This window comes from Streptococcus ovuberis, assembly GCF_012396585.1.
In the GTDB taxonomy this organism is placed as follows: Bacteria; Bacillota; Bacilli; order Lactobacillales; family Streptococcaceae; genus Streptococcus; species Streptococcus ovuberis.
In genome coordinates this window covers 57,672-115,342 of the sequence record NZ_JAAXPR010000005.1, presented here as the reverse complement: position 1 = coordinate 115,342, position 57,671 = coordinate 57,672, and the positions used below count along the sequence as shown (strand labels likewise).

Annotated in this window: 56 protein-coding genes and 1 pseudogene (2 of these 57 cut by a window edge); 10 read left to right on the top strand and 47 right to left on the bottom strand. The window is 45.5% G+C overall.

All coding sequences use genetic code 11. The features are described from left to right. The 5 genes from HF992_RS04465 to HF992_RS04445 form a co-directional block, all read right to left on the bottom strand. Positions 1-351 carry the 5' portion of an LURP-one-related/scramblase family protein gene (locus HF992_RS04465; protein ID WP_168548860.1) on the bottom strand. Its footprint begins 150 nt before the window's first position, so 351 of the gene's 501 nt are visible here — the first part of the coding sequence; the start codon lies at positions 349-351; its stop codon lies beyond the left edge, outside the window. 204 nt (positions 352-555) lie between these two features. Next, on the bottom strand, positions 556-1,512 hold the full coding sequence (locus HF992_RS04460) for a peptidylprolyl isomerase (protein ID WP_168548859.1): 957 nt from the start codon (positions 1,510-1,512) through the stop codon (positions 556-558). Positions 1,513-1,579: 67 nt separating this feature from the next. After that, positions 1,580-2,293 carry an O-methyltransferase gene (locus tag HF992_RS04455; protein ID WP_168548858.1) on the bottom strand — a complete coding sequence of 238 codons (714 nt, stop codon included), beginning with the start codon at positions 2,291-2,293 and terminating at the stop codon, positions 1,580-1,582. 21 nt (positions 2,294-2,314) lie between these two features. Continuing rightward, complete coding sequence (locus HF992_RS04450) at positions 2,315-2,938, bottom strand: HAD-IA family hydrolase (protein WP_168548857.1); 624 nt, start codon at positions 2,936-2,938, stop codon at positions 2,315-2,317. A gap of 1 nt (position 2,939) precedes the next feature. Then, a complete protein-coding gene (locus HF992_RS04445) occupies positions 2,940-3,266 on the bottom strand; it encodes a winged helix-turn-helix transcriptional regulator (protein ID WP_210729400.1) in 327 nt (108 codons plus the stop codon). Between the two features lie 144 nt (positions 3,267-3,410). Here HF992_RS04445 and HF992_RS04440 point away from each other — a divergent pair, with 144 nt between their 5' ends. After that, positions 3,411-4,043, top strand: coding sequence for an NAD(P)-dependent oxidoreductase (locus tag HF992_RS04440; protein WP_168548855.1), 633 nt, complete (start codon positions 3,411-3,413; stop codon positions 4,041-4,043). Positions 4,044-4,085: 42 nt separating this feature from the next. Here the strand turns inward: HF992_RS04440 and HF992_RS04435 are convergent, their stop codons facing one another. The 9 genes and pseudogenes from HF992_RS04435 to tgt form a co-directional block, all read right to left on the bottom strand. Further along, on the bottom strand, positions 4,086-4,595 hold the full coding sequence (locus tag HF992_RS04435; RefSeq protein WP_168548854.1) for a GNAT family N-acetyltransferase: 510 nt from the start codon (positions 4,593-4,595) through the stop codon (positions 4,086-4,088). Between the two features lie 554 nt (positions 4,596-5,149). Beyond that, a complete protein-coding gene (gene pepF / locus HF992_RS04430; protein ID WP_168548853.1) occupies positions 5,150-6,952 on the bottom strand; it encodes an oligoendopeptidase F in 1,803 nt (600 codons plus the stop codon). Next, complete coding sequence (locus tag HF992_RS04425) at positions 6,927-7,919, bottom strand: competence protein CoiA (protein WP_168548852.1); 993 nt, start codon at positions 7,917-7,919, stop codon at positions 6,927-6,929. Before HF992_RS04425 ends, pepF begins: the two co-directional genes overlap by 26 nt. A gap of 260 nt (positions 7,920-8,179) precedes the next feature. Further along, on the bottom strand, positions 8,180-8,557 hold the full coding sequence (locus HF992_RS04420; protein ID WP_343032952.1) for a pneumococcal-type histidine triad protein: 378 nt from the start codon (positions 8,555-8,557) through the stop codon (positions 8,180-8,182). Then, positions 8,552-9,457: pseudogene (locus HF992_RS04415) on the bottom strand (metal ABC transporter solute-binding protein, Zn/Mn family); the annotation flags it as partial. The pseudogene HF992_RS04415 and the gene HF992_RS04420, both read right to left, overlap by 6 nt. A 141-nt stretch (positions 9,458-9,598) precedes the next feature. Continuing rightward, positions 9,599-10,555, bottom strand: a complete 957-nt coding sequence (locus tag HF992_RS04410; RefSeq protein WP_168548851.1) for an ROK family glucokinase — start codon at positions 10,553-10,555, stop codon at positions 9,599-9,601. 124 nt (positions 10,556-10,679) lie between these two features. Next, a complete protein-coding gene (locus tag HF992_RS04405) occupies positions 10,680-11,333 on the bottom strand; it encodes a uridine kinase family protein (RefSeq protein ID WP_168548900.1) in 654 nt (217 codons plus the stop codon). Between the two features lie 19 nt (positions 11,334-11,352). Further along, a complete protein-coding gene (locus tag HF992_RS04400; protein WP_168548850.1) occupies positions 11,353-11,859 on the bottom strand; it encodes a GNAT family N-acetyltransferase in 507 nt (168 codons plus the stop codon). A 103-nt stretch (positions 11,860-11,962) separates the two neighbouring features. After that, entirely contained in the window at positions 11,963-13,105 is a 1,143-nt protein-coding gene (tgt, locus tag HF992_RS04395; RefSeq protein WP_168548849.1) for a tRNA guanosine(34) transglycosylase Tgt, read from the bottom strand. 127 nt (positions 13,106-13,232) lie between these two features. Here tgt and HF992_RS04390 point away from each other — a divergent pair, with 127 nt between their 5' ends. Next, complete coding sequence (locus HF992_RS04390; RefSeq protein WP_168548848.1) at positions 13,233-14,060, top strand: DUF975 family protein; 828 nt, start codon at positions 13,233-13,235, stop codon at positions 14,058-14,060. A 390-nt stretch (positions 14,061-14,450) separates the two neighbouring features. On the opposite strand, the gene asnS is transcribed toward HF992_RS04390, so the two are convergent. The 3 genes from asnS to HF992_RS04375 form a co-directional block, all read right to left on the bottom strand. Next, positions 14,451-15,797, bottom strand: a complete 1,347-nt coding sequence (gene asnS, locus HF992_RS04385; protein ID WP_168548847.1) for an asparagine--tRNA ligase — start codon at positions 15,795-15,797, stop codon at positions 14,451-14,453. A 68-nt stretch (positions 15,798-15,865) separates the two neighbouring features. Continuing rightward, complete coding sequence (locus HF992_RS04380) at positions 15,866-17,047, bottom strand: pyridoxal phosphate-dependent aminotransferase (RefSeq protein WP_343032951.1); 1,182 nt, start codon at positions 17,045-17,047, stop codon at positions 15,866-15,868. Further along, positions 17,041-17,514 (bottom strand): cell wall elongation regulator TseB-like domain-containing protein, encoded by a 474-nt coding sequence (locus HF992_RS04375; protein ID WP_168548845.1) that lies wholly within the window; start codon positions 17,512-17,514, stop codon positions 17,041-17,043. The genes HF992_RS04380 and HF992_RS04375 overlap by 7 nt, the downstream gene beginning before the upstream one ends. Before the next feature lie 164 nt (positions 17,515-17,678). On the opposite strand from HF992_RS04375, the gene HF992_RS04370 reads away from it, so the two are divergent. Next, positions 17,679-18,131, top strand: a complete 453-nt coding sequence (locus tag HF992_RS04370) for a MarR family winged helix-turn-helix transcriptional regulator (RefSeq protein ID WP_168548844.1) — start codon at positions 17,679-17,681, stop codon at positions 18,129-18,131. A gap of 79 nt (positions 18,132-18,210) precedes the next feature. After that, entirely contained in the window at positions 18,211-18,756 is a 546-nt protein-coding gene (locus HF992_RS04365; protein WP_168548843.1) for an NAD(P)H-dependent oxidoreductase, read from the top strand. A 266-nt stretch (positions 18,757-19,022) separates the two neighbouring features. Here the strand turns inward: HF992_RS04365 and HF992_RS04360 are convergent, their stop codons facing one another. Both HF992_RS04360 and HF992_RS04355 read right to left on the bottom strand, forming a co-directional pair. Then, the gene (locus HF992_RS04360) at positions 19,023-19,259 is read right to left on the bottom strand and encodes a hypothetical protein (protein ID WP_168548842.1); all 237 of its coding nucleotides are present in this window, start codon (positions 19,257-19,259) and stop codon (positions 19,023-19,025) included. After that, positions 19,237-19,575 (bottom strand): hypothetical protein, encoded by a 339-nt coding sequence (locus HF992_RS04355; protein ID WP_168548841.1) that lies wholly within the window; start codon positions 19,573-19,575, stop codon positions 19,237-19,239. The genes HF992_RS04360 and HF992_RS04355 overlap by 23 nt, the downstream gene beginning before the upstream one ends. Before the next feature lie 349 nt (positions 19,576-19,924). Between HF992_RS04355 and HF992_RS04350 the strand changes: the two genes are divergently transcribed. Further along, positions 19,925-21,070, top strand: coding sequence for an IS110 family RNA-guided transposase (locus HF992_RS04350; protein WP_168548840.1), 1,146 nt, complete (start codon positions 19,925-19,927; stop codon positions 21,068-21,070). Between the two features lie 291 nt (positions 21,071-21,361). Further along, positions 21,362-22,585 carry a peptidase T gene (gene pepT / locus HF992_RS04345; protein ID WP_168548839.1) on the top strand — a complete coding sequence of 408 codons (1,224 nt, stop codon included), beginning with the start codon at positions 21,362-21,364 and terminating at the stop codon, positions 22,583-22,585. Between the two features lie 520 nt (positions 22,586-23,105). Here pepT and HF992_RS04340 read toward each other — a convergent pair. From HF992_RS04340 to HF992_RS04210, 27 genes are all read right to left on the bottom strand, one after another. Continuing rightward, positions 23,106-24,425: a uracil-xanthine permease family protein gene (locus HF992_RS04340; protein ID WP_168548838.1), complete on the bottom strand. Its 1,320-nt coding sequence runs from the start codon at positions 24,423-24,425 to the stop codon at positions 23,106-23,108. Positions 24,426-25,086: 661 nt separating this feature from the next. After that, complete coding sequence (gene rfbD / locus HF992_RS04335) at positions 25,087-25,938, bottom strand: dTDP-4-dehydrorhamnose reductase (RefSeq protein ID WP_168548837.1); 852 nt, start codon at positions 25,936-25,938, stop codon at positions 25,087-25,089. 67 nt (positions 25,939-26,005) lie between these two features. After that, a complete protein-coding gene (gene rfbB / locus HF992_RS04330) occupies positions 26,006-27,052 on the bottom strand; it encodes a dTDP-glucose 4,6-dehydratase (protein ID WP_168548836.1) in 1,047 nt (348 codons plus the stop codon). 182 nt (positions 27,053-27,234) lie between these two features. Beyond that, positions 27,235-27,723, bottom strand: coding sequence for a nucleotidyltransferase family protein (locus tag HF992_RS04325; RefSeq protein ID WP_168548835.1), 489 nt, complete (start codon positions 27,721-27,723; stop codon positions 27,235-27,237). A 1-nt stretch (position 27,724) separates the two neighbouring features. After that, complete coding sequence (locus HF992_RS04320; protein ID WP_168548834.1) at positions 27,725-28,318, bottom strand: dTDP-4-dehydrorhamnose 3,5-epimerase family protein; 594 nt, start codon at positions 28,316-28,318, stop codon at positions 27,725-27,727. Further along, positions 28,318-29,187 carry a glucose-1-phosphate thymidylyltransferase RfbA gene (rfbA, locus tag HF992_RS04315; RefSeq protein WP_168548833.1) on the bottom strand — a complete coding sequence of 290 codons (870 nt, stop codon included), beginning with the start codon at positions 29,185-29,187 and terminating at the stop codon, positions 28,318-28,320. The genes HF992_RS04320 and rfbA overlap by 1 nt, the downstream gene beginning before the upstream one ends. Before the next feature lie 55 nt (positions 29,188-29,242). Continuing rightward, entirely contained in the window at positions 29,243-30,346 is a 1,104-nt protein-coding gene (locus tag HF992_RS04310) for an NAD(P)/FAD-dependent oxidoreductase (protein WP_168548832.1), read from the bottom strand. A gap of 307 nt (positions 30,347-30,653) precedes the next feature. Beyond that, positions 30,654-31,154, bottom strand: a complete 501-nt coding sequence (locus HF992_RS04305) for a GNAT family N-acetyltransferase (RefSeq protein WP_168548831.1) — start codon at positions 31,152-31,154, stop codon at positions 30,654-30,656. Between the two features lie 3 nt (positions 31,155-31,157). Continuing rightward, positions 31,158-33,026, bottom strand: a complete 1,869-nt coding sequence (locus tag HF992_RS04300; RefSeq protein ID WP_168548830.1) for an ABC-F family ATP-binding cassette domain-containing protein — start codon at positions 33,024-33,026, stop codon at positions 31,158-31,160. 13 nt (positions 33,027-33,039) lie between these two features. Further along, complete coding sequence (locus HF992_RS04295; protein ID WP_168548829.1) at positions 33,040-33,456, bottom strand: Imm70 family immunity protein; 417 nt, start codon at positions 33,454-33,456, stop codon at positions 33,040-33,042. Beyond that, the gene (locus HF992_RS04290; RefSeq protein WP_168548828.1) at positions 33,453-34,658 is read right to left on the bottom strand and encodes a CCA tRNA nucleotidyltransferase; all 1,206 of its coding nucleotides are present in this window, start codon (positions 34,656-34,658) and stop codon (positions 33,453-33,455) included. Before HF992_RS04290 ends, HF992_RS04295 begins: the two co-directional genes overlap by 4 nt. Beyond that, entirely contained in the window at positions 34,655-35,419 is a 765-nt protein-coding gene (dapB, locus tag HF992_RS04285; protein ID WP_168548827.1) for a 4-hydroxy-tetrahydrodipicolinate reductase, read from the bottom strand. The genes HF992_RS04290 and dapB overlap by 4 nt, the downstream gene beginning before the upstream one ends. Before the next feature lie 9 nt (positions 35,420-35,428). Beyond that, a complete protein-coding gene (locus HF992_RS04280; RefSeq protein WP_168548826.1) occupies positions 35,429-36,271 on the bottom strand; it encodes a DegV family protein in 843 nt (280 codons plus the stop codon). Between the two features lie 11 nt (positions 36,272-36,282). Next, positions 36,283-36,657: a DUF1149 family protein gene (locus HF992_RS04275; RefSeq protein ID WP_168548825.1), complete on the bottom strand. Its 375-nt coding sequence runs from the start codon at positions 36,655-36,657 to the stop codon at positions 36,283-36,285. Between the two features lie 417 nt (positions 36,658-37,074). Further along, entirely contained in the window at positions 37,075-39,015 is a 1,941-nt protein-coding gene (locus HF992_RS04270) for a PTS fructose transporter subunit IIABC (RefSeq protein ID WP_168548824.1), read from the bottom strand. Continuing rightward, the gene (gene pfkB, locus HF992_RS04265) at positions 39,012-39,923 is read right to left on the bottom strand and encodes a 1-phosphofructokinase (protein WP_168548823.1); all 912 of its coding nucleotides are present in this window, start codon (positions 39,921-39,923) and stop codon (positions 39,012-39,014) included. The genes HF992_RS04270 and pfkB overlap by 4 nt, the downstream gene beginning before the upstream one ends. Next, positions 39,920-40,681, bottom strand: a complete 762-nt coding sequence (locus tag HF992_RS04260; RefSeq protein WP_168548822.1) for a DeoR family transcriptional regulator — start codon at positions 40,679-40,681, stop codon at positions 39,920-39,922. The genes pfkB and HF992_RS04260 overlap by 4 nt, the downstream gene beginning before the upstream one ends. A gap of 738 nt (positions 40,682-41,419) precedes the next feature. After that, entirely contained in the window at positions 41,420-42,184 is a 765-nt protein-coding gene (locus tag HF992_RS04255; protein WP_168548821.1) for a class I SAM-dependent methyltransferase, read from the bottom strand. 81 nt (positions 42,185-42,265) lie between these two features. Next, positions 42,266-42,787 (bottom strand): bifunctional pyr operon transcriptional regulator/uracil phosphoribosyltransferase PyrR, encoded by a 522-nt coding sequence (pyrR, locus tag HF992_RS04250; protein ID WP_168548820.1) that lies wholly within the window; start codon positions 42,785-42,787, stop codon positions 42,266-42,268. 381 nt (positions 42,788-43,168) lie between these two features. Beyond that, positions 43,169-43,786, bottom strand: coding sequence for a Pr6Pr family membrane protein (locus HF992_RS04245; RefSeq protein WP_168548819.1), 618 nt, complete (start codon positions 43,784-43,786; stop codon positions 43,169-43,171). A gap of 2 nt (positions 43,787-43,788) precedes the next feature. Next, the gene (locus HF992_RS04240) at positions 43,789-44,124 is read right to left on the bottom strand and encodes a zinc ribbon domain-containing protein YjdM (protein ID WP_168548818.1); all 336 of its coding nucleotides are present in this window, start codon (positions 44,122-44,124) and stop codon (positions 43,789-43,791) included. A gap of 750 nt (positions 44,125-44,874) precedes the next feature. Further along, positions 44,875-46,221 carry a branched-chain amino acid transport system II carrier protein gene (brnQ, locus tag HF992_RS04235; RefSeq protein WP_168548817.1) on the bottom strand — a complete coding sequence of 449 codons (1,347 nt, stop codon included), beginning with the start codon at positions 46,219-46,221 and terminating at the stop codon, positions 44,875-44,877. 358 nt (positions 46,222-46,579) lie between these two features. Beyond that, positions 46,580-47,152 (bottom strand): hypothetical protein, encoded by a 573-nt coding sequence (locus tag HF992_RS04230; RefSeq protein WP_168548816.1) that lies wholly within the window; start codon positions 47,150-47,152, stop codon positions 46,580-46,582. Positions 47,153-47,514: 362 nt separating this feature from the next. Continuing rightward, positions 47,515-48,201, bottom strand: a complete 687-nt coding sequence (locus HF992_RS04225) for a gamma-glutamyl-gamma-aminobutyrate hydrolase family protein (protein WP_168548815.1) — start codon at positions 48,199-48,201, stop codon at positions 47,515-47,517. A 91-nt stretch (positions 48,202-48,292) separates the two neighbouring features. Beyond that, positions 48,293-48,874: a uracil-DNA glycosylase family protein gene (locus HF992_RS04220; protein WP_425505589.1), complete on the bottom strand. Its 582-nt coding sequence runs from the start codon at positions 48,872-48,874 to the stop codon at positions 48,293-48,295. Positions 48,875-49,122: 248 nt separating this feature from the next. Next, positions 49,123-50,526 carry a dipeptidase PepV gene (gene pepV, locus HF992_RS04215; protein WP_168548813.1) on the bottom strand — a complete coding sequence of 468 codons (1,404 nt, stop codon included), beginning with the start codon at positions 50,524-50,526 and terminating at the stop codon, positions 49,123-49,125. 130 nt (positions 50,527-50,656) lie between these two features. Next, positions 50,657-51,259, bottom strand: a complete 603-nt coding sequence (locus tag HF992_RS04210; RefSeq protein WP_168548812.1) for a nitroreductase family protein — start codon at positions 51,257-51,259, stop codon at positions 50,657-50,659. 149 nt (positions 51,260-51,408) lie between these two features. Between HF992_RS04210 and HF992_RS04205 the strand changes: the two genes are divergently transcribed. The 4 genes from HF992_RS04205 (at position 51,409) to HF992_RS04190 (ending at position 56,620) form a co-directional block, all read left to right on the top strand. Continuing rightward, entirely contained in the window at positions 51,409-52,296 is an 888-nt protein-coding gene (locus HF992_RS04205) for a MurR/RpiR family transcriptional regulator (RefSeq protein ID WP_168548811.1), read from the top strand. 84 nt (positions 52,297-52,380) lie between these two features. After that, complete coding sequence (locus HF992_RS04200) at positions 52,381-54,276, top strand: beta-glucoside-specific PTS transporter subunit IIABC (RefSeq protein ID WP_168548810.1); 1,896 nt, start codon at positions 52,381-52,383, stop codon at positions 54,274-54,276. Between the two features lie 77 nt (positions 54,277-54,353). After that, positions 54,354-55,814: a glycoside hydrolase family 1 protein gene (locus HF992_RS04195; RefSeq protein WP_168548809.1), complete on the top strand. Its 1,461-nt coding sequence runs from the start codon at positions 54,354-54,356 to the stop codon at positions 55,812-55,814. 26 nt (positions 55,815-55,840) lie between these two features. Continuing rightward, positions 55,841-56,620, top strand: coding sequence for a sulfite exporter TauE/SafE family protein (locus tag HF992_RS04190; protein WP_168548808.1), 780 nt, complete (start codon positions 55,841-55,843; stop codon positions 56,618-56,620). 120 nt (positions 56,621-56,740) lie between these two features. Here HF992_RS04190 and nspC read toward each other — a convergent pair whose 3' ends face one another. Next, positions 56,741-57,671 carry the 3' portion of a carboxynorspermidine decarboxylase gene (gene nspC, locus HF992_RS04185; RefSeq protein ID WP_168548807.1) on the bottom strand. Its footprint extends 221 nt past the window's final position, so only the last 931 of its 1,152 coding nucleotides appear in the window; the start codon falls outside the window, past its right edge; the stop codon is at positions 56,741-56,743.

Here is a 57,671-nt window from a genome sequence, read left to right as displayed (position 1 = left end):
GTCTGCAATCTTGCGACCGTCTTTTTTAAGGGTGAAGTCCATGTCCCAGAAATCACCCTGAACAACCATATCTAATCCCTCAATCCGATAGCGCGGGCGAAACCAGCTAAACTCCTTTTGCAGGGCAAACTGCTCCCCACTGGCTAAGGTAATGGTAAACCGCGGCAAAAACCATGCCCACTGCCGCTTAATTCGGGCCACTTCTTGACCAGCCATATCCATGATGGTAAATTCTTTGAGCCACTTGAGCAAGGAACCAACCACCTCATAGTGTGGCTGATCATGCTGGTCTTTGACCTGAAACTTCCCCGCCAAGGACCAAAATTTTTGCTTAATATAGAACTTCTTCATCTTGCACCATTCCTCAAAAAATGACAAAGCCCCACCAAACGAGGGGCGAAAAACCGCGGTACCACCCTCATTTAATGACCTTTGTCATTCTCATTATCGTTTTTAAACTGTATCTCCAAACAAGTAGCAACATCTTTCTCGCAAAGGTGGCTTGCACTAACCGCCACTTCCCTGAATTTGCGCCTCGAAAAGATGATTCTTGTTTTATTTGCTGGATGAGCTAGTTGTCTTATCCGATGAAATATACTGTGAAAGGATAGACTGGAAGGCCTCATCCTTAACTTTCACATTGGCCTCTTGCAAGTATTTAGAAACAACGCTAGTGATAAAGGTGGCGTCCGATTTCTTTTGGCTAAGGATAACTTCTTTCAACTTATCCTTATAGTCTTCAAACTTATCAGATTTGGCTGTCTTAGTATTCAGCTTAACCACATAGTAACTCGTTGCATAAGTCGTAGGATTAACAACTGTAACGACAGAATCTGCTACTTTTCCTTCTTCCAAGCCAAAAATAGCCTCTTGCAACTGGGTTGGAATCTCTTTGGAAGTAGAGTCAAATTTTACTGTACCGCCATCACCCTTAGTCGCTTCGTCCGTTGAATTATCTTTAGCTAACTGACCGAAGTCTGCTCCGTCTGCTTTCGCCTTTTCTAGGACCTCTTTGGCTTTTGCCTCATCATCCAGTTTAATGATCTGAGCAGTTACTTCAGGAGTGTAAGCTTTATAAGCTGCTTGATAGGCCTCATCTGTGAGCTCTTTTTCAGCAGCTTGAGCCACCGCATATTCCACGAGCTTATTGGTGCGGATTTGAGAGCGATAGGTTTTCTCCGTCAAACCTGCGGATGCCAAAGCCTGAGCGAAATTCTCACCATACTGAGTAGCTGACTTGTCATAGGCTTCTTGCACTTCTTTATCAGATACCTTGTCCCCAAATTTGTTTTCAAAAACAGTGGAAATCACTTGCTCCAAAAGAACTTGCTGAGCAGCGGTGTTGGTTTTAACAGCATCGTAGAACTCGGAGACAGTGAGAGTATCACCCTTCATTGTGATGATATCAGTGTCTGTGTTAGCTTTTGAAGCCACTGACAAGGTCGTCACAGAAGCCAGCGCTGCAGTCGCAATCAAGGCAATCCCTGTTCCAACAATCGATTTTTTGTTCATAATATATTTAGGTACTCCTTCTGTTAGAATTAACTCACCTATTATATCACAAAACCTTTAAGATGACTTAAATAGATGGTGAAAATTCTATGTTTTGTCTATTTTTTCTAAGGACTAATAAGCCGTCTCCCAAAGGAATCAAGCTGGTCGTCAAATCAGAGTGATTCAGGGTCGCTTCAAAGAGCTTGTGAAGCCCCTTGTAGATAGCCCGTTGTCCACGGTGGATTTGGTCAAATGGCAGAGCTACATCACCGCCTTGGAAGACGTCGTCAATGACGACGATACCGCCGACCCTTAATCGCTTGAGGATTTCAGGTAGAAAGACGATGTACTTGGATTTAGCCGAATCCATAAAGGCGAGGTCATAAGTTTCCGTCAATCCACCCAAAAGATCCACCGCATCCCCCTCCAAGAGGGTAATTTGCTGGCGATGATCATACTTGGAAAAATTAGCCTTAGCCAGCTCAATCATCTCAGGATTGCGGTCGATGGTCGTGATTTGGGCAGACGGGGCATTATCAGCCATGAGTAGAGCTGAAAAGCCGATAGCCGTTCCGACTTCTAAAATCTGCTTGGGTTGCAAGGTCTGCAAGAGAAAGCGAAAATAAGCCACTGTCTCATGGGGAATCACAGGAACATTGTGCGCCTTTGCAAAGGCTTCAAGTTCCGCCAGATGACCAGTAACTGGCGCCTGCTGGTTTCGCATAAAATCAACAATTTCAGGCTTGACCACGGGGCGTCTCATGTTGTGATTGGAGTGTTCATTATATGTTTTTACCATAAGACGATTGTACCATATTTGCTAGAAAATCGGTAGTGCTAAAATATCCAATAAATGTTCAATGTTGGTATTGGTTGGACTGTCTGGCTGGGTCAGGTTAATGGAGTGAATCCCTGCCCGCTCGGCAGCTTCCCTGTCCAGAGAGCGGTCTCCGATGTAGTAGGTCTTGGTTTTGTCCAGTCCATACTTGTCCAAGAGATAGAAAAGAGCATCCGGCTCTGGTTTTCTGGCAAAGCCGTGGGTACTGTTAATCACCTCAGTGAAATAATCAGCAATGCCCAGGCGTTTGAGGACTGCGTCAGTTGTTGCTCCCTTGTGGGTATAGATAAAGTGACGAACGCCAGCCGAGGCTGTCTGAGCTAGAACGTCTAGAGCACCTGGCATCAGGATAATCTGGTCATCTAACCTTTCCTGCTCTGCGATAAAACTAGCCATCAGTTTGAGGCCATCACCTTCGAGGTTAGCCTTCTTTGTTTGAGTCTCCAACAAGTGTTTAACGGAAGTCCGAAGGATAAACTCCCCAACTTCCGTCTCATCAAAAGCCCAGCCATGCTGCGCGTAGAGTTGTTTTAGCACGGTCACAATGGCTGGATAGGAATCTGCTAGAGTACCATCAAAATCCCAAATAAACGCGGTATTTGTCATTCTAATTTCCCTCTTTGAGTGTTCTAATATACTTACCACCCCAGACCTCGATTTGCTCTAAGACAGCGTGAAATTCCTGCCCAATCGCTGTTAAACGGTACTCAACCCGAGGCGGGACTTCTGGGTAAACCGTTCGTGTAATCAAGCCCTCGTCTTCCAGATAGCGCAATTGCTTGGTCAGGGTGGATTGGGTAATTTCTCCCAGATTTCGTTGGAGTTCCCCAAACCGCTTGGTCTGTCCATCCAAATGATGCAAAATCAAAATTGCCCATTTCCCTGAAATGAGTTTTTGCGTGGTTACAAACGGGCACTTGCCAAATAATTCCATCTCTTTCTCCTCGATATCATCCATTTCTACCCCAAAAGATACCAACTATCCATAAAAAACCTACTTGCTATTTTCTACTAACTTGTTAAAATAGTGGTGTAATCGATTATAACACAATTTTGTCAAAAAAGGTAGGTAGACTCTATGAAAATTGCCATTATCGGTGCCAACGGCAAAGCTGGCAAACGCATTGCTCAAGAAGCTCTAAAGCGCGGTCATGAGGTCACAGCCATCGTCCGCGATGCTCAAAAAACGGATCTCCTCTCTGTGATTGAAAAATCTATTCACCAGTTGACAATAGATGATTTAGCTCCATTTGACGCTGTCGTTTCCGCCGTTGGTTATTGGACCCCAGAAACGTTTCCACTTTTTTCGGAAGATATTCGTCATCTAGGACAACTCTTATCCACTAGCACTACACGCCTGATTATCGTCGGTGGTGCAGGTAGCCTCTATGTAGATGATAAACACACTCTTCAACTGCTCGACACCCCCGATTTCCCAGCGGAATTCTACCCCTTAGCTAAGGCTATGACTGACGCTCTCGCTGTCTTACGAACATTCTCTGGCCTTGCTTGGACCTTCTTTAGCCCAGCAGGAGATTTTGATGACAATGGCAGAGCAACTGGTCAATATCAGCTAGGTGGCGAAGAACTCATTCTCAACGCTGCTGGCGAGAGCTACATCAGCTATGCCGACTACGCCTTGGCCATGGTTGATGAGCTGGAAAACGCCCGTTTCATCCGCCAACGTTTTACAGCTGTCTCTGAGCGCTAAAATCAACCCCACTCTCGATAGATAGTTAAGAGTGGGGTTTTCTTATCTGGTCACCCAATAGCGGGCTAAGGTTTTTCCATCCTTAAGAGTGATAATATCCTGCAACACACCGCCGACACTCTCAATCGTCTTGCGACTGGGCTGATTATCCGCCAAAGCAGTGATAAAGACACGGCTAATTCCTCTTTCCTCGTAGCGGTCAAGGGCATAGCGGAGCAGGGTCCGCATAACACCTTGCTGACGAAACTTGGGTGAAGTAACATAACCGATATGACCACCCACAGTCGCTAAATCCCCCTTATCCAATTCCCAACGACAACCGATTCGTCCAGCTATCTCACCACCGATAAAGGCGTAGTAATTAGTTGACGTTGACCAGTCAGGATGATTTGTCTGGGTTTCAAAGCGCTTAGACTTTTCATAAAAAGCCTTAAAATCTTCCACTCGTTTAGTTTCAACAAAGGCATTACCCGCCTCTTTTTCTGCAACCAACAAACAATTAAACTCTTTGAAGGCCACTTCATCAGTTAAAGACAAGGGTCTTATTTCCATCGTGCTCCCCCCTACTTTCTAAAAGACTTATAAAACCTATGGAGAAGCTTCGCCAACTAAACAATCCTTAAACCATTTAGCATCCTTCTCAAGTAGACTGACCTCATAAGCCAACTCTTCTGAATTCCCCTTTGATTGTAGCTCCAATGGTAGCCGATAACAGATAAACGGGGCTTGCTTTCACATTGCTCTTCCAAGCAGTTGTCTAGGACAGCTCTTTCACTGAAACTGCCACTGCTACGCCAGCAATAGCTCTGTCTGAAAGAGTAGCTGTCCATTCAGGTGGTTCTAGACTAATTGTTAACGGTTTAGCTGAAACGTTTGATTGGGAAAGTTCTCCAGCAAAAACTCTTACCGCTTTAGTGTTTGAAAAACATGAGGGTCTGTTGACCTTTGAGGTGAAGCGTCAGCTGTTTTGCTTAACGCAAAAAGAGAGCATTGCTCCTCCTCTCAAGCGTAAACACCTCTTTAAGAAAAGATCGAAAGATTGTCACAGAAAGATATTTCAAATAGTGACAACGTTTCGATCTAAACTTACTCTTACCAAGCCTAGCTTATTTATGCGCGCCTTTTTTAATGAGGGCTTCCAATTCATCCAATCGGCGTTCAAAGACCTTGAAGGCGTCGTTAAGGTAATCTTCTTGGCTCATGTCAACACCAGCTTTTTTCATAATTTCTAACGGATAATCAGAGCGTCCTGCACTCAAGTAAGCGATGTAGTTTTCCTTATCTTCTGAGCTACCGTTGATGATTTTATCTGCCAAGGCAGTCGCTGCCGCAAAACCAGTTGAGTACTGGAAAACATAATAATCATAGTAGAAATGCGGAATCCGTGCCCACTCGTACTGGATTTCGGGATTGTCTTCTTTAGAAAGACCGTAATATTTCTCATTCATTTCTGCATAAAGGGTATTGAGAAATTCGCTAGTCAAGACCTCTCCCTTCTGGTCTGCCTGATGAATGGCCTGTTCGAACTCGGCAAACTGAGTTTGACGGAAAATGGTTGCTCGGAAACCATCCAAGTAGTGGTTCAAGATGGCAAAGCGCGTCGCATCATCCTCTACTTCGTTGAGCAAATGCTCGGTCAGGAGATTCTCATTAGTGGTTGACGCTATCTCAGCCAAGAAGATAGAATAATCTCCATAAACGTAAGGCTGGTTCTCACGTGTATAACTAGAGTGCATCGAATGACCTGTTTCATGCACCAAGGTGAAAAGGTTATTCAAATTATCCTGCCAGTTGAGCAACATAAAGGCATTAGAATCATAGCAACCACCAGAATAGGCTCCTGAACGTTTGCCAGCATTTTCATGAACATCAATCCAACGCTCAGCAAAGGCTTTTTTCACACGGCTAAGATAATCGTCTCCCAAAATAGCCAAGGCTTCTTCAGACTTAACTAAAGCTTCTTCATAAGTATAAGAAAGCTCTGTCTCGGCCAAAGACGCATACATGTCATACATTTTAAGCTCATCAAGTCCCAAGACCTCTTGGCGCAATTTCACATACCGATGCAACAGTGGCAAGTGCTTATTAACCGCTGATACCAAACTATCGTAAACTGATTCTGGGACAAAATTACGTGACAAAGCTGCTTCACGCGCTGATTGGAAATGACGCAAATTAGCAGTTAAGTTATGGGTTTTAACAGTTGTCTGCAAGGTCTTAGCGAAAACGTGCTGGAACTGCTTGTAGGTAGCATACATAGCCTCATAGGCACCTTTTCTGACTTCCCGATCTTTAGATTCGACCAGTGTAATGTAGTTCCCATGTGTCAGTTGGACCTCTTGCCCCTTATCGTCCTTAACCATCGGGAACTCTAAATCAGCATTGTTCAAGATAGAGAAGGTCTCTGAACCTGATGATAAAATCTCACTGGTCGCTGCGATGATCGTTTCTTCTTCCTTAGATAGGATATGCGGCTTATTTTGGAATAGTTTCTCAAAGTAATGCGCATAGAGAGCTAAACCGGGCTCCTCTGCCACAAACTGCTCATAGGTCTCTGCCGATAAAGTTAAGAGCTCTGGCTCGTAGAAGGCAAAAACTTGGCTGAATTTCGCATAAACACTCAGCGCCTTTGCATTGAATTCTTGGTACTTGGCTTCTCGTGTATCTTGGTCATTTCTCATGTGCGCATAACTGTAGAGTTTCTCCAAACGACGAGACAAGGCTAGCTGGGTCTCTGTCACCGCAAGCAAGTCAGCCGCTGACTGTGTCAAACGTCCTTCCAAAGTTTGGGCTTCTTCGATCGCTATCTCCAAAGACTTCAACTCTTGCTCCCAATCGCTATCCGTCTTAAAAACTGTGGTCAAATCCCATTGGTACTTTTCGTCAATTTCGTTTCTTTGTTTTACCATTGTGTAAATCCTCCATGGCTCCTATTTTACCATAAAATGCAGGAGAATACAGGAACTGAACTGACTTGTCCTCCTGTTTTTCATAATAGGCACGAAACTGTTGATAATAAGGGAGGAGATTGTCACCAATCTGCGCAAAATCTGTAAAAGGAATGAGGCCAATCTGAGGGTAAAAGTCATCCCTGGTCTGTGTCAATAAATTTCGGCCTTCTTGATAGGCCAGAGCCTGTTTAGCCATCCATTTAGGAGTGCAAAAATGCAACTGCTTGGCCACATAGGAGACGATCTCCTCGTCCATAATCCCTTTAAACGAGGCTACTGTCTGCTGAACAAAAGGCTGGCGTAAAACATCTAGCAACGCCTTGTCTCCAAACGCAAATAGCTCTTCCTGACACTGGACTTGACCGTGAAGATCTTCATGGATAAGATATTTAAGGCGGATAAGCTGGTTCTTGAGGTCCAACTCCCACAGATGAAAGCCTCGATTCTGACTGAAATAAAGAAAATCCTTTTGCAGAGACCTAACGGTATCCTTCAACCATAATTTCTCTCCCAAGAGCCACAGCACATGGTAACCCGCCTCTCGATAAGCCCTTGTCCGTTCCCTCAAGCGGCTAGCAGATAGTGGACTACACTGGATTTCCAGAGCAATATTGCCCTCTAATAAAATATCTGCCACCTGACCGATGGTCGGCAGGTGCTTTTCTAACCAGACTTCCCTATCCCCTGCCCGACTAGCCCAGCGATAAAGATCTCCTTTAAGGCTTAGGTGTTCAAGAGATTCAGCCTCTGCCAGAAAGTCACAAGCCTCTAGGCTGACATGGGCAAAATGAGGACGCATCACTCGTCCTTTTTTCAATCGCAATTGAGACCCACAGCCTGGGCAAGTAAACGGTCCTTGTCTTTTTGAAATGGTTGCTGTTACTGTATTCACCAGATTCTGATCTTGATCAAACGCTACTAACATAATAAATCCTCCAATTCTTTATTCGTAATCAGTTTCTTTTTTTCCACGTTCCATCAATGAGGGATTCTGTAACGACGTTTGACTGAAACCCATTAAGGTCTCTAATATCCATTGCAATGTCGAAAGATCAATTTTGAAGCGAAACCATTCTCATCTCCTAACTCTAACAGGTTGATTCAGATTGTTGTCTTGATCCAAATGAAAAACTAGGAGTCCAGCCCCTAGTCCGCTTATATTCTAACTTTTCCTATGAAAATTTCTTATTGACGAATACGCACTTTCTGACTTCCTTCTCTGAGGTAAAGGTAATAGGCATCTTGGCGTTTGATAATGTAGCCGTCTTCGACTTCATTGACAATATCCGCCTTGTCCAGTTGATAAGTTGCATCCGTCCAGATCAACTCCTGGCTAATGAGGGCGTCAAAAGGCACCTTGCCATTGTAAAAATGATAATGGTCCCCATGAGAAGTCACATACCCATCTTCTGTGATGTTAACCACAATCTGTTCCGCTGAGATCCCCTCTTCCTGATCAATTTCAGCCATGGTCTTCGATTCTTTTTCCGTGTGTTGAGAAGGTTGATCCGATAGTGTTCCAGAAGAGTTTTTTGGTGTTTTTTGGAACGAAGCAAGTAGAATTTTGAGGTTCTCTTCAAGATTTTCAAGATAAGTTTGGCCATCTTGGGGATCAATTTCGAGCGGACTTAAAGTCCCCAATTCGGCTCCTGTAGCTTGAGCGACGGTTTCAGCTAGTTTGGGAGAGACCCCTTGTTCCACAAAAATGATCCCAACCTGATGTTCCTTGACAAACCTCTCAATCTCAGCCAACTGGCGCGAGGTTGGTTCCTGCTCTATTGAAATCCCTGCAATGCCTAATTGTTCTAGGTTAAAACGTTTGGCGAGATATGAAAATGCTGTGTGAGAGGTTACAAAATGCCTAGAAGTTACCTTAGCAAATGCTTTTTCATATTGCTCAACCAAGGCCTGGGCTTGTTCTGTGAATGTTTGTGCCCGCTCCTGATAGCTTTTTGTGTGTTTCGGATCCATTTCTGATAACCGATCCGCAATCACTTGGGCTTCTTCTGCCGCTTTGATGGGATCTGTCCAAGTATGAGGATCATAGAGACTGGCTTCGTCTTGATCTGGCTTTGGATCAAGATTCTCTAATCCCTTGACTCGATCCAAGGACATGCTTGCGGCCGCTTCGATCACTGTCACATCAGAGCCTTTCAAATTAGGCTCTAATGCACCAGCCCAATTTTCCAAGGTATGGGAGTGGTAGACAAAGACATCGGCTTCATAAATTTTGGCAACATCTGTCGCCGATGGCTCAAAACCATGAATGCCTGCCTGTGATTGCAACATCTGCACCTCATTGAAGTCCCCTGCGACATATTGAGTCAGGGCATAGACGGGGTAAAAACTAGTCACAATCGTCAATCCCTCTTTTTTAGCTGACGTCTTTTGGTTCTGACAAGCTCCAAATAATAAACTCGTAAAGCATAAACTTAAAAATAAAAAAAACTTAGTTCGTTTCATCGTTACCTGCCTCTTTCCTACTTAATATTTTACCAGTTAATCAATTCTTGTCAAGACATTTCGTTTACGATGATGCTAAAGCTAAAGCAAAACTCCCTTATCACTAAAGGAGAGGGAGTTCTATCTTTCTTCTATTTTTTCTTAGAGTACCAGAGAAGCTGCTCCGATGACTCCTGCGTCATTGCCGAGAGTTGCCAAGGAGAGCTTAGTGGAGGTACGAATTTGTGGGAAGCTATTTTCCTCAAAGACCTTGCGCACACCGTCAAGTAGAAATTCTCCTGCAGCAGACACACCTCCACCGATAACGATGTAAGCTGGATTAAGAACGCTGGCAATATTGGCACAGGATGTCCCCAGATAGTGGGCAAACTGTCGATACACCATCAAGGCAAGCGCATCGCCTTCTTTGGCTAAATCAAAGACATCCTTGGCCGTCACATCCTGCCCATCGTCCACAAGTACCTTGAGTTTGGAATCACCTGCATAGGTGTCCGCAAACCGCCGAGCTAAGTTGACAATACCTGTCGCAGAAGCCACTGTCTCTAAGCACCCTTTCTTACCACAGGTACAATCAAAAGGTGCTTCAAAATCAACCGTGATGTGTCCCAACTCACCACCAGCACCTGCCACACCATGAATCAGGTTTCCACCAGCGATGACGCCACCACCAACACCTGTTCCCAAAGTCATGAAAACAACATCGGGATTGTTTTCACCTGCACCGACCCAACGCTCACCCAAGGCAGCAACGTTGGCGTCATTGTCGATGAAAAACGGAATACCCAATGCACCTTCGATCTGCTCCTTAATGGGTTGGAGGGTTTTCCAGTTGAGATTGTAAGCTCCGATGACGGTACCAGCCTTGCTGTCTACAACACCAGGAGACCCCATACCAATCCCCAAGAAATCATCTTTGGTCAAACCGTGACTAGCCAGTTTATTCTGAATAGATTCAATAATGTCTGGAACAATATGACTCCCCTCGTCTAAGATATTAGTCGCAATAGACCACTTCTCCTGGATTTCTCCTTCTTGAGTCAAGATAGCCAGCTTAACAGATGTGCCACCAAGATCAATACCGATAATTTTTTTAGACATGGTTTTCTCCTTATTTCCTGAAAATTCAACCTTATTATACCTTATTTTTCTCAAAATGAAAAGGATTTCAAAATCATTTTAGGGATTTTCGAGATTGAATGTCCCCCTTCCAACTATCCGCTGTCTATTGCCTGAGTGGATGAAGAATCCGTATATTCCCCGTTTCCACAGTAAACTGATTGTTCGATTGATTGACGACAACATCTGCTGCCTTAATCAGCGGTTCCAAATAGGTCTCGTACTGCTGACGACGCGCCTGATGCGTTTGCAAAACAAATTCAGGAACTCGGCCACGATGAGCCACATCCCGCGCCAAACGCCTAGTCAACTCGGTCTCGGGATCGGTATAGCAGGCGATAGACAGGTCAAAAAGTGATTTGTCCAAAAAGGCCGAGGACATGCCCTCCACGATCAGAATCGGTTTGCTCCCCGTCAAGACCTGCTGCGGCGCCCAAGGCGAGCAGTCGATGGTCAGGATATCCATGCCCTTTTGTAGGGCTTGAATATCTCGCGTCAGGCTCGCTAGTTCGTGAGAGACAGGCATAGAAGCGGTCACTTTCTGATGCGGTGCATTCGCAGGCCGAACCAGCTGTCGGAGCTGACCGTCAATGATATAGGCATCGGTTTCGATGAGGTTGACCTGCTCTGGGTTGAGGTAGGTCAATAGCCCAGCTGCTAAGGTTGATTTGCCAGAAGCCCCGTGACCATAGATACGCACCGTGTGCCGCTTGCCATCGCTGAGCTGCTCTGCGATGTTCTTAAAAAAATCTGATGACATCATAAGATCCTCTCTGTTTTTAATCGATGGCGTGCCGCACAAAAGGTGTCGCCGAGGTGTAGAGTTCCTCAAGTCCTAGCAAGTCACCGCTCTGTTTTTCCACCAGATGACGGCAAGGCCAGTTGTCCTCATGGGTCACAATCAGAATCGAAGAGACTTGGCGTTGTTGGTAGCGCTCAAGAGCAACGGCCAGCAGCTGACTGGCTATTCCTTGACGGCGATAAGCAGGTGCCACCATATAGCCCACATGCCCAAGTTTAAGACAGTCTGGGTGGTCCAGTTCCCAGAAACAGATGACAAAACCGACAACCTCCTCCCCTACAAAGGCAAAGTAACGGGTATAAGGCGACCAAGCCTGACCCTCCTGCTTGGTTTCTGACTGGCCACTCATGCTCACAAATCGTACAAAATCTTCTACTTGCCACCACTCAACGAAAGGGTTCTTTTTCTTATCCTCAAGCATGGCAGCTTCAAAACTTCTGTAGACTGCTTGGTCGGCTAGAGTGAGTTTACGGTAGTCTATCATGGCAAGCTCCTCCTATTTGTCTTCGTGCTTGTCAGGCTCTTCTTTTAGCCTATTTGGCTGGACTGTCAGTTGGCGCCACGCTCTGCCATTTTTCTAAAAAAACCTAGAAATTCCGTCCATTTGTGCCGTAGCCATAGCGCTCCATAAAGTCCTGACGGAATTCGAGCAGGTTGTCGTCCATGATGGCCTGACGAACCTTTTTCATCAAGTTGACCAAGAAATAAAGATTGTGGTAGCTGGTCAGGCGAATGCCAAAGGTCTCGTCTGCCTTGAGCAGGTGGCGGATATAGGCACGAGTGTAATGCTGACACGTGTAGCAATCACAGTCGTGGTCAAGCGGTGTAAAGTCCTCAGCAAACTGGGCGTTTTTGACCACCAGACGACCTTGTGAAGTCATACAGGTTCCGTTTCGGGCAATCCGTGTCGGCAAAACACAGTCAAACATATCCACCCCACGAATGACCCCATCAATCAGGCTGTCAGGCGCACCGACCCCCATGAGGTAACGCGGCTTGTTATCAGGCAGGAGCGGTACAGTAAAGTCCAGCACCGCATTCATCTCCTCATGGGTTTCGCCGACTGCTAGACCTCCGATGGAGTAGCCTGGGAAGTCCATGCTGACAAGGTCTGCGGCTGATTGACGACGCAGGTCCTCGAAGCCCGCTCCTTGGACAATGCCAAAGAGCCCTTGGTCATGGGGACGACGGTGGGCTTTAAGTCCGCGCTCCGCCCAGCGACTGGTACGTTCGATGGATTTTTTGACATAATCATAGGGCTGGTAGAACTGCGGACACTCGTCAAAGCTCATCATGATGTCAGACCCGAGATTGTTCTGAATGGAGATGGCCTTTTCAGGCGACAGGAACATTTTTGAGCCGTTGAGATGGTTTTTGAAGGTCACACCCTCTTCGGTGATGTTACGACTGTCTGCAAGGGAATAGACTTGAAAGCCCCCACTATCGGTCAAAATCGCCTGATCCCAGTTCATGAACTTGTGAAGTCCCCCAGCCCGTGCAATCAGCTCATCGCCCGGACGGAGCCAGAGATGGTAGGTGTTTGAGAGGATAATGCCTGAGCCCATTTCCTTGAGCTCTTCAGGCGACTGGGTTTTAACCGTGGCTTGGGTGCCAACTGGCATAAACATAGGGGTCGGAAAGGTACCATGTGGGGTGATAATCTCCCCAAGGCGGGCACCAGTGTGTTTTTCCGTCTTGATTAGACGGTATTTGATTGGATGATTAGTCATCTTTTCCTCCTCCTAGGAAAAACAGTCCTAGTTGATTTAATACAGATTTGATTATACCATATTTCTGATTAATAAGGTTTTCGCGATGGCAGATTTTTGCTATAATGAGTACTGAAAGTGAGGTTTTATGGAAAATTATGATATTAGAGCTGAAGCTCGTCGCCTACTAGCCCATTTAAAGGGAAAATACACCCTCTTTAGTTTACCAATTCTCATCTTCATCTTTCAGTTCATCACACGATTAGCACAAGAAATCCGAAATCTTAACGAAACTGGATTGACGGCTCAAGAGGCAACTCGTTTACTAGGTGGCAGTATCTTTTTGTTGACACTTGCTATTCTGGGAAGTTTTATCCAGGTCAGTGTCAGTTGGACGATATTAAACAGTTATCGTAATCAGTCAACTAAAGTCAGTTTTAAGGATTCCTTGCTTGCCTTTAAAGAAACGCTCTTTAGCAAAGCCTTTGCCGTTTTATTTATAAAGGGGCTCTTCCTCTTCTTGTGGACGATTCCCTCTTACCTTATGTTTGTAGTCATGATCGAAATCTTAACTCAACTGATGATTGTAAACGGGGTAACCAGTCTTCTTCCATTCCTGATTGTGACAATGCTGCTAGGAATTCTCTGCTTTCTGCCTGTTATCACTAAAAGCTTTAGCTATGCTATGGCGCATTTTACGCTTTGGGATCAGCTTGCGTCAAATACTTATAGTGGTGCGACTAATGCTATCACAGAGAGTCGAAACCTAATGAAAGGCTACAAAAAGAAACTGTTCTGGCTAGAATTTAGTTTTATCGGTTGGTGGATTTTAGTTGGAGTGACTTTCGGCCTAGCAGCCATCTATGTTATTCCCTACATCACAACCGCTCGAGCGATTTTTTACCAAAAACTCAAAGAAAATAGCACTCAAAATGTTACTGAAACAGATGGTGTGCCGTTTTCCAACCCATTTTAGAAGCTAACCAGCTCCCATTTCGGGGCTGGTTTTTATCAGGCCTTGACATTATCTACTATTTCTAGTCAAATCGATTGTGGCGCGTATCCAAAAATCCCCAGAAGAACTCAAATCTCACTGAGGAAGTATTCTTGAGACGAGAAATACAGATACCTCTTTGACTTTAAAAGGTTCTGAAATTTTTTGAAGAGCTATCAGATAGCTGACTAGTTCAGTAGTATCCCATTCCTAGACTAAACTGTCTAAGCTCGAACCAAACAAAAAAGAGTGAGAAGAAATCGAACTCTTTCGGTTGCAATCTCTTTTCACTCTCTCAAAGGCTGACTACCCATTTTCAAGAAAGACTTTGTTTCCTGAGAATAGCGCCGCACCCATGCTTCGCCGATTTTCCTACGGCTTAATCCGGTGTAACATCCGTGGGAATGGAATGGCTTCGCGGATGTGCTTGGTTCCTGCGACAAAGGTAACCATTCGCTCGATACCAATCCCGAAACCACCATGTGGCACTGAGCCGTACTTGCGAAGGTCAAGGTAGAACTCGTACTCTGACTTGTCCATGCCGAGAGCATCCATCTTAGCAACCAGTGCCTCGTAGTCATCCTCACGCATAGAGCCCCCGATGATTTCCCCATAGCCTTCTGGTGCCAAAAGGTCGGCACAGAGCACGCGCTCAGGATTTCCTGGAACTGGCTTCATGTAGAAGGCCTTGAAGCTAGCTGGGTAGTTGACGATAAAGGTCGGTACCCCAAAGTAGTTTGAAATCCAGGTTTCATGTGGTGAACCAAAGTCATCCCCGTGCTCCATGTGCTCATAATCAGCATCTTCATCATGTTCATGAGCTTGCAGAAGCGTCACCGCATCGTCATAAGACACCCGCTTGAAGGGCTGGTCGATGTAGGATTTCAGCAAGTCCACATCCCGCTCAAGAGTTTCAAGAGCCTGCGGTGCACGGTCGATAACCCCCTGGATAAGGGCTTTGACATAGGCTTCTTGCAAGTCCAGAGATTCATCATGCGTCAGGAAAGAATACTCTGCATCCATCATCCAGAACTCGGTCAAGTGACGACGGGTTTTGGATTTTTCTGCACGGAATACAGGACCAAAGTCAAACACACGCCCCAGTGCCATGGCACCAGCTTCTAAGTAGAGCTGACCAGACTGGCTCAAGTAAGCTGGCTGACCAAAATAGTCCGTTTCAAAAAGCTCTGTTGAGTCTTCTGCTGCATTCCCTGATAAAATCGGGCTGTCAAACTTGATAAAGCCATTTTGATCAAAGAAGTCATAGGTCGCATAGATGATGGCATTGCGGATTTGCTGAATGGCCACCTGCTTGCGCGAACGTAGCCAGAGGTGGCGATTGTCCATAAGGAAGTCCGTGCCGTGCTCTTTTGGCGTAATCGGGTAGTCTTGGCTATCACCAATCAGCTCGATGTCCGTGATATCCAGCTCGTAGCCGAATTTAGACCGATCGTCTTCTTTGACAATACCCGTCACGTAAACAGAACTTTCTTGGCTCAAGCGTTTGATGAGGTCAAACCTGGCTGTTCCTTCTTCTTCACCGAATTTTTCGATAAAGTTTGGCTTGAAAGCGACGGCTTGGAAAAAGGCGGTCCCGTCACGCAGTTGCAAAAAAGCAATCTTGCCCTTGCCTGATTTGTTGGCTACCCAGCTACCGATGGTCACTTCTTGGCCGACATACTGACTCACTTGGTTGATGGTAATGAGTTTTCTTGACATAACTTCTCTTTTCTATAATGTTTTCGTTTCTTATTTACACTCAGCCTATTTTAGAAACTAGCCCAAAATTAGCCTTCCATGTATTTTTTCAGTCGTTTCACCACTTCCTTCAAGGTATCAATATCCGTGGCATAACTTAAGCGGATATTGGAAGGAGCTCCAAAACCATCTCCTGTCACGACCGCTACACCTGTTTCCTCTAGGATCGCATCTGTAAAAGCTGTAACATCTGTAAACCCTTTTAGCGTCATTGCTTCCGAAACATCTGGGAATAAGTAAAAGGCGCCTTGGGGTTTAATGACCTTAAAACCAGGAATTTCTGAAAGAAGGGGGTAAATTGTATTGAGGCGTTCCTCAAAGGCTAGGCGCATCTCTTCTACAGAATCTTGATTCCCTGTCAGAGCCTCTATCGCTGCATATTGAGCTGCAGTTGTTAAGTTGGATGTCGTCTGACTAATGATTTTAGCCATAGCTGAGATAATCTCTGCGTCACCAGTTGCCCATCCAACACGCCATCCTGTCATGGAATAGGTCTTTGAAACCCCGTTAATCACAATGGTTTGACGACGAATGGCTTCTGACAGACTTGAAATCGGCACAAACTGATTCCCATTGTAGACCAGACGACCATAGATATCGTCAGCCAAAATCAAGATATCATCCTTAACCGCCCAGTCACCAATGGCACGAAGCTCTTCTTCAGTGTAAATCATTCCTGTTGGGTTGGAAGGGGAATTAAGCAGAAGCACCTTTGTCTTAGAGGTCTTAGCCGCCTCTAACTGCTCAACCGTTGCTTTAAAGGCATTAGCCTCTGTTGTCTCAACAAAGACAGGTTTGCCCTCTGCTAGTTTAACCTGGTCCGCATACGATACCCAATAAGGAGTTGGAATAATCACTTCATCCTCAGGATTTAAGACAGACATAAAAAAGGCATAGAGCAAAAACTTAGCACCTGTACCTGCAACAACCTCATTAGCAGGCACCGCATAACCATAATACGTTTCCATATAACGACTAATGGCCTCTTTCAAAGCAGGCAAGCCACTTGCTACAGTGTAAAAGCTAGCTACCCCATTGTGAATGGCTTCAATCGCCTTTTCCTGAATATGCTTAGGCGTTACAAAATCTGGCTCACCCAGACTGAGACTGAGAATATCGCGCCCTTGGGCCGCCAAAACTTTAGCTTTAGCTGCTGCTTTTAAAGTCACGCTTTCTTCCATATTGAGCACACGTTGTGACAGTTTCATAATCCCTCCCCAGAGACCAGGTCTCCTTCTTTAAACCTTATATAGTAATAAGTGCCATCCGCAACAACCTCCCAAATAGGCACTTGGTCAAGGAGACCAAAGGTTGTTTTTTGAATGGATGTGGCGCCAGAAGCCTTTGCTACTTCTTCTGCATGAGAAGCGCTGATCCCTTCCGTTTCATGATACACCAGAATAGTCTCGCCAGCCTGTGGGACAAGAATCAACAAGGATTCGCCTCTTTCCCCCTTGGCTTTCAAACTATAGTAGCTCTCTTGGTGGTGAAAAATAGCGAACTGATTGACCTCTGAAAGCGCCATGTGCTGCTTCACAAGCGCCTCAACGTCCTTCCTTGCAGATCGATACGGATAAAGCGCATAATAAAAAATCATAAGTCCCGATACCACAAGAACTACAAGCAATAGTGCTAATCCCAAAACAACTTGTTTTCCCGTCGATAATCGTCTTTTCACAGAAGCCTCTTTCTGATATAATCTGTTGCTTATTATACACTAAAATTCAAAAAGTTACCAGCCTTTGCGTAAAAATATTCCCATCAAAAGCTAGCTAGAAGAGCCGTTCATCGTCTAAAATAACAAAACTTGCTTATTCTACTCTACTTTGTTAAAATTGGCATATGAAAAGTATAGATATTCAAGAAATTATTGACGCAAATCGCTCTGCCTTAAATTGCCTAATCGCTCTCAGAAGAACCATGCACACGATCAATCAGCTGGAATTCCCCCTCATTCGAGAAAAAAAGCTGACTTTGGCTCAGTTTGGTGTCTTAGAAATCCTATATAACAAAGGCGAAATGCGAATTCAAACTCTAATCGACAAGATGCTGACGACTTCTGGTAATATGACTGTTGTCATCAAAAATTTGGAACGTGATGGCCTTGTCATTCGCCAATGTGATCCTCAGGACAAACGCTCTTACTTGATTGATTTAACCGATGCAGGAAGACAATTTATCGAGGAAATTCTCCCAGAGCACTATCAAAATATCGGTCACATTTTTACTGTCTTAGAGGATGCTGAAAAAGAGCAACTGGTTGCCCTTCTGAAAAAATTCAAAGTTTTGAGCTAAATTATTGCTAATTAGTGATAAATAAGTTATACTAGTTCTATTCCATGAGTGAAAGCTCATTATTAAAAGGAGAAATTTTATGTCTAAAATCTTATTTATCGTCGGTTCCCTTCGTCAAGGTTCATTCAACCACCAGTTGGCTCAATTAGCTGAAAAAGCTCTTGAAGGCAAGGCTGAAGTTAGCTACTTGGAGTACGCTGATGTACCTGTCTTTAACCAAGATTTGGAATTGCCTGTTTTAGCATCTGTTGACAAAGCTCGTCAAGCCGTGCAAGACGCAGATGCCATCTGGATTTTCTCGCCCGTTTACAACTTCTCAATCCCTGGACCTGTTAAAAACTTGCTTGATTGGTTGAGCCGTGCCATTGATTTGACTGATCCCACTGGTCCTTCTGCTCTCAATGGCAAAGCTGTGACTGTTTCTTCTGTTGCCAATGGTGGTCATGATCAGCTCTTTGATATCTACCGCAACCTCTTGCCATTTATTCGCACGACTGCTGTAGAACCATTCACTGGCACTCGTGTTAACGACACTGCTTGGGCAGATGGCCAATTGGTCCTAGATGCTGACAAATTAGCAGAATTAAAAACTCAGGCAGACGCCTTGCTTGCTGCTATTAACTAAGCTATTCCGCCTATACCTATAAAAGTATCCCCCACAGCCTTTTCAAAGCCTGTAGGGGATTTTCTTTGTTCAAATCTTTCGCCTTAAAATAGGAATCAGCGACTTTCGTTAGGCGTACGATTGACAAGTGTCAAATCTCACAATGAGCAGCTTGCCACACATTTTAAGAATGGGCTTGCTAACGCATAGATAGCCCCAAGAAACTTACTGATTGCCTTTCCCCCTCTCCAGTTCCAAAAAAATCACTGAACTAGAGCCGCATCCTGTTACTTTTCCACATACTCAGCCATCACAAAGGGATCTTCCAGTGGTTGAATTCGTTTGAAAACGAGATCAGAAACTCCGGGGATTTGATAACGGAAGCTAACTTCTTCCACCTTAACCTTGTATACCGCTGTCGCTTCTTCCCCAGCGGGAACTGGAAAGTGATAACCAGCCTTAGTCCCTAAAAGACCTGATCGAAAGTGCAACCCCGCAATCTCATAATCCGTCCCCCCCATCATAAGAATGGCTCAATGTCTGTTCAACAGTCCCTTGACGGTTATCAAAATAAGCAAGAGGTTCCGATTGCAAAAAGGTTTCTTGACGAGACAATTCTTCAGATTTCTCCTTCAAATCTGCTATTTTGATTCCAGAGAAAGGATTGATCACCCGATCCCTTTGTTCTTGGTTATCAAAAACATAAAGGGCATTACTACCTCTGTCATTGATAGCAGTCTCACGGTACTTCGTATAAGGGCCAGATAACTTCAAATACAAACCAATCACGGTAAGGATTAGAATGCCTAATCCAGTAACCACTAGTCTCCTTTTTTTCATTAGATGCCCTCATGATCTGCTCCGTATATACTTATTATAACACGGTTTGTAGCCGTTTTCCATTGATTGTACGCACTCCCCCCCTTCCTTTTCTGCCGATTCACCTCCTTATATTAGAATTAGTGCAGTTAGCTACTGCCAGAGCCCAAGTGTTAAACTTGGAATAAGCCACTGTGGCTTAGTTTGTCACCTCCAATCGCTAGACGATTAAGTAAAGGCTCTAACCACAGCTTTTTGTCACATTGGTAATGAGTTTGATAACGCTAGACATTTTATCTCGTGTAAGGTCACAAGGCTCAAGGTCGTGGACAACCAAGTGCGCTTGAATACGATATTGGAAAGTAACCCTATGCTTTATCTCGGCATTGATGTCGCTAAATCCAAACACGATGTCACCGTCTTGAATGACAAAGGACAAACAGTCCTTAAACCCCTGACGGTGTCAAATAGCAGAGCTGGCTTTGACTTACTTCATCAGTCACTCAAACAGCTCAACCAAGACTGTCTCATCGCTCTGGAAGATACCGGACATGATGCCTTTAATCTGGCCAACTTCTTGCATGAACACGATTATCAGGTTTACACCTACAATCCTCTGCTCATCAAAGAATTCGCCAAATCACTCTCACTTCGAAAGACTAAGACAGATAAGAAAGACGCTCGCGTTATTGCCTTAAAACTCTTATCTGACCCTAATCGTGAACAGGTCAAACACGATAAGCGACAAGAAGAGTTGAAAATCCTAACCAGATACCTCAATCGCCTCAAGAAGAAACAGACCGACTGGAAAGTCCAGTACACCAAGTGTCTTGACATCATCTTCCCTGAGTTGGATAAACTCATCGGCAAGCATGCTGACTATGCCTACGAGCTCCTGTCTCGCTACCCTAGCCCTCAGAAAATGGTGCAGGCGGGATTTGACAAGCTCCTTAACGTTAAGAGGCTATCTGCTCATAAAATCAAGGACATTCTCGACATCGCTCCTTCTTCCATCGGAACAAGCTCACCAGCCCGTAAGTTTGAACTCAGAGAGATTATCGAGAACATCCAACACTATAACAGGCTCATCAAGACCGCCGAGAAGCAGATTGATGAGCTAATGGCTAAGCTCAAATCTAGCATCACTACTGTTACTGGAATTGGGAATCGACTGGGGGCAGTGATTCTAGCCGAGATGAGGAACATCAACACCTTTGACAACCCTGCTCAACTCCAGGCATTCGCTGGTTCAGAACCCGCCATTTACCAATCTGGGCAGATGGAAATGACAGGGAAAATGGTCAAGAGAGGATCCCCACATCTGAGGTGGGCACTCTTGCAGGCCGCCAAAGCCTGTACGCGCTATTCGCCTCGGTTTAGGCAGTATCTTAAGCTTAAGCTAGCTCAGGGAAAACACTATAATGTGGCGATTACACATGTCGCTAAAAAGCTCATCAGAGTAATCTTTTACGTGCTGAAAAATAACTGTCCTTTTGACGAAAATAAGCTACGCTAAGGGTAAACTTCAATAGCACATCCTTTGAAAACTGTCTGTTTTCAAAGGCTTTTTGCCGTACTCTAAAAGCAACTAGGGTGATTAAAAATTATTTCAGACGAAACTATTGACTTTTCTGATAGTTTGTCTTTGCTGTTTTCACAAACCATGCTAAAACGGCATCGCTCTCTCAGCTAGTTTTAGGGCTGTCATCAGGCTAAAAGGTCCTTATGGTATGAACTAGCCTTTTAAGGGACTTTGTGGTAAACTGGAACTATTGAAAAAGAGATTTTATGCGATAAGGAGTTTATCATGACTTACCCAAATTTATTGGAGCGTTTTTTGACCTATGTCAAGGTCAATACACGTTCTGACGAGACGTCAACAACTACCCCTTCCACTCAGTCCCAAGTTGACTTTGCTCAAAATATCCTTCTGCCTGAAATGGAGCGTATTGGGCTTGAAAACGTGCACTACCTCCCCAATGGTTTCTGTGTGGGAACCCTGCCTGCCAACGATCCTAATTTAACACGCAAAATTGGCTTTATCTCCCATATGGACACTGCTGACTTCAATGCGGAAAATATCCGTCCTCAAGTCATTAACGACTACGACGGCTCTGCTATTGCCCTAGGAAACTCCGGCTACGAGCTTACTAACGAAGACTTCCCACAGCTGAAAAATTATATCGGGCAAACCTTGATCACAACTGATGGGACAACTCTTCTGGGAGCTGATGATAAGTCTGGCATCGCTGAGATTATGACGGCTGTGGAATTTCTGGTTGCGAATCCTGACATTCCACACTGTGAAATCCGTGTAGGGTTTGGTCCAGATGAGGAAATCGGAATCGGTGCAGATAAGTTCGATGTGGCAGATTTTGATGTTGATTTTGCCTACACAGTTGATGGCGGTCCCTTGGGCGAATTGCAATATGAAACCTTTAGTGCTGCTGAAGCTCAACTTGAATTTATCGGTCGAAATGTCCATCCAGGTACTGCAAAAGGAAGTATGGTCAATGCCCTTCAACTGGCAATGGACTTCCACCAACAATTGCCTGAAAAAGATCGCCCTGAATTAACGGAAGGTTATGAGGGCTTCTACCACTTAATGAAACTGGAAGGCACTGTTGATCAAGCATTTGCCAGCTACATTATTCGAGATTTCGAGGATGAGGACTTCCAGGCACGTAAGGCTCACATGAAATCTATCGCAGATAAGATGAACGCTAGCCTAGACACAGACCGCGTTGTCCTCAAGATGCACGACCAGTACTACAACATGAAGAAAATCATCGAAAAAGACATGACACCTATCACTATTGCTAAAACAGTCATGGAAAAATTAGGCATCGCTCCTCTGATTGAGCCTGTTCGTGGTGGTACAGACGGTTCTAAGATTTCCTTTATGGGAATCCCTACCCCTAACCTCTTTGCTGGTGGGGAAAACATGCACGGCCGTTTTGAATTTGTCAGCCTGCAGACCATGGAAAAAGCCGTAGAGGTCATTATTGGAATCGTTGGCCACAAGGACTAAGCCAAAAGAACTGAAAACATTATGACTCTATAAAAACCTTAGAAACAGCCTTTCAAGGGGGTGCTTCTAAGGTTTTTTTCTAAGAAAACTTTTCAATCGTTGATAACAAAGTTCTTCTCAGCCTTTTGAATCAGCTACCCCCTCCTTCAAAGACAAGATATCGACTGCTCTTGGATTTTCCTCCATCATCTGTGAATGCAGTCTCTTTAGGAAATCACCCTAAAAATCAATTTATCCTGTTGCACTCTGATATAGCAGCTTTAGAAAGAAAGGTGACCAGTTACGCCACCTCGCTTGCGCCTTTTTTGCTACATACTGGTGACAGTCGTTTTCCTAATCCTTAAATTACCTGCACGCGTTCACCCTATATAGGATAGCTAAAAAAGGTTATCGGGCAGATGCCATAAGGGCAAGTTGTTTTTTTTTGACAACATTTGAGCCATTTTTAAAGTGGAATGACTATAACAACAAAACGAACACGGCAGCTCTTGTTCAGAGACTTTTCGTGTTCGTTTTTTGCTTATTTTTCAAGTAAATCTTCTACCTTATGGTCGTCAAAAACTTCTTCTTTTGGCAAGATAAGGTTAAGCAGGATTCCAGCAATAGCTGAGAGAGCTGTTCCTGATAAGGTCACTGCACCAATTTCTAAAACTGCACCACCAAGTCCCAATACTAACATTGAGCTAGCAATAATCAAGTTACGGACCTGACGGAAATCAACACGTTTTTCAATCATAACCTTGAGGCCATTGCTTGCAATGACACCGTAGAGTAAGATCGCCATACCACCTAAAACAGCTGTGGGAATCGTTGAAATCAAGGCTGTAAATTTCCCTAAGAAGCTTAGTCCGATAGCAATCACAGCTGCATTTCGAATGATGGAAACCGAAGCAATCCGCGTCATCCCGATAACACCCGTATTTTCCCCGTAGGTGGTGTTGGCAGGGCCACCGATAAAGGCAGAGACTGCTGTCGCTACACCGTCACCGACCAAGGTCCGATGAAGTCCCGGAGTTTTCAAGAAAGGACGGCCACAGATTTCGCTCAAGACCGTATGGTCTCCGATATGTTCGGCAATGGTCACAACTGCTACTGGCAAAATCGCCCAAGTCTCAGGTCCAAAGTACAGGTCGTAGGTTTTAAAGAGGCCACCTGTTTCAAACGGCAAGTAAAAACCAGGTAACTCCAACCACTTGGCATCAAGAACAGGCTGAAAATCGACCAAACCACAGAAAATAGCTACGATGTAACCGCCAATAATCCCAAAAAGGAAAGGAATTATTTTCAGGAAACCTTTTGCCTTGGTGTTGATAAAGGCTGTAATCAAGAAGGTCACAATGGCTACGACGATATTTTTAATATCCCCATCTGCGACAAAACCTGCATTGGTCACAGCAGACCCTGCAAGTCCCAGACCAATGACCATAATCATAGGGCCGATAACAATCGGTGGTAAGAGACGATCAATCCAGGCCGTTCCTAAAAGCTTGACCAAAGCCGCCACAAGGACATAGATCAAACCAACCAACACAACTCCAGTCTGGGCTGCCTTAACGTCTCCTCCCATCTGCTCGATGGCAAAAGCCATAGCCGAAATGTAAGCAAAGGATGACCCTAGATAAACAGGAACCTTAAATTGGGTTGCCACCATATAAATCAAGGTCCCGATCCCTGAGGCAAAAAGGGCAACCGACACAGGCATTCCCAAAATCAGGGGCACCAAGATAGTGGCACCAAACATGGCAAAAACATGCTGTAGGCTAAGCAATAGTCCTTTTGCCAAGGGTGGGGTTTGATCCACATCCAACAACAAATTCACACGTGAAGTACTTGACTCCATAACTCCTCTTTTCCGGGCAGACAAAAAGCCCTTATTATTCGCAATAGGGCCTAGTAGTTTTCCGGTTCTACGTGCCTTTGCAACCTCTCTGGATCGCATTAAAAGCCCTTCGCTAGAAAATAGTTTAGCATATTTTTTAACAAAATGCTAGTCATTTTAATTATTTTTTACTTTATTTGGAATATGATATCTGACAGAAAAATCATCTGAGATAGGCAAGATAACCCATCACGATTGTCTAAAAGAACCAACACTAATGCTCGATATTTCTCTTGCTCGGGCTACGTTTTAGCTTCTGGCCAAGTAAGGGTTAAAAATAGTCAATACTGCGTACCCTTGCTAAGGCTAACACACGCCACCTGGCATATGTCCATTTTCTTAACGAGAGAAGTCCTGCTTGTCATGACGACGAACGCCAGGCCAAACACGTCTTAGGGGAGCAGAGAAAGCTTTTAGGCCAGCGCATCTGCAACCAACTTGGCACCTTGAGGTAGTGATCCGGCTGGTAAGTCAGAGTACAGGAAGGCGGATTATCGTTTAGCTGATGGTTGTCGTTTCAAAGAAAAAGATTAGTTTTAGAAACGAGAGCAGAGACTTACTCAAAAGAAACCAACCTATGGCCAATCAGCATTTGTCAAATGAGCCCAGACAAAGAGACAAGCTATTTCCTTTTTTGGTGATAGAAGGCCTCAAGAGCTTCCTGCCATGTCGGAATGACAAAACCTGTCGCTTTGGCTTTAGCTAGGCTCATGGTCGAGTTGAGTGGACGCTTGGCCTTGGCCGGGAACTGGTCGGACGATACAGGGTTGACCGTGACATCCGTATCCTTCAGGATTTCCTTGGCAAAGTCATACCATGAAATGCCTTTCTCAGAGTCGTTGGATAAATGATAATAGCCAAATTCCTGCTTGGTCTCTACCAAATGCACCATAAATTCTGCCAAAGTACGGGTCCAGGTCGGACGACCGAATTGGTCATTAACAACGCCTAGTGTGTCACGGGTCTGCGCAAGGTTTTGCATAGTAAACACAAAGTTTTTCCCATAGTTTCCAAAAACCCACGCTGTCCGAATGGTATAGAAATCACCTGCGTATTTCTCCACCGCTTCTTCCCCCAAGCGCTTGGTGCGCCCGTACTCGGTCTGTGGATTGGCTGGTTCATCGACTTCTAGTTCTAAACCAACCGGTTTTTGCCCTTCAAAGACGTAATCCGTCGAGATATAGACCAAGGTTGCTCCGTAGTTGGCAGCTGCTTTTGCGACATTTTCTGTCCCTGTTACATTGATAGCATAATTGAGCTCTTTGCCCTCGTCCTCTGCTGCATCAACAGCTGTATAGGCAGCACAATGGTAGACGATGGTCGGTTTGACCTCTGCAAAAAAGGCATTGACCTTTGCGCTATCCGTGATGTCCATCTCCACCACATCAGCAGCAACATACTCCACACCACGCTCATCTAGCAAATACCGCAACTCTGTCCCTAATTGCCCATTGGCACCTGTAATTAAAATCATTGATCGCTCCTTAAGACATTTTTTCCATTATACCAAAAAAACAGCCGTGTGGCTGTTTTTGATGTTTTTACTTAATAACTTCTTGAGTCTTAGCATAGTTGGCTTCAACAGCTGCTTTTTCTGCCTGCCACCAATCTTGGTTGTCGGTATACCATTTGATGGTCTCTTCGATACCCGCCTCAAAGTTGGTAAACTCAGGTGTCCAGCCCAGCTCATCACGGAGCTTGCTAGCGTCAATCGCATAGCGAAGGTCGTGCCCTGCACGGTCGGTCACATGGTCGTAGGCATCAGCTGGTTGACCCATTTTCTCCAAAATCAGCTCCAACACTTCCTTGTTGTTCTTCTCACCATCGGCACCGATCAGATAGGTTTCACCGATTTGTCCCTTGGTCAAAATGGTCCAGACACCTGATGAGTGATCGTTGGTGTGAATCCAGTCACGGACATTTTTTCCTTCACCGTAGAGTTTTGGCTTGATCCCAGACAAGATATTGGTAATCTGGCGTGGGATAAATTTTTCGATGTGCTGGTAAGGCCCATAGTTGTTTGAACAGTTGGAAATAGTCGCTTTCACGCCAAATGAACGCACCCAAGCCTTGACAATCAAGTCGGACGCTGCCTTGGTAGAGGAGTAAGGAGAGCTAGGGTTGTACTTGGTATCCGCTGTGAATTTCTCACCTGGACCTTCGCCATGACCTGGCAGGTCCTCACGCAGTGGCAAATCACCATACACTTCGTCAGTTGACACATGGTGGAAACGAATATCGTATTTGCGCGCCGCTTCCAAGAGTGTGTAGGTACCGATGAAGTTGGTATGGATAAATGGCGATGGGTCATTGAGGGAATTGTCGTTATGACTCTCAGCCGCATAGTGGACAATAGCATCCGCCTTTGCAGCCAACTTGTCCACTAATTCGGCATCTGCGATATCACCGACCACCAACTCCACTCGGTCACCTAAGATGGTTTCCAAGTTGGCACGGTTGCCTGCGTAGGTCAATTTATCCAAAACCGTCACATAGACATCTGGATGATTGTTGTAAACGTAATGCACAAAGTTTGAGCCGATAAAGCCAGCTCCACCTGTGACGATGATGTGTTTAAATGTTGACATGTTTTCTCCGATTGTTTTATTTTTGATTGTTTCCTAAAATGGTGCGGACGGAAGCGACTTCCTACAGAATTCTATTCCTAAAAGTTGAGCCTAAGGTCTCAACTTTTCCGCGACCGCCAATGTCACATTAGCGGTCTTTTCACCACTGCGGAAACGATCTTTCTAGGCTCACTTCGCTCGCCTTATTTCTCCAAGACTTTTTTCAAGTAGTTGATTTTTGCAAAATCTTTTTGATTGTTGTTCTCAGCGCGGTAGCTATCTTTTGAGGATGCCAGATAAATCTTGAGGTACTGTTCCACGTTTGGCAAATAATAATGAACGCCCTCATCTTCTACTTCTTCTAGGTCTTCTAGTTCTACACCAGCAAAGTTCGGCAGCGAATGTAGCCCACCAAATTCAACAGATTTTCCAGCTTTTTGAAACTCATGCTCGTGGCGGTCAACCAACTGATAACCTAGCCTTTCCATGATGGCATTCAGCTCATCAAAGCGATAAATCCGTCCCTCATCAGGAGCTTCCCAGCCACGCGGATCACTCGGTACATGAATATCTAAGTCTCTGGCTTGCCAATCCCGACCAGTCACTTGCTCTAGTCCAACCGACCCCATCAGAAGTGGAACGATGCCAATCTGATTTAATTCCCTGGCAATCGTTAAAAATTCTTGATACATCTTACAAATCCTCAGCTCTCAACGGTTTGACGTCCTTGAGTAGCGGATGGTTTTTGTCTGCTTCTGAGACTTCTGCTTCTGCCAGGTTTTCCCATTGGATACCAAGCGTTGGATCCGCATAGTTGACAAAGGCATACTTGGGCTTGAGCTCCAAGGCCCAGTAGTCATTGACCAGATAGGTATAGGCAGCTTTTTCAGATAACACTTGGAAGCCATTGGCCACCCCCCGAGGCACAAAGATCCCCTTGCTGGCATCAATGATGGTCTGGTAGGTGTTGCCGAAGGTCTCCCCTTCACGAAGGTCTACCCAAGAGCCGATAACGACGCCCTCGTCAGCAATAGACACATACTTGTCCCAAGGCTCTGCATGAAGCCCCCGAAGGGTGTGCTTTTTGTTGAAGGAAATATTATTTTGCAACTTACCTTCTGCAAAAAAGCTCTCTGGAAAGCCCAGTGGCACCATTTTTTCCTTCTGGAAATTTTCCTTAAACCAACCACGGTTGTCCCCACGAACAGGAATATCAAATTCCAAGAGACCTGGAATAGCTTCAATCTCGCGACAGGCTAATTCTTTATCAAAAAATTGTTCTGACATTAGGCTTCTCCAATCAAACGGAGCAGGTACTGCCCGTATTCGTTTTTCTTCAATGGCTGCGCTAATTCACGGACTTGGTCAGCTGTGATGTAGCCCATGCGGTAGGCGATTTCTTCGAGGTTTGCTACTTGAACATTTTGCAGGCGTTGCACCGTCTCGATATACTGAGCTGCCTCTAGCAAGCTCTCATGCGTCCCTGTATCCAACCAAGCAAAACCACGCCCCATCAGCTCAACAGACAAATCGCCACGGTCAAGGTACGCTTTATTGACGTCTGTAATTTCAAGTTCACCACGAGGGCTTGGCTTAATGTTCTTAGCGATTTCCACGACATCATTATCGTAGAAGTAAAGACCAGTCACCGCAAAGTTTGATTTTGGCTGTTCAGGCTTTTCTTCGATAGAAATGGCGTTCATGTTTTCATCAAATTCTACGACACCAAAACGCTCAGGATCTTTGACTTGGTACCCAAAGACGGTCGCCCCCTTGTCTTTAGAAGCCGCACGTTGCAACATCTTGGTCAGACCATTGCCGTGGTAAATATTGTCTCCTAAAATCAAGCAGACACTATCATCTCCGATAAACGCTTCACCAATGATAAAGGCTTGCGCTAGACCATCAGGACTTGGTTGCACTGCGTAAGACAGGGAAATTCCCAGCTCAGACCCATCTCCCAACATATCCTCAAAGCGAGGCAAATCCTGAGGTGTCGAAATAATCAAAATGTCTTTAATCCCAGCCAACATTAAGGTTGACAATGGGTAGTAAATCATCGGCTTGTCATAAATCGGCATAAGCTGCTTAGAAGCGGCTCTAGTCAACGGATAGAGGCGAGTCCCTGACCCACCTGCCAGAATAATACCTTTCATCAGTAAGCTCCTTGTTTGTGTATTGTACTTATTATAGCATAGCCTCAGGCATTTGTCAGTTTGTATCTAATACGACCATAGGAGCAATGGGGTGATCGCTAGGCTCAAGTTGCCCTGTCTCTCCCATCAGCAAATGCACCAGCTCACGCCCGATCAAGGGGCCTGTCGTTAAGCCAGACGACCCCAGCCCACTAGCGGCATAGACCCCAGAAAGTCCCGGTACCTCCCCATAAAAGGGCGCATAATTGGGTGTGTAGGCCCTGATGCCGACACGGTAGCTCTTGCTGGCTGCGTCAGCAATTTTGGAGAAAAATGGCAGAGCTTTGGCTTCCAGTCCCGCAAGCACCTCAGGGTCTAAGGTCAAATCATAGCCCATCTTGTCCTCATGCGAGGCCCCGACAGACAACTTGCCCTCACGAAACGGAATAATATCTCCCTCACCGTATGGCATAATCACAGGGTAACTCCCTGTGTCCAACTCACGAAACTGATAATCAATAATTTGCCCCTTCTGCGGACGAACAGCCACCGTATAACCGTGTTCCTCCAAAATAAACGGCAACCAAGCCCCACAAGCCAAAATCAAGCGGTCAAAGACCTGCCCATCCACCTCGTAGCGACCATCAGACAAAACAGTAAAGCCAACTTTTTTCGCCACGACAGGCACACCACTAGCTGCCAGCAAGGTTTTGGTCAGCTCCGAGCCCTCTACACGAGCAGCACCAGAGGCCCAGAGGTACTGGTCAAAGCCAGCAATCCCCTCATAATGACGATCCAACTCCTCCTGACTGATGAGCCTAACGTCTCCCATCAAAGGCGACTCTTCTCGTCTGGCTAAGGCTAAGTCCAAGGTCTCCTCTAAAAAATCCTGACGGGACTTGATGACCACAACCCCCACCTGCTCGTAAAAACAGCTGTCATAGCCATCGGCCGCTACATCTGCTACCAAGGTCTGGTAAAAATCAGCCCCTAAACGCGCCATTTTGTACCAATTTTTATTGCGTTTTCTAGCAAACCAAGGACAGATAATCCCTGCCGCTGCCTTGGTCGCCTGACCGACCCCCTCATCAAAAACGGTCACTTCAATATCTTTTTGCTTTGACAGGTAGTAGGCAGCAGTTGCTCCTACAATCCCTGCACCGACAATTGCTACTTTCATGGATAGCTTCCTTCCTTTTCTTTTTAAGTTAAAATATATAGCCGGTTTCTTTACAGACTAGGCAACCTTTACAAATCAATCAAACACACTCTCATACTCTCGCATTGCTAAACCATCAGCCATTCTCTCACCAGTGTAAAAGGCAGAGAAAAGTTCAATATTTGACACGTATGACAGATTTTAGCATGGCATAGGATTGTTCTAGTCCCATAAGAGCCCGTTTCACAGCAGTCTGCTTGTTGTTTATTTAATTCACAAAAGAAGAACCACTGCTGATAATGACATCAATTAGATAACGGATAGGCCTCTAGTTTTTCATTGTTTCTGCTTTTTTTCTCAGATGTTTAACCATCCAGACATCCATCAGGTAGTGTCCCGTTTCTTGGATCAATGGCTGAGCGAGGTGCCTGTAGCCCATCTTCTCATAGAGTTTGAGGGCAGCAGCTAGCTTTGTCGAGCTTTCTAGGTACATCTGCTCATACCCTGCTTGCAACGCTTTGTCTTCAATGTGTGCCAAGAGCTGTCTGGCATAGCCTTTTCGACGGTAGTTTTTGTCTACATAGAGTTTTTGCAGCTCACAAACAGTCTCTGAAATCGGACCAAAACCACCGCAGGCAACCACTTGCCCAGCATCTTTTAGGACAAAGTAGTCTGCTCGCTCCAAATCCGCATAATAACTCGCCAAGCCATCCAACTGCGGGTCAAAATAAGCCGTCCCAGAAAGAGCCAAGCTCTCGTCTTCCAGACAGTAGCGGATGAGTTGGGCAACAGCAGAGTTATCAGTTGGGGTGAGGTACTGAGGTTCCATCTCCTACCCCTCCAACTCACTCAAGTACTCATAGCGCTCGTACTTGGCAAGGAGCTGGTCATTCTGCTCGTCCAACTCCTTCTGCAGGTCGGACAGGCGGGCGAAGTCCGCTCCACAGGTCGCCATCTCACCCTCAATAGCCGTAATCCGCTCCTCCAGCTGGGCAATCTCCTCCTCAATGGTCGCCCACTCCTGCTTCTCGAAATAGGACATGCGCTTACGCTCAGCCTTTTCCTTCTCCGCCTTTGTTTTTTCGACTTTTTGGACCATAGCAGAGCTGTCAGCTTCAAAGGCTTTTTCATCCAGATAATCGGTGTAGTTACCGAAGAACTCCCTGACACCGCCAGCCTCAAAAGCTAGAATCTTGGTCGCCACCTTGTCAAGGAAATAGCGGTCGTGGCTGACCGTAATCACAGGACCAGCAAAGCCAGCCAAGAAACTCTCCAGCACCGTCAAGGTGGCGATATCAAGGTCGTTGGTCGGCTCATCTAGGAGCAGGACATTGGGCTTTTCAATCAAGATTTTCAAGAGATAGAGCCGTTTTTTCTCGCCACCAGACAGCTTGGCAATCTGGGTACCATGAGTTGAGCGAGAGAAGAGAAACTGCTCCAAAAGCTCGGAAATGCTAGTCGTGCCGACAGTTGTCTTAACCTCGTCTGCCACCTCCTGCAGGTAGTTAATGACACGCTTGCTCTCGTCCATATCTTTGAGATTTTGCGAGAAGTAGCCGACCCGAACGGTCTCGCCGATGTCCACAGTCCCAGCAGTGGCTTGCAAGTCTCCGCTAATCAGGTTGAGCAGGGTTGACTTGCCAACCCCATTGTCACCGACAATCCCAATCCTGTCCTTGTTCTGAATAAGCAGGTCAAAATCAGTCAAAATCGGCTTATCCCCGTAGCTAAAGCTGACCTGGTCAAAATTGATGACTTTCTTGCCAATCCGACTGGTTTCAAAGGTGATGTCCAACTCTGTACTGGTGGTCGTGGTCGCCAAATTCCCTTTCAGCTCATGAAAGCGATTGATACGAGCTTGTTGCTTGGTCGCACGTGCCTGGGGTTGCCGTCTCATCCACTCCAACTCCTGCTTGTAGAGTTGTTTTTTCTTGTGGAGACTGGCCGCCTCTCGCTCGTCCTGTTCTGCCCGCAGGCGCACATAGTCCTGATAGTTGCCCTGGTACTCGGTCAGGGAACTGTTGGCCAACTCAAAGATACGGGTGGCGACATTGTCCAAGAAATAGCGGTCATGGGTGATGAAGAGGACTGTTTTCTTACTGGTTTTCAGGTAAGTGGTCAACCAAGCGATGGTATCGATGTCCAGATGGTTAGTCGGCTCGTCAAGAAGCAAGAGGTCACTGTCTGACAGGAGCACCTGAGCTAGCTGAACCCGACGACGCAGGCCACCAGACAGGGAGCCGACGGTGGCTTGCAAATCTGTAATTCCTAACTTGCTCAGGACCGTTTTGACCTCGCTCTCGATTGACCAGACGTCCAGCGCATCCATTTCTGCCATGACCTTTTCCAGCTCTTTCTGGCTCTCTTCTGAGTAGTCCAATAGCAGAGCTTCATAGCGTTTCAGCACTGCCATTTCCCTTAAATCCGACGAGAGAACCGTGTCTAGGACAGACTTGCTGTCGTCAAAATCAGGCTCTTGGGTCAGGTAACTGATGGTGTAGCCCTTGGCAGCGGTAAAGGGCGAGCGGTCGCCGTCAAAGCCAGACCGCCCCGACAGAACGTCAAGGAGCGTGGTCTTGCCTGTACCATTGACCCCAATCAGCCCAATCCGATCCAGCTCATGGACGATAAAACTGATGTCCCGAAAAACCGTCTTGTCCCCAACAGACTTGGTTAAGTGTTCGATGATAAAGTTTGACATAAGGTGTTGCTTTCTAGATGTTTACAATCGTTACAGCTTCATTTAATGTGACAGCTTTTCTTAAGGCTTCATCTAAGACAGATAACAGATTTTCTCCTTCACTTGTTACAAAGTAATCTGCCATAGTCCTTATCTCTGGACTAATATTATCTCCCCATGGTGGCGTCAAGGATAAATCGTCAAAATCCCATACAATCTCAGAAGGCGGCAATAATTCGAGTTCTTTCTTAATAGTCGCTAGCTCTTCCTGTGCCTTATAAACGCTCTCTTTCGGTAAGACACCTTGATACAGGTCATTCATGAGGATAGGAAAGCGACTTCCCCATCTGGAGCATTCTAATTTAACGAAAACTGTAGAAAAGAAGCTATTCAAAAAATCAGCTGTTCCGATGGTATAGTAAAAACAATCAACTTCAAATCCAACACTCACCAGTGCATCTCCTTAATTTTTTCTTCTAGTAATTTTCGCTCATTCTCCACTTCCCCTGCCACAATCGCTCGTTCCAGTTCGTCCAGAATGTCGCCCAGTTGGGGACCTGGTGTGATGCCGAAGTCTTGGATCAGGTCTCGCCCGGTGATAGCCATGTCTTGCTTGGAGTGGATAGGGAGCACCTCGTCTAATTTCTGGATCAGCGCTGGCTGGCTGGACAAGCCCTTGGCCTGTCTGAGGTCTTCCACCAAAAGCAGGCAGTCCTTACCATAGCGGTAGACCAGCTGACGACTGGGCTCCGCACTCAAACGCTCACGGTAGGCAGAAACTAGCTGGTCGACAGCTTTCTGAAAGTCATTGGAGGTTTTCCATTTTTTCAAGAAGGGTTTGACGTCTCTGATGTTTAGGGCTAATAGCAGAGCAGACCAAGCCTGTTCGGAGCTGGTAAATTGATAGTCCTCAGTGAAGTCATCACGCAAGGTCTCAAGCGCTGCTCCTTTTTCAGCCATATCAGGCAGATAGTCATAGGCACCGCTGACTGTCAGACTGGTCAGACCAGCCCGCCAGTGAGGAGCTATCAAGAGCTTGTCAAACTCGATGAAGACCCGCTCCACGGAAATCTTCGCGAGCAAGGGTGCCAGCTCTGCCATTGCCTCAAAAGTCGCAGGCTCAAGGGTAAAGCCAAGGCTGGCTGCAAAGCGAAAGCCACGCATGATCCGCAGGGCATCCTCCTGAAAGCGCTCGGCTGGCACTCCTACCGCACGGAGCAGGCGGTGGTCAAGGTCAGCCAGCCCCTCAAAGAGGTCGATGATCTGACCGCTGCTATCGAGGGCAAAGGCGTTGACCGTGAAATCCCGCCGCAGTAAGTCCTCCTCCAGCGAGCGGACAAAGGTCACACCAGACGGACGGCGATAGTCCACATAGACATCCTCCGTACGAAAGGTCGTCACCTCATAGCCTGTCTCACCGTCCAAGACCAGCACCGTCCCATGCTCAATCCCAATATCAACCGTGCGTGGAAAAACGCTCTTGACCTCCTGCGGGTAGGCAGAGGTGGCGATGTCCACATCGTGGATCGGACGTTCAAGAAGCGCATCTCGCACCGAACCGCCCACAAAATAAGCCTCGTAGCCCGCCGCCTGTAATTTCTCTAAAATCGGCAAAGCCTTCTGAAATTCAGAAGGCAGATTGGTTAATCTCATAATAATGTCTCTAATCCGTAAACAAGTTGGTCACGCGTGACAACAGCCTTAATCCCGATATTGACCCCGCTCATAAAGGATACACGGTCATAGGAATCATGGCGAAGGGTCAGACCCTCACCCTGTGCTCCAAAGATGACTTCCTGATGGGCAACGAGCCCTGGCAAGCGCACGGAATGAATCCGCATGCCGTCCACTTCCGCCCCACGTGCTCCTGCCAGCAATTCCTCTTCGTCAGCAGCCCCTTGTGACTTGCTTTGACGGGTCTCACGCAGAAGCTCTGCGGTCTTAATGGCTGTGCCTGACGGCGCATCTTTTTTCTTATCGTGATGGAGCTCGATGATCTCCACATCTGGGAAATACTTGGCTGCTTTCTGGGCAAATTCCATCAAGAGGATGGCGCCAATCGCAAAGTTAGGGGCAATCAAGCCACCCAGCTTTTTCTGACGAGACAAGTCAATCAGCTCGGCGATTTGTGCCTCGGTAAAGCCAGTCGTCCCTACGACAGGGGCAAATCCCTGCTCAAGAGCAAAGCGGGTGTTGTCATAAGCGACCGCAGGGGTCGTGAAGTCCACCCAAACATCGGCAGAGAAACCCACCAAGTCCGCCTTATCAGTGAAGACAGGCACGCCTTCAACCTCTTTCTCAGTCGCAAAGGGGTCCAAGAGACCGACCAACTGTAGCTCAGGGTCAGCCTGTACCATCTGGACAGCTGTCGACCCCATCTTGCCTAAAAATCCTGCAATAATAACCTTAATCATATCATTTCCTTACACAATAGGGGTATAGCCAATAGCGACTGCACCTTCTCCCAAATGGGTCGCAATCACACTATTGAGCGGCGAAATCTGAGTAGTCTTACCTAGCACGGTCAATAATTCTTGCAAGTGCTGCGCTTTTTCAAGGGCATTGGTATGGAGGATATAAACTTCATAGTCACCACCACCCGTATTCTCTTGTAGAATCTCAACCAAGCGCTTCACTGCCTTTTTCTCCGTGCGAACCTTCTCATATACCGTGATGACCCCTTCATCATTAAAATAGAGAATAGGCTTGATGGACAAAAGCGTCCCAAGAATAGCAGAACCATTAGACAGACGCCCCCCCTTAACCAAGTGTTTGAGATCATCTACCATAATAAAGGCCGTCGTCTGCTCGATCATCTGTTGCAACTTATCTAAAATCGTTTCAAAGTCAAGACCTGCCTCAACCCAGTTTAATGTATTACGCGCCATGACACCTAATGGCGTCGCAGTAATCTTAGTATCTGGGAAAGCAATGGTCAGGTCACTGTGTTCTTCTATCAAATATTGGATATTTTGGAAAAAGCCCGAAATCCCACTAGAGAGAAACAGACCAATCACATGAGTGTAACCCTGCTCTGGCAAGGCAGATAAAATGTCGTCTAACGCCGCCACGCTGGGTTGACTGGTCGTTGGTAACTCTGGACTAGCCGCCATTTTAGCATAAAAATCTTCCGTTGTTAGGTTGACCCCTTCAACATAAGTCTCGCCTTGGATGGTAATAGGGATATCAAGGACAAAAAAGTTCTCTCTATCTTTCAACTCAGCAGGTAAATAAGCTGATGAATCTGTTATTACAGCTACTTTCATAAATACTCTCTCTAAAACTCTAAGTTTATTCCTGGTGCATCAAAGGCAATTTCTGTCACTTCATAGGTTAAACGCCTCAACATGTCAAGTACCGGAGCTGAAATTTCTTGAATCTCTTCTTGGCTATAATCTCCCGGCTGATCCACCACACGTCCGATTACTTCATTTTCCTGTGAAATCCCACCAGAAACCACAAAATCTTTGAAGACTACCATAAAACGAACAACTGCTACCAAATGCGTTGAATTAGCTTCGTAATCCTGTTTCAACAGATGGAAATTCACCTCTACCTTAGTCTTTGGTACTCCATTTTTTTGCTCCCATTCAGTATTTCTCGCATCAAAATGATACTGATTGACAATTTCTTGCTTACGTTTGATCTCCATGTTTACTCCCTCATAAAATACAATTAAACTTTTACTATTATACCATATAAACCCATTATTTTTCTACCGATAAAGTTACCAAGGCACGCCAAACGCATGAAGAAAAAGTTCCAATCAATTTCTGAAATACAAAAATTTATTCTGAAAAGTTAGGGAGTCAAGGACAATAGTCATAGAAAGCAATCTTTTCAAGAGCTATTTATAGAAAAGAAGTCAAATATTTTTGAGTATAATCTCATAAAACACCTAAAAATTTGGACTTTTGGTATTTTCAAAACTTTTTCAATAGATGATTTTCTTCATGCGTTTATTCTGTTAGCAAGGTTGAACGACTAGGAAAATTCAAAGGCAAATCAGATCAAGAGGCTAAAAAGCAGCAAGCCCCTCCATGGAAACTTACTGCTTTTGATCGAATGCTTAATTTGTTTTGCGAAGGTATCCAAAGAGGAAACCTGAGACCAGAGCACCAATTAGGACATAGGCCAAATAGAGAATCGGGTTGCTAGTTAACGCAATAACGAAGATACCACCATGTGGCGCCATCAGTTTGACTCCTGACAAACCAACCAAAGCACCAGCTAGAGCAGATCCTGCGATAAAGCTTGGAATAGCACGACCTGGGTCTGCTGCTGCAAACGGAATAGCACCCTCCGTGATGAAGGAAAGCCCCATTACAATGTTGGTCAAACCCGAATCACGTTCTTCTTGCGTAAACTTATCTTTAAAGAGCAGTGTTGCGATAAAGACTGCCAACGGTGGAACCATCCCACCAGCCATAACAGCCGCCATAACCACAGAACCACCATTGGCAACAGTCGCCGCCAAGGTTCCTGTCCCAAACACATAGGCTGCTTTGTTAACAGGGCCACCCATATCAACGGCCATCATCCCACCTACAAGAAGCCCCAGAAGAATAGCAGAGCTACCAGACAAACCCGTCAAGAAATTATTTAGAGCGGTGTTAATGGCTGCCATCGGAATATTAACAAAGAGCATGGCAAGTCCTGTCAGCATCACACCTAAGAGTGGTAAGAGCAAAATTGACTTAGCCCCTTCCAAAGAACGCGGTACTTTAATCACTTTTTTCAAGCCAAGGACGATATACCCTGCAAGGAAGCCACCCACAAGTGCTCCCAAGAAACCTGAAGAAACCGCTGCAGGAATGTCACTCGTTGCCGCACCAAATTCTACCTTGCCATAAGCTAGACCGCTTGAAGCAATGGCACCGGCTACAAACCCTGAAACTAGACCAGGTTTTTCAGCAATAGAATAAGCAACATAGCCCGCAAATACTGGCAACATGAACCCAAAAGCCGCCTGACCGATTTTCATAAAGATGGAAGACAATTCGTGGTAGGAACCAAGACTTCCTAAGCTGTCTTGCGGCACTCCCATAATGTTATCAAAAAGGAAGGCTAAGGCAATCATGATGCCGCCGCCAATAACGAATGGTAACATCTGAGAAACCCCACTCATCAAGTGTTTGTAGAAAGAACCACCAACAGAAGGTTTATCCGTCACTGCATCAGACTTAGTCGCTTGATTAGCCTTATAAATTGGAGCATTGCCTGAAAGAGCTAATTCAATTAGTTCTTGAGTCTTGCGAATGCCATCTGCGACAGGACGGTTTACCAAAGGTTTGCCATCAAAACGTTCCATTTCAACTGCCTTGTCAGCTGCCACAATAACCGCTTTAGCTTTAGCAATATCCGCAGCCGTTAGTGCATTGCCGACACCAGAAGCACCATTGGTTTCAACCTTAATGCCAATTCCCATTTCAGTAGCCGTCTTTTTAAGGGCCTCTTCTGCCATAAAGGTATGAGCGATACCCGTTGTGCAAGCTGTTACTGCCACGATAAAGTCATCTGCATTAACCGTTGAAGTAGACATTGCTACAGCTGGCGTAGCCGTTTCATCCGAGAAAAGAGAGGCTACTTCATCTGCTGACTGGGCGTTACGCAAACGGTCTGCAAAGCCATCTTTCATCAAGAATTGGGACAATTGTGCCAAAGCAGCCAAATGGGTGTCATTCGCACCTTCTGGAGCAGCAATCATAAAGAAAAGATCTGTTGGCAAACCATCCAGACTAGCGTAATCCACGCCAGTTTTAGATTTTGCAAAGAGAACCGTTGCTTCTTTTACGGCGGCATTTTTACTATGAGGCATAGCAATGCCATCTCCTAAACCAGTAGATGTCTGGGCTTCACGCGCCATAATTCCAGCCTTGAAGGTCTCAAAATCGGTTACAACACCTGCTTCTACCAACTTGCTGATCATCTCATCAATCGCAGCTTCCTTGGTAACGGCTTGAAGATCAAGCAACATTACCTCTTTTTTCAATACATCTTGAATGTTCATCGTTTTTCTACCTCAACCTTTTGATATGTTTCGAAGATGAAATCAGCTGTCGCCAAATCATCTGAAAAAGTAGTGGCTGTGCCACAAGCAACACCCCATTTGAAGGCCTCCAAAACATCGCTCGTTTCAACCAGTTTGCCAGTAAAACCTGCAACCATAGAGTCACCTGCTCCAACAGAATTTTTAACTTCCCCCTTGATAGGTTTAGCAAAATAACTCGCATCTGGTGTAACCAATAAAGCGCCATCTCCTGCCATGGAAATGATGACATGCTGTGCACCTTGTTCCAGCAATTTTTTAGCATAATGCTCAATATCTTCCAAATCCGTCAAAGTTAGCCCAAAAATAGCGCCAAGCTCATGATTATTAGGTTTGACAAGAAGGGGCTGATAGGCTAGGGAATCCAAAAGCGTCTGTCCTTCAAAATCACAAACCACTTGGGCACCACTAGATCTGACCTTACTGATCAAGGGCTTATAAATCGCATTCCCCAGATTAGCTGGCGCAGACCCCGCAAAGACAACCACATCGTCAGCCTTTAGGCAATCTAAGAAATCTAACAATTCCTGAACCTTGGTTTCTGAAATGTAGGGACCAGTCCCATTAATTTCCGTTTCTTGATCTGCTTTAATCTTGACGTTAATCCGAGTATCCTCATCCACCCTCACAAAGCAGGTCGGAATTCCCTCATCTCGCAAAACATCCTCTATAAAGGCTCCCGTAAAGCCACCAATATAACCCGTAGCTGAGTTCGCAATGTCTAAACGCTTCAAGATACGGCTGACATTGATACCTTTGCCGCCTGCATATTTGTCATCACTGGTCATTCGATTGACAGCGCCAGCTTCAACATGGTCAAGCCTGACGATAAAATCAATCGAAGGATTCAACGTGACTGTATAAATCATACTTCAATCACCCCCGTTTTCTTTCTAAGTTCTTGGAGAATGGCCTGATCGCCCTGATTGGTAATCAAAGACACCTTACCGACCTCTGCCACTTTCACAAACGCATATTGACCAAGTTTGGAAGCATCCGCCAAAACAAAGGTTTCCTTTGCATTTGCAATAATGGTCTGCTTGATCAGAGCCTCTTCCGGGTCTGGAGTCGTTAGGTAATCCTTGTCTACACCGTTCATGCCGATAAAGGCCTTGTCAAAGTTAAGGCTCCTAATTTGCTCCAAGGCAAAGCTACCGATGCTGGCATCTGTGCGCTCCTTAACCAGCCCGCCAACGATAATAGTCCTAAGCCCATTTTCAACCAGAACAGCCGCATGATGAATCGAATTCGTCACAACAGTAACCTCTCTCAACTCCTGCTTAGCCAATGCTTCTATCAAAAGCCTAGTCGTTGTTCCGGCATCAATAAAAAAAACATCTGTCTCCTCAATTAAATTTGCCGCCTTTTGGGCAATTTTTTGCTTCTCTTGAATGTTTTTGACAGATTTTTCCAGATTGCTAAGTTCGCGCCCTAGCGGCAGAAGACTCTCTGCACCACCATGAACACGCCGCAATTTTCCTGCCCGTTCCAACTCGTCCAAATCCCTTCGAACCGTTGATTCTGAAGTTTCCAACAAGCTGACCAAATTTTCCAGACTGACGACCTGATCGACCGCAATTTTTTCCAAAATCAGCTGTTTACGCTCCGTTTTGAGAATATTCGTCACCTCCTGAAATCGATTACAGCAACTATTATACCAAAATCAATGCTGATGTCAATCATTTTTTGTCAAATTCTTTCAAAAAACTTCAAAAAATACTAGCTCATCACACTGTCTTGGCGTTCAACAGCCTGCTTCAATCCCTCGGTTCTGATGTTCATTACTTGAGTGCTGCTGAACTATTGTGCTTTTCTGCCTAGAAGAGCCACAAAAGACCTCTATAGACCAGATTAAAACATGTAAAAAGTGACGCCACTCGGTCATTCATCAAAAGCGGCTGAATGGCTTCAGTTGAACACTTAACCGTGAACCCTTTAGGAGCTTGAACGATAAAACTCGCCACTCTTGCTAGAAGGCACGAACGCATAAATCCACCCCATCAGACGGTTCATTGGCACTAACGCAAGCACCAACAGCAACCCTAAACCAAGGGTCTCCCTGGACTACTTGGCTATCATAAAAGGTGTAGACTAGCACCTTGGTCCCAGCCTACACCTTTTACTCTCTAGTTAATCATGTCCCATCGCGAGGAAAACGTGCCCTAATACTTACTAGTTTAAAATCACATCCCTACAAATTTAAGCTTACTGTCTATCAGAAAGAATACCAGTTCCTTATTCCCGGAAGCTAGCCAACCATTCCTTCAGCCTGATAGAGAGATAAAAGTCTCTCAAAATTCAACCGAGAAGCCAAAATGATTTTTATGGACAGTAATCTTTCTTTCTCTCTCATCCTGATCAATTCCTAGGTCTCGCCTAATACAATTTCTCCATAGTGAAATTTCTGATTGGGACGAACATGACGCTTAAAGCCCAACGTTTCAAAAGTCTGATCTCGAAAATGTCCCTTGAAGATAATTTTCTCTCTAGCTACTCGTTTGGCTTCTGTTAAGAGTTCTTCCGTCAGGGGACCATAATTAGCCAAAGAAGCCAAGCTTCTGAGGTTGTCAGATTCTGGAATAGTTTCAGAAAACATGGGATCAAAATAAATCACATCAAAACTACTGCTCTCCTGGGCTTGCAAATACGCCAAACTCTCCGTATGAAGAACCTGTAACCTTGACATCGCTTGATTTAAGATCCCGTCAGCATAGCTCCCATTTTCCAAACCGTAGCGCACAACAGTATAGGTCAACCATTGGGATTCTAAAGCAGTCACAAGGTGTCCTCCACCAGCCAAGACTAAGCTATCGGTTGCTAACCCCATGGTACAATCCAACACCTTCTTGGGAGTCTGACCGACTAATTCTAAAAGGGGATCACGATCCGCCTTCAATCTCAGCGTAGCCGTATCAGGATGAAAAAAGAAGACTTGACCACTTCTATCCTGGTACACCAAGCGTTCTCTATAAAGGACCAGCGCCCCTTCTTTTTCACCTATCACTTTCATAAGCCCCTGTTTTTGGCGAGCAATATAAGGGATCTCTAGCTCTTCAGCCAAGTTTTTTGCTTCCTTCAACTTCTCCTCAGCCAACTTAAAACTTGTCGTGATGACGATATCGTTTTTCATCCCAGTAAAACCTTTCTGTCAGGTAGAAAAAGCAAGCCCTTGATGGCTTGCTCCAAACAAACGAAACGCCTAGTAAACGACCTAATCTGCCGCCAGAAGGTAGACAGCATCTTCCCCGTCAACTTCAGTCACCTTGACAATAATTTCTTCTGCCCGACTGGTTGGAATGTTTTTGCCTACGTAGTCCGGCCGAATCGGTAATTCCCGGTGGCCACGATCCACTAAAACGGCTAAACTAACACGTGCCGGGCGACCAAGACTAACCAGATTATCAATAGCTGCACGAATCGTCCGTCCAGTGTAGAGCACGTCATCTATCAAAATCACATCACGATCATTAATGTCAGTCGCTACTTCAGTCGTGTCTTCTTCTACCTTAAAATCATCCCGAAAAGGCTTGGTATCAAGAGCAGCCAAAGGCACCTCAATCCCTTCTAATTCAAGCAACCTCGCTTGAATTCTTTGGGCCAAATGCACGCCTCGACGCTTGATACCGGCTAAGACCAATTGATCTAGATTTTTATTGCGCTCAATAATCTCGTAGGTAATCCGAGTGATTGCCCGTTTCATGGTCATCCCATCAATAATCTCTTTCGCTTTCATAACGTTCCTCTCTACAGACTCTCTTTGAGTAGATGAGCCTGTCCTTCTTTTGTAAACACATTATAACAAATCAGCCTCTTTTTGCAAGCGCTAATCTGAAAATCACACGGCATATATGGAAAAGTGTTACCTGCAAACAAACTTTCTCCTCACAAATATGTCGGGTAAAAAATAGATTGATAATCAATAATAGCCTAGGCAACGAAACTGATGATAGAACTGGAGTTTTCGCAGCGAGTTGATAACAACTGGCTTTGATTTTCAAAGAATATGACCTTGGGATGGCAATACTTCTGTTAAGTTCTAAAACACCATTCTGTTCTTCGTAAGTTCTACCGACTTAAAAACCTTGCCAGATAAATTTCTAGCAAGGTTGCTGTATTATTTCCGTTTGATTTGCTTGATACCGTAAAGCAAGTAACCAGCAAGAATATAGGCTAGGCAAATGATTGCAATCATGCGGCCAACATAAGGCCAGCCATACTTGGTAACATTCACAAAAAAGTAAGGAAAGGGACTATCCTTGGCATCTGGGATAGGAATCTTGGTGACAAGCCCATTAAATAAGGCAAAAATACAGTAAACCAAGGGTGTCACGGCCCAAAGAATCGGGTCGTAAGCTCTATACTGCCTTTGCCGATCAACCACCAAAGTGTCTAAAAACATGAGCGCAGGCACCAGATAATGGCAGAGAATATTCTCCAACCGCCAAAAGTTATCAGCAATCGGCGCCAATAAAATATGGTAAATCACCAGAGTAATCATGATGGCCATGGTCACTCCAGCCTTCAAGCGCAAAACCTTATTCGAAGCCCAGACTGACTCTGACTGTGTTAGCATCAAATAGACCAGGTAAAGCATAAACCCCAGAACCAAAGCATTTGAAAGCACTGTATAATACATAAACATATGACCACCATACTTAGCAACCTCTAGGTAAACCCCTAAAAAAGCTAACATGATGAGCAAAATACGATAAAAAAGTAGTCCTTTTTTCATAGCTAGATTTTTTTCACAAATTCCGATTTGAGCTTCATGGCACCAAAACCATCAATCTTACAGTCAATATTATGGTCGCCTGCGACTAAGCGAATGTTCTTAACACGAGTTCCCTGCTTGATATCTTTGGGCATCCCCTTAACTTTTAAATCCTTGATCACAGTGACCGTATCGCCATCTTGCAAAAGCGTGCCATTACTATCTTTGACTATCAAGCCTGCTTCTTCAGTCACTTCCTGAGGATCCCACTCGTAGGCACATTCTGGACAGACCAACAAAGCACCGTCTTCGTAGGTATAGGGCGATTGGCATTGCGGACAATTTGGTAAAGTTTCCATCAGTTTCACTCCTTTTCATTAACCTGATTAGTATAGCAGAAAGTTCTTTTTTTAGCAATGCTCTATGACAACTTTCATTTCTAAAAAACATGGAAAGAGCTCTAAATCATGAAAAAACCTTCTAGCAATCCTCCTGTCTCAAGGTTCATCTGAAACGTTAATTTACAAACGAGTTGCCGTTGATGTCGCTCAACTGCAACAATAACCGTAACTTTTTTGATACAACCACGTCAGCGTTATCAGCAACTTCAAATAGTCCGCCTCACGACTACGTGACTTTGCATAGTTAAAAAGTGACTTTTATCGCACTTCTTAAGCTATTTTTGGATTCAAAAGAGAACAAAGATAACATTCAGGTGATGGATTGCCAGTAGAGAAGCTAAGCAATGGTTCACAGAGACGGCAAAACCGATACACTCCGCAGTGTTTACGCTTCATTTCTAGGAAATCAGCTTCGACAGCCTAAATCCAAACTGTCTAACACTCCCCCTGAGTCATTGTAAATGTTCTGAAATAGCCGCAAGAGATTGACCTTATGGCAAACCCTTGAAATTTGCATAGTACTTAAGGCGTTTGATCCCAGTCCATACGTGCTTCACTTATGGATATGAACGATTATAAAAAGCTATCTCCCTAAGTGCTATTGAAGAAAAAATGGCAATTCCAATACCACAAACCTTTCCAGGAAGCTTACTAAAAGGACGGAACCTAAGTTACCATCCTCTTTTAACGTCTTTTTCAAAAATTAAGCTACACACTGGCCTTTTTAATTTGTTGATGGTGGAACAAAACGCCCAGAGCCAACCCCAACAAGGCAGGAAGAACCCAACCCATTCCAATCGTATAAAACGGTAGTTTAGCTGCTGCTAGACTTGAGAGTTGCTCGATCCAACTGGCTGAATTCCAAGGCGAAGCTACTAAGCCATCTAGAATAGCTGGCAAAAGCGTAAAACCAATGGTCCAACGGTAAACACCCGAGTTTCCTTTGAGCCATTTTTCCAGCAGCGCTAACATCACCAAGACAATAGCTAAGGGGTAGAGAAACATTAGAACTGGAATTGAATAGGCAATGATATTAGTCAGGCCAACATTAGCAAAAATCGCAGGGAAAATGGTCGTCACAATGAGAAAACTCTGGTAGGAGATGGAGGGAAACATCTCAGCAAAGGTCTCTGAGAAGGCCGTCAATAGGCCAACTGCTGTTTTTAAACATCCAAAGAAGACAATCAAGGCCAGTAAACCATTGCCAACAGTTCCTAGATAATGGGCTGCAATCTGTGCCAAAGCATCACCGCCATTAGCAGCCAGTGAAAATTGTCCCAAACTGGTGGCCCCTGCATAGGCTAAAAGGGCATAGATGACAGCCATCAACACCATGCTAATTGACCCAGATTTAACCATATCAGAAGCTAGTTGTTTAGGTTCTGTGACTCCCAAACGCTTAAGTGCTGAAATAACCACAATCGCAAAGGCCAAAGCTGCTAAAACATCGAGAGTATTGTACCCATCCAAAAATCCTTTGGCCAAGGGGCTGATCCTATAAGCTTCTTGAACGGCCATCTGACTACTGCTCCCCATAGGTGAAAGAACTACCATCGTCAACAGGACTCCCAGAACGATTAGGAAAATAGGATTGAGCCATTTACCGACATAGGCCAGCAACTGACCAGATTGCCTAGAGAGCAAGAAGGCCAGACCAAAGAAAAAGATCGAGTAGATTGCTAAGGCTAGCTGATGATGCTCTTGACTAACAAAAGGAACCAGACCAATCTGAAAAGAAGTGCTCGCTAAGCGTGGAATGGCAAAAAAGGGCCCAATCACAAGGTAAAGCAAAATGGTAAAGAAACGGCCATATCCCTTACTAACCCTCGAAGCAAGCTCGTAAACACTGTTGCTCCTGGTCAAAGCCATGCCGACAATAGCTAAAAACGGAAACCCAATAGCAGAGAGAAGAAAGCCGATCACAGCAGGCCAAACCGCTGCCCCCGCTTCCTGTCCCATAAAGACCGGAAAAATCAAATTCCCCGCCCCAAACATAATCCCAAATAGCATAGAACCTATAAATAGGTAATCTTTTTTTGTTAATTTTGCCGTCATACTGACTGCCTCCTCTAGTTAATAGTGTAAATGAGTCATAAACTCAAACAGGAAAGCCATAGTCACCCCCTAAGCAACTAATTAACTGGCTTCTTGCTTAATCATAGCTTTTAGAACAAATGATCTTTATTTTGCCCAACCCGTTCTCCATTAAGCAAAAACATCCGATACCTTTAAACACTAGGCTAGCCGATCTGTCTTATAGACCAGATCGAAAGCCCAAAGCTGAACACGAATAGACTCTATTATATCCTAATCATATCTGATAAGCAAGAAATCTAGTTTCGAATTTTTCCAGGGGGGATTAGTCTCAAAATTAAAAAGGCCAGCCGAAGCTGAGACCTTGTTGGACAATTTTTTAGTACAAATGGATAGAACCGTTTTGACTGACAGGGATTCGGTAATAGGCATACCCTTCTGACTCGTGACTAAATTTAAAACCAGCCTCTAGGACTTGGGTCATGAGCCCTGCATCGCTCTGGGCGACCTTGGTCATTAAGGTCCCATTGACAGCATAAAGGATTCGTGTGGTCGGCAATTGGTCCCCTACTGGCCAGACACTAACCGTCTGACTTTCAAACCAGGCCTCACTAGGAGCTTCTTTTACCACCAAGTGCCAGGATTGGATGGTGTTAATTTGCCTAAATGAACCATCTTGATAGAGTTGAACAGGAATAGCCAGCTGTAAGTCGACATCACCAAGGGTCATCTTCTGCCGCAAGGTGTGCAAGCTAACCTGTTTGGAAATACTTTGATCCAGCATGGCCATATCGACCGCTCCGCTATAGTCCGAAGTTGTCCCAGATACTGTCGTTACTAAATTGACGGTTGAGGACTCTGCCTTAACTCCCTCTGGCTGTTGATAAGTAACCAAGATCAAGATACCTGCTGTCAGGCTAAGTACCAGTATCCTTTTTAGAATTGTTTTCATAGGTATCACCTCCTTAGTTCACCACCATTGAAAACAAGAAAAGCTACCTTCTTCTTAAATCTCCATTCCTTATGTCAAATATGTTTGATCTCTTTAAACCCATTATAGCACAAACCAACAATAGTGACAACTTTTTTCAAAAAAAGAAGGGTCTATTATCTATTTACTTCTATTCAAAGAAAATCAATCTAGCCTAGAAAAGGAAGCTGATGATAGCCACCGGGGTTCATCGAAGCGAGTTGACAACGGCTATCTGTGATTTTCAAAGAGTATTAGCCCTAAAAATCCACTTCACGACACCGGAGAGTTCGATTACCATGAAAAAAGACCTGACCATAAAGCCAAGCCTAACATTCTATTAATTACATGCTGTGGACCAGATATTGGAAAAGGCGACTGTGATGGCCATCTTCCAGTAAAAATTCTGGATGCCACTGCAAACCGATTACAGGAGAGCCGATAATACCTTCGTAAGCCTCAATGGTCCCGTCTCTTGGATCTCTAGCAGTTAATGTCAAACCTGGTGCCAATTCTTTAATGCTCTGACTATGGATCGAATTGATCTTAAGTCCCGACTGCAAGAGTGACGAAAACTTCGTATTAGGCACCACATCAATCTGATGGTGGGTACCAAGTAACTTGTCCTGTAAATGTCCCTTCGTTTCTTGATGCAGGCTACCGCCAAGGGCAACATTTAGGAGTTGCATGCCTCGGCAAACCGCAAAAATCGGTTTTTTCTGCTTAAGCGCTTCCCTGATCAAGGCCAACTCAAATTCATCTCGCTCTGGGGAATAATCTTCACTATCCACTAATTTTTCTTCCCCATAATAGTGCGGATCGACATGCTGGCCACCTGACAGGACCAATTTGTCAATCATTGCAATGTAGGCAGGTGCTAAATCAGGTGTTCCCAAGGGAAGAATGATTGGAACTCCTCCGGCTGTCTTCACTGCTTCTGATAAAGAGCGCGGAACAGCATCATAAGTGATTCCTGACATAGCTGGGATTTCCTTTTCATTTCCTGTGATTCCAACAATAACGGGCTTCATGGCTGTCTCCTCCTCTTTCATGATAGTCCTATCTTATCATAGAGAAAAAGAAGCGTCCAATAGAGATTTTTTATGGTGGCCTTTAAAATTCTTAAAGGCTAGGACACGTGCTTAATACCTTCTTAACCCGCTCTTTTAGAGCTGGCAAAACATCTGTTTCAAACCAGGGATTTTTGGCCATCCAAATCTGATTACGCGGAGATGGATGCACCAAGGGAAAATAAAGTGGTCCAAATGCTTGGTAGGCTTGAACGGTCTGGGTCAGACTGGCTTTCAGTGGCAAGTCCAGGTAGGCTTTTTGAGCATAGATTCCCACTAGGCAAATGAGTTCTACCTGGGGCATGAGAGCTAGTAGTTTAGGATGCCATTTGGCCGCAAAATCAGGCCTAGGTGGTAAATCTCCAGACGTTCCCTTACCTGGAAAATAAAAATCCATGGGTAAGATCCCAAAATATCCCGACTGATAAAAAGTCTCTTCATCGACACCCAGCCAGTTTCTCAAGCGGTCTCCTGAACGATCCTTGAAACAGACACCTGCTTCTTGAGTCTTTTGCCCTGGCGCTTGTCCAATGATTAAAATTTTAGCTGTTTCTGGTGCCTCAAACAAGGGAGTAATCCCAAGGTCTGTATAAGACTTGTTTGCAGGATCAGCCATAATCTCTTTTGTTAACATGTCTTGGTTAATCAAAGCACCCACCTCTTTAGTTAAAGAGGTTGAGAAACACTCTCAACCTCAGGATATATTCATTTCGTCTGCTTAATAGTAGTTCACTGAGGTTTCGACGACCTGTTTGCGCCAACCTAACAACTATCTTCTAAATACTGATATAAAAGTGCTTTACGCAATGATTTTGATGACTCACCGTTTTAGCACAATTTTCCACATTCGGGGCAAGATGAGCCACTTTTTAAAGCACAGGTCTATTTAATCAACTCATAAATAGCTTCTGCGTAGATGGCTGCTGAGCGGAAAATATCATCCAGCGCCATAAACTCGTTCGCTTGGTGCATGGTGTTGATGGAATCTGGGAACATGGCGCCATAAGCGACCCCACGTTTGAGCAGACGGCCAAAGGTGCCACCACCGATAACCATTTCATGCCCCTTGAGACCGGTTTGCTTCTCGTAAACAGACAGCAGCGTCTGCACCAGTGGGTCTTCCAGCGGGGTGTAGTGTGGCACGTGACCGTGGTCTGACAGGGTTACTTTCTCAACAGCTGCCAGCTGTTCCAGCTGAGCCTTGATGGTTTCTGGATCGGTGCCTTTCGGATAGCGGAAGTTGAGGGCGATGGTGTTGTCTGCTTGGTCAGCTTCAAAGCTAAAGACACCAGCGTTCATGCTCAAGTCACCCATGCGCTCATCGCTATGAGCGACTCCTAAATTGACCGCCAAGAAATCTTGATGAAGTTTATCCGCAATGATAGTGATGTAGTCTTTAGCGGCACCTGCCAAGTCAAACTGGGTCAGGAATTTAGCCAGATAGGTCGCACCGTTAACACCCTCTTCTGGGGTTGATCCGTGGGCTGATTTGCCATGGATGGTGATGGTCAGCCGATCGTCACCTGCAACCTCACCACGAACCTCTGGGTGGGCAGACAGGAAGTCCGCAAGGGCCGCCTGAGCCCTTGCCAAGTCAAGACCTGTCAGCTCTGCGGTGGCTGACTCAGGCACCATGTTCTCCCGAAGACCGCCTTGGAAACTGAGCAAGGTCACTGCTCCGCCATTGTTCCCAGCATAGTGAAGATAGGCCGTGATGTTGCCTTTTTCACCGTTGATAATCGGAAACTCCGCGTCAGGTGAAAAGCCAAAATCAGGCAGGGGCAGCCCCACATGCTCGAAATAATAATCCATATCCGCCCAGCCAGACTCTTCATCCGTCCCGACGATAAAGCGGACTTTTTTAGAAGTCGGCAAGCCCAGTTCCTTGATGATTTTGAGGCCGTAGTAGCAGGCCATGGTTGGTCCCTTATCATCAGACGAGCCACGGGCGTAGAGGCGACCGTCCTTAATCACTGGCGTGTAAGGGTCAGTGTCCCAACCCGAACCTGCAGGCACCACATCCAAGTGTCCAAAGATGCCCAGCACCTCATCCCCCTCGCCGAACTCAAAGTGTCCAGCATAGTTGTCAACATTGGTTGTCGGGTAACCGTCACGCTCCGCCATGGCCAAGAAATGCTCCAGCGCACGGACTGGACCAGGTCCAAATGGATGCTCCGGCGAGATTTTGTCGTCTTCACGCTCAGACTTGATGCTGAGGATAGCGGTCAAATCCGCCAAAAGATCGTCTTTACGTTTCTCTACTTCTGCTTGAAAGTTAATCGTCATGTCTTCTCCTTATCTTGTTTACAAATACTCTTTCCCACTCAATAGGGCTAGCTTGGTCTTGTTTTTGGAAAATAGCTGAGCTGTTTACTGGCTGTGCCCCAGAGACACAGATGTCGCCTCACCTATCCTCTTAACGGTGCTCAATCACCTCATCAACAGGCAGGCGGTAGCTCGGCTCTGGTTTGTCGTCGCTGTAACCAACCGTGATCAAGAGTTCTGGACGGAAACGGCTGTCGATATCTAGCACCTCGTTGACCTTTGTCTTATCAAATCCTAGAATAATATTGCTGGCTATTTTCTGATCCGTCAAAGCCAAAACAAAATTCATGGCCACAAGCCCTGCATTCAAGGCCAGATAATCACTCTTGGTTTGCTCGTCATATTGGCTGAAGCGAGCTGGCAAGGTGCGCATAAAATGCTCCAAAAACTCTTCTGGCAAGTCCTTGATCCCAACCCTTGCAATCTTGCGTGAGCGCTTGCCCAAGTCCGTATCTGTGAAAAGGGCTACCACATATTGAGCACTATTAGCCTGACTGGCATTGGCCCCAAACATGTGTTCAGCCAGTTGAGCCTTACGTTCTTTGACAATGACGAACTTCCAGGGCTGGATATTATTAGCACTAGGGGCCAAAGTTGCCACTTCAATCGCCGTTCGAATATCTTTAAGATCGACAGGCTTGTCGTTAAATGTTTTGTAAGCATGTCGCTTTTTATTCAATTCTAAAAATTTCATAGATACTATCCTCAAAGTTTTCTTTTTCCTATTCTATCATTTTTTGAGAGGAATTTCAGCTTTTTACTAAGAAAGATTCAGAACTCTACCCCTTCTACCTGCTTAATGCTATAATGAATAAAACGAGATCTTAACCCAAAGGAGAAGCTATGCTAATCTTAGAAAAATTAACTCAAAAAGAGAGGATGACGGCCACTGAAGTCAGTCTAGCAGATTATTTCATCAACGCCGGTCGAGAGTTAAAGCATAAGAGCTCACGAGCGATAGCCAATGAACTTTACATAGCCCCTTCTACCGTTAGCCGCTTTTGCCAACAGATTGGCTATGCAGGCTTCAATGCTTTTAAGGAAGCCTATCTGAAAGAATTGGACTATTTAGAACGCTCGTCTCAACAGGTCAACCCCAATCGTCCTTTCACAGCCAAGGATAAGAATAAAGCGTTAGCCAATAAGTTAGCCGCCCTCTACAAGGACACCGTAGAAGATAGTTTAGACTTATTAGAACACGATAGCCTCCAAAAAGCCACGCGTCTCTTACTGGAGGCAGAACATATTATTATCGGAGCAGCGGGTGATCCACTTGAGATGGCAGAAACGTTTAAAAATCGGATGTTGAAAATTGGCAAGTCAGTCCAAGTTGAACGACGAGGCGATAATTTTTTCTTTCAGGCTAAAACAGCTCCAAAAACCACTTGTTTTATCCTCTTATCCTACTCTGGAGAGGTTGAACAACTGCTCAAAACGGCAGATGTCCTTAGGCGGCGAAACCTGCCATTTTTTGCCTTGACGTCCTACGGAGATAATCAGCTGACTCGGTTAGCGGATTTGACCCTCCACCTCTCTACGCGGGAAAAACTAGTCGATAACCTCGGGAATTTCTCCTCCCTCCTGTCTTTGTCCTTTGTTCTCGATGTGCTCTATGCCAATGTCTTTGCCCACCAGTACGACACCCATTATAACCATCGTATGGAAGTCTCCCGCGGCTATGAAAAGAAACGTAAGTCCGGCAACCCTATCATCGACGATTTTGGAAAATAGCAAAGCGCCGCAACAGTGTTGCGGTTTTTTGATGTATCTGACAACCATTTACGCAACACTGATGATAGATGGACGGAAGGCCTTGTGCCCAAAAAAGAAAGCCGTTACAATAACAGTATCAAAACAAAAGGAGTTTCGGTCATGGCTAAAGATTATGAAGCATTGGCACAAACGATTATCGAAAAAGTAGGTGGCGAGGATAATGTCAATTCCCTCATCCACTGCGCAACCCATCTGCGTTTCAACCTCAAGGACAACAACAAGGCCCAGACAGAGGCCCTCAAAAACACAGCAGGCGTCATTAATGTGGTTCAAAACGGAGGGCAATATCAGATCGTTATCGGGCCAGATGTAGCAGATGTCTTCAAGACCATCAAGGCAAAGGCAAACTTTAGCACAGGCAAGGATAGCGCGCATGAAGATGATGGCAAGCGTGGTATCGCTAAAGTATTAGACACCATCGCCGGAATGTTTGTCCCAATCGTCCCTGTCATGGCTGGCGCAGGAATGATCAAGGTTATCGCTTCTTTATCAACCATGTTAGGCTGGTTACAACCAACGGATACGACTTACCAGTTTCTCTCTATTTTCGGGGATACCATCTTCTACTTTATGCCAGTTATTTTAGCTGCATCTGCTGCTAAAAAATTCAAAACAAACCAATACCTAGCCATGGCTGTTGGGGCCAGCTTAATCAGTCCGACGTTTGTGGCCATGATCGCAGCAGCGCGTGAAGCTGGAACGGGACTTGATTTTCTAAGCTTGCCCGTCACAATGGCCAACTATAGCTCATCTGTTATTCCTATTATTCTAGCAGTCTGGTTCTTGTCCTACGTTGAACCAATCGTTACTAGATATACACCAGCTATCTTACGGATTTTCTTGGCGCCGATGGTGACCTTGTTGATTGTCATGCCAGCAACCTTCCTCTTGATTGGTCCTTTAGGAACTTGGATGGGTGACGGTCTCAACACGGTTGTATCTGCCATGAACACTACTGTTCCATGGTTAGTTCCGACCTTAATCGGTGCAATGACACCCCTCCTTGTTATGACGGGGATGCACTACGGCGTTATTCCAATTGGCATCAACATGCTGGCGACCAAGGGGATTGACACTGTTGCAGGGCCCGGCATGATGGTGTCCAATGTCGCCCAAGGTGGAGCAGCATTAGCTTTAGTGTTTAAAACTAAGGATAAAGAGCTCAAGGCACTGTCTGTCTCTACTGGGATATCCGCCATTTTGGGAATTACTGAGCCTGTGCTTTACGGAATTAACCTCAAGTACAAACGCCCGCTTTACGCGGCTATGATTGGAGGCGGGATTGCTGGTCTTTATCTTGGTCTCATGGGTGTCGGTCGTTTTGCCCAAGTACCTCCAGGTCTGCTTTCGTTACCAAGTTACTTTAGTGCAGATGCGCCTCATGTCATTGTGCATGCTGGTATCGGTTGTACCATTGCTTTTGCGGTATCCTTCATCGCCTCCTTCGTCTTAGGCTTGCCAAAGGAGAATACTTCATCTTCTACTCCTGCCACAACTGTCTCAGACGATACTGTCGTGGCAACTGTCGATGGGGAATTAATGGCCCTCGAACATGTCAACGATCCGGTTTTTGCTAGCAAGGCTATGGGAGATGGTGTAGCTGTCGTACCAAGATCTGGAACAATTGTTGCACCAGTCAATGGCGAGTTAACGACAGTCTTTCCAACAGGGCATGCCCACGGTATTGTCCGTCCTGACGGCGTCGAAGTTTTGGTCCATATCGGGATTAATACAGTCGAGCTAGCTGGCCAAGGCTTCACAGCCCTCGTCCAACAAGGACAGGCCGTAAAGGCTGGTCAAGCCCTGGCTCAGGTTGATTTCGACCTCTTGAAAGCAAAAGGCTATGATCCAACGACCATGACCATTATCACAGATAGCAAGGGCAAAACCATTCCACTGAAAACGAGTAGCACAGTCTATGCTGGCGACATTTTATAAACTAAAATAATTGAGCTAAGACAGTACCTACGTGACTGCCTTGGCTCTTCTTAAAGATAGAGCAAGGAGGAAGGACTATGGGATTCAAAACAGATTTTCTTTGGGGCGGTGCAACAGCTGCTAATCAAATCGAAGGGGCCTATCAAGAGGACGGACGTGGGCTAACGACAATGGATACCCTGACCGTCGGCGATCGTAACAAGCCTCGCCAAATCACTTATCAAACAGTAGACGGTCGAGTCTACAAGGATGAACGATTGGCCATGGTGCCTGAAGGGGCGGTAGGCTACATTGATCCTGATGACTTTTACCCGTCACACACAGCTATTGACTTTTACCACCACTACAAGGAAGACATAGCCCTCTTTGCAGAGATGGGGTTTAAGGCCTACCGGATGTCCATTTCTTGGACTCGGATTTTTCCAACCGGAACAGAAAAGGACCCCAATGAAGCTGGTCTTGCATTTTACGATGCGGTTTTTGATGAATGCCTCAAGTACGGTATTGATCCTCTTGTAACCCTCTGTCACTTTGATATTCCGCTTTATTTGGCTGATCATTACAATGGGTTTTCTAGCCGTGAGACGGTGGATTGCTTTGTCCACTATGCTGAAACTGTTTTTAAACGCTATGGACAAAAGGTCAAGTACTGGTTGACCTTTAATGAAATCAATGTCTTACGGTCTTGGCTACAATTAGGGATTCATCCCAATGATGAACAGACTAAGTTTCAGGCAGTTCACCACCTCTTTATCGCTTCAGCCAGAGCTGTTCAACTCTGTCATGACTTGATTCCAGACGCAAAAATTGGTAATATGGTCATGTACGCTCCCAGCTATGCCATGACTGCCAAGCCAGAGGACGTTTTGGCAAATATTGACTATAAACGGCAGGTTGAGTTCTATCTAGATGTCATGGTTAAAGGCTACTACCCAGCTTACAAGCTCAAGGAGTTTGAACGTAAAGGTATCCGCATTACCATGGAAGCAGACGACTTGGACTGCCTGGCTAAGGGGACCGTAGACTTCATCAGCTTTAGCTACTACATGTCAACCATGTCTACGACGGACACAACCGTCCCTAAGACACCGGGCAACAATATTCTCGGCTATAAGAACCCTTATCTGGAAGTTTCAGAGTGGGGTTGGACCTTGGATCCATTAGGCTTACGCATAGCTCTCTCTGAGATGTATGACCGCTACCACGTGCCACTTTTTATCGTGGAAAATGGCTTAGGGGCTCTTGATGTTGTTGAAGAAGATGGTTCGATCAACGATGATTACCGCATCGACTATTTAGCCACCCATATTCGTGCGATGCGGGATGCGGTGGTTTTGGACGGGGTTGACCTTATGGGCTACACCCCTTGGGGCTGTATCGACCTCGTCGCTTGGTCAACTGGTGAGATGAAAAAACGTTACGGCTTCATTTATGTAGATGTAGATGACCGCGGTCAAGGCACCTTTAAGCGGATCAAGAAAAAATCCTTCTACTGGTACAAGGAAGTCATCGCTACTAATGGTGAAAGCATCTCCTAAGAAATGTTAATTTAGAAAGGAAAGCTATGACCGCACTTCTTTATGGCCTCATTATCCTTTTAGCCACTTGTCTCGGCGCTATCACAGGTGCTGGAGGCGGCGCTATTATCAAACCTGTTTTCGACCTGATTGGCATGGACTCAGCCAGCACTATCGGTGTCTATTCTACCATTGCTGTCTTTTCCATGTGTTTGTCCTCCCTATACAAGCACAGCAAGAGCGGACAAGGCTTCAACAAGATTACCATGCTCCTACTAGCTGGTGGATCTCTTATAGGCGGTTACTTTGGAGATCGGATATTTAAAGCGCTGATCCAGTCTTTCCCCAACAATAGAGTAACTATGATTCAAGCCATATTGCTCTTTTTAGTCTTGTTAGCAGTCCTCCTCTTCACCCTCTTTAAAGAGCATTTGCCAAAATTAGCCATCAAAGCCAAAGCTGCTATCTTTGGTTTTGGTTTAGCCGTTGGAGCCCTCTCTGTATTTCTTGGTATCGGTGGCGGTCCTCTAAATGTCATTGTCCTTCTAGGCTTCATGTCAATGACTGTCAAAGAGTCCACCCCCTACTCCATCGGTATGATTTTCTTTGCCCAAATGCCAAAATTGCTGGCGATTTTTGGAGCAAGGTCAGACACTATTTTTGACCTATCCCTGTTTCCAATCATCGCTGTTACAGCTATTCTCGGCGGCTACCTCGGCACCCAGATCAATCACTTGCTGAGTGAAAAACAGGTGACCCTCATGTATCGCCTCATGATTCTGAGCTTGCTTGCCATTTGCTCCTTCAACATCATCACTAATATTTAACAACGAAAACCCACCTAGCTATCCATCAGCAGCATTGATGATGAAAAGCCGGTGGGTATTTGTTTATAGAAATGTTAACAGGCTTAAATGACCTTCCTTAATTCCGATTGACTGTAGCTCTTAGGAAAGCCGCCTCTTAAACTCCTCATAACCAAAAGATTTGACCAAGCTCACTTGGTTGTGGGCATCTACTGCCATGATGGAAGCCAAGGGCATACCATTAAAGGTATTGGTCTTGACCATGGAGTAGATGGCCATATCACAGAAAATAAGGCGGCTACCAATTTCCAAAGGCTGGGCAAAGCTGTACTCCCCGATGTGGTCTCCCGCTAAACAGGTCGGGCCTCCCAGGCGATAGGTATAGGGTTGCTCATGAGGTTCTCCAGAGCCGATGATATGCGGACGGTAAGGCATCTCAAGGACATCTGGCATGTGGCAGGTCGCTGATGTGTCCAGGATGGCATTGAAAACACCACGGTTTTCTGTGATGTCCAAGACTTGAGCAACCAGATAGCCAGCATTTAAAGCAACGGCTTCCCCTGGCTCCAGATAGACTTCAACACCATAGGTTTCCTTAATACGTTTGACTTCTGCAATCAAGAGGTCCACATCGTAGTCCGCCCGTGTGATATGGTGACCTCCACCAAAGTTGAGCCACTTCATCTGGTGCAAATAGCTCCCAAACTTCTCTTCCACTGCTCGCAAGGTCGTGGCCAAGTCATCCGAATTTTGCTGGCAAAGGGTGTGGAAGTGTAGGCCATCAATCCCTGTCAAATCCTGACCCTCAAACTGCTCCAAGGTAATGCCAAGACGCGAACCAGGGGAGCAGGGATCGTAGATGGCATGGCCTTCTTGGGTGGAGCATTCTGGATTGATCCGAAGACCAACAGACTTGCCACTGGCCAGGACCTGGTCCTTGTAGCGTAGCCATTGGCCAAAGGAGTTAAAGACCAAGTGGTCGCAGATTGGTAGTAGCTCCTCGATTTCCTCTGGGCGATAGGCTGGGGAAAAGACATGGGTCTCCCCGCCAAATTCTTCGTAGCCCAATTTC

Coding starts and splice junctions, on each gene's coding strand:
- HF992_RS04460 (WP_168548859.1), bottom strand. CDS start 1,512: ATGAACAAAAAATCGATTGTTGGAACAGGGATTGCCTTGATTGCGACT.
- HF992_RS04455 (WP_168548858.1), bottom strand. CDS start 2,293: ATGGTAAAAACATATAATGAACACTCCAATCACAACATGAGACGCCCC.
- HF992_RS04450 (WP_168548857.1), bottom strand. CDS start 2,938: ATGACAAATACCGCGTTTATTTGGGATTTTGATGGTACTCTAGCAGAT.
- HF992_RS04445 (WP_210729400.1), bottom strand. CDS start 3,266: ATGGAATTATTTGGCAAGTGCCCGTTTGTAACCACGCAAAAACTCATT.
- HF992_RS04440 (WP_168548855.1), top strand. CDS start 3,411: ATGAAAATTGCCATTATCGGTGCCAACGGCAAAGCTGGCAAACGCATT.
- HF992_RS04435 (WP_168548854.1), bottom strand. CDS start 4,595: ATGGAAATAAGACCCTTGTCTTTAACTGATGAAGTGGCCTTCAAAGAG.
- pepF (WP_168548853.1), bottom strand. CDS start 6,952: ATGGTAAAACAAAGAAACGAAATTGACGAAAAGTACCAATGGGATTTG.
- HF992_RS04425 (WP_168548852.1), bottom strand. CDS start 7,919: ATGTTAGTAGCGTTTGATCAAGATCAGAATCTGGTGAATACAGTAACA.
- HF992_RS04410 (WP_168548851.1), bottom strand. CDS start 10,555: ATGTCTAAAAAAATTATCGGTATTGATCTTGGTGGCACATCTGTTAAG.
- HF992_RS04405 (WP_168548900.1), bottom strand. CDS start 11,333: ATGTCATCAGATTTTTTTAAGAACATCGCAGAGCAGCTCAGCGATGGC.
- HF992_RS04400 (WP_168548850.1), bottom strand. CDS start 11,859: ATGATAGACTACCGTAAACTCACTCTAGCCGACCAAGCAGTCTACAGA.
- tgt (WP_168548849.1), bottom strand. CDS start 13,105: ATGACTAATCATCCAATCAAATACCGTCTAATCAAGACGGAAAAACAC.
- HF992_RS04390 (WP_168548848.1), top strand. CDS start 13,233: ATGGAAAATTATGATATTAGAGCTGAAGCTCGTCGCCTACTAGCCCAT.
- asnS (WP_168548847.1), bottom strand. CDS start 15,797: ATGTCAAGAAAACTCATTACCATCAACCAAGTGAGTCAGTATGTCGGC.
- HF992_RS04370 (WP_168548844.1), top strand. CDS start 17,679: ATGAAAAGTATAGATATTCAAGAAATTATTGACGCAAATCGCTCTGCC.
- HF992_RS04365 (WP_168548843.1), top strand. CDS start 18,211: ATGTCTAAAATCTTATTTATCGTCGGTTCCCTTCGTCAAGGTTCATTC.
- HF992_RS04360 (WP_168548842.1), bottom strand. CDS start 19,259: ATGATGGGGGGGACGGATTATGAGATTGCGGGGTTGCACTTTCGATCA.
- HF992_RS04355 (WP_168548841.1), bottom strand. CDS start 19,575: ATGAAAAAAAGGAGACTAGTGGTTACTGGATTAGGCATTCTAATCCTT.
- HF992_RS04350 (WP_168548840.1), top strand. CDS start 19,925: ATGCTTTATCTCGGCATTGATGTCGCTAAATCCAAACACGATGTCACC.
- pepT (WP_168548839.1), top strand. CDS start 21,362: ATGACTTACCCAAATTTATTGGAGCGTTTTTTGACCTATGTCAAGGTC.
- HF992_RS04340 (WP_168548838.1), bottom strand. CDS start 24,425: ATGGAGTCAAGTACTTCACGTGTGAATTTGTTGTTGGATGTGGATCAA.
- rfbD (WP_168548837.1), bottom strand. CDS start 25,938: ATGATTTTAATTACAGGTGCCAATGGGCAATTAGGGACAGAGTTGCGG.
- rfbB (WP_168548836.1), bottom strand. CDS start 27,052: ATGTCAACATTTAAACACATCATCGTCACAGGTGGAGCTGGCTTTATC.
- HF992_RS04325 (WP_168548835.1), bottom strand. CDS start 27,723: ATGTATCAAGAATTTTTAACGATTGCCAGGGAATTAAATCAGATTGGC.
- HF992_RS04320 (WP_168548834.1), bottom strand. CDS start 28,318: ATGTCAGAACAATTTTTTGATAAAGAATTAGCCTGTCGCGAGATTGAA.
- rfbA (WP_168548833.1), bottom strand. CDS start 29,187: ATGAAAGGTATTATTCTGGCAGGTGGGTCAGGGACTCGCCTCTATCCG.
- HF992_RS04310 (WP_168548832.1), bottom strand. CDS start 30,346: ATGAAAGTAGCAATTGTCGGTGCAGGGATTGTAGGAGCAACTGCTGCC.
- HF992_RS04305 (WP_168548831.1), bottom strand. CDS start 31,154: ATGGAACCTCAGTACCTCACCCCAACTGATAACTCTGCTGTTGCCCAA.
- HF992_RS04300 (WP_168548830.1), bottom strand. CDS start 33,026: ATGTCAAACTTTATCATCGAACACTTAACCAAGTCTGTTGGGGACAAG.
- HF992_RS04290 (WP_168548828.1), bottom strand. CDS start 34,658: ATGAGATTAACCAATCTGCCTTCTGAATTTCAGAAGGCTTTGCCGATT.
- dapB (WP_168548827.1), bottom strand. CDS start 35,419: ATGATTAAGGTTATTATTGCAGGATTTTTAGGCAAGATGGGGTCGACA.
- HF992_RS04280 (WP_168548826.1), bottom strand. CDS start 36,271: ATGAAAGTAGCTGTAATAACAGATTCATCAGCTTATTTACCTGCTGAG.
- HF992_RS04275 (WP_168548825.1), bottom strand. CDS start 36,657: ATGGAGATCAAACGTAAGCAAGAAATTGTCAATCAGTATCATTTTGAT.
- HF992_RS04270 (WP_168548824.1), bottom strand. CDS start 39,015: ATGAACATTCAAGATGTATTGAAAAAAGAGGTAATGTTGCTTGATCTT.
- pfkB (WP_168548823.1), bottom strand. CDS start 39,923: ATGATTTATACAGTCACGTTGAATCCTTCGATTGATTTTATCGTCAGG.
- HF992_RS04255 (WP_168548821.1), bottom strand. CDS start 42,184: ATGAAAAACGATATCGTCATCACGACAAGTTTTAAGTTGGCTGAGGAG.
- pyrR (WP_168548820.1), bottom strand. CDS start 42,787: ATGAAAGCGAAAGAGATTATTGATGGGATGACCATGAAACGGGCAATC.
- HF992_RS04245 (WP_168548819.1), bottom strand. CDS start 43,786: ATGAAAAAAGGACTACTTTTTTATCGTATTTTGCTCATCATGTTAGCT.
- HF992_RS04240 (WP_168548818.1), bottom strand. CDS start 44,124: ATGGAAACTTTACCAAATTGTCCGCAATGCCAATCGCCCTATACCTAC.
- brnQ (WP_168548817.1), bottom strand. CDS start 46,221: ATGACGGCAAAATTAACAAAAAAAGATTACCTATTTATAGGTTCTATG.
- HF992_RS04230 (WP_168548816.1), bottom strand. CDS start 47,152: ATGAAAACAATTCTAAAAAGGATACTGGTACTTAGCCTGACAGCAGGT.
- HF992_RS04225 (WP_168548815.1), bottom strand. CDS start 48,201: ATGAAGCCCGTTATTGTTGGAATCACAGGAAATGAAAAGGAAATCCCA.
- HF992_RS04220 (WP_425505589.1), bottom strand. CDS start 48,874: ATGTTAACAAAAGAGATTATGGCTGATCCTGCAAACAAGTCTTATACA.
- pepV (WP_168548813.1), bottom strand. CDS start 50,526: ATGACGATTAACTTTCAAGCAGAAGTAGAGAAACGTAAAGACGATCTT.
- HF992_RS04210 (WP_168548812.1), bottom strand. CDS start 51,259: ATGAAATTTTTAGAATTGAATAAAAAGCGACATGCTTACAAAACATTT.
- HF992_RS04205 (WP_168548811.1), top strand. CDS start 51,409: ATGCTAATCTTAGAAAAATTAACTCAAAAAGAGAGGATGACGGCCACT.
- HF992_RS04195 (WP_168548809.1), top strand. CDS start 54,354: ATGGGATTCAAAACAGATTTTCTTTGGGGCGGTGCAACAGCTGCTAAT.
- HF992_RS04190 (WP_168548808.1), top strand. CDS start 55,841: ATGACCGCACTTCTTTATGGCCTCATTATCCTTTTAGCCACTTGTCTC.